Genomic DNA, 57,671 nt, shown 5'->3' on the forward strand with positions numbered 1-57,671 from the left:
GAAGCTGTTGCCACGCGGCACCCATGACTTCAAGAAATTCATCCGCCCTTCCGAGCTCGGTGCGTGGAGCCGCATGGCCGGCCTGACCGTCAAGGACATCATTGGCCTGACCTACAACCCGCTGACCAAGCATTACAAACTGGCGTCCGACGTGGACGTCAACTACATGATCCAGACCCTGCGCGAGGAGTAAGCCGATGCGTATCAGAGCAGTTCTTTTCGACATGGACGGCACCCTGCTCGACACCGCGCCGGACTTCATTGCGATTTGCCAGGCGATGCGTGCCGACCGCGGCTTGCCGCCGATCAACGACAAGCACATCCGCGACGAAATCTCCGGCGGTGCCAAGGCGATGGTCGCAGTGACCTTCTCCATGGACCCGGAGTCCCCGGGTTTCGAGGCATTGCGCCTGGAGTTCCTTGAACGTTACCTGGTGGGCTGCGCGGTGCACAGCAAGCTGTTTGACGGCATGGGTGAGCTGCTGGCCGATATCGAGAAGGCCAACCTGATCTGGGGCGTGGTCACCAACAAGCCGCTGCGTTTCGCCGAGCCGATCATGCAGCAGCTGGGGCTGGCCGAGCGTTCGGCCCTGCTGATCTGCCCGGATCACGTGAAGAACAGCAAGCCGGACCCGGAGCCGTTGATCCTCGCCTGCAAGATGCTCGACCTCGATCCGGCCAGCGTGCTGTTCGTGGGCGATGACCTGCGCGATATCGAATCGGGGCGCGATGCCGGCACCCGGACGGCAGCCGTGACGTTCGGCTACATCCACCCGGATGACAATCCACGGCATTGGGGGGCGGATGTGGTGGTCGATCATCCGCTGGAGTTGCGCAAGGTGCTTGATAGCGCCATGTGTGGCTGCTGATTAACGTCAAAAGATCGCAGCCTTCGGCAGCTCCTACAGGGGATCGATGTGCATCCTGTAGGAGCTGCCGCAGGCTGCGATCTTTTCAGCTCTATTGATGGATTATGTAGAGGGTTTTTTCATGTTTGATTATTCCGCCCGCCCCGATCTGCTCAAAGGCCGGGTCATCCTGGTCACCGGTGCCGGTCGTGGCATTGGCGCTGCCGCCGCCAAAACCTATGCCGCCCATGGCGCCACCGTCCTGTTGCTGGGCAAGACCGAAGCCAACCTGACCCAGGTCTACGACGAGATCGAAGCCGCCGGCCATCCGCAACCTGCCGTGATCCCGTTCAACCTCGAGACCGCCCTGCCCCATCAATACGATGAACTGGCCGCGATGATCGAAAGCGAATTCGGCCATCTGGATGGCTTGCTGCACAACGCATCGATCATCGGCCCGCGCACCCCGATCGAACAGCTGTCCGGGGAAAACTTCATGCGCGTCATGCAGGTCAATGTCAACGCCATGTTCATGTTGACCAGTACCCTGTTGCCACTGCTCAAGCTGTCCCAGGACGCCTCGGTGGTGTTCACCTCGAGCAGCGTCGGGCGCAAGGGTCGTGCGTATTGGGGCGCCTACGGGGTCTCGAAATTCGCCACCGAAGGCCTGATGCAAACGCTGGCCGACGAAGTCGACGGCGTGGCGCCGGTCCGCTCCAACAGCATCAACCCGGGGGCCACTCGCACCAGCATGCGCGCCCAGGCGTATCCGGGCGAAAACCCGCTGAACAACCCAACGCCTGAGGAGATCATGCCGGTCTACCTCTACCTCATGGGCCCGGACAGCACCGGCATCAACGGCCAGGCATTCAACGCCCAGTAATACCGTCCGTCGCTTTTGTGCCGCGTCGATTTCCCGACGCGGCATGCCCGTTACAACAGGCTTTCAGTCAAACAACCGTCGCACAATTGCCCTCCCCCGCTTTATCGCCTGTCAACCTATTGATTGGTAAGGTCTTTTAATAAAATCCGGTTACTTGGCACGACTTTCGCTGGGAATATGCCTGAACAGGCCGTGGGAAAGCAGAGAGCGCAATGCAAAAATTGCCGATTACTAATCTGCGATAAAGCAGATTAAGCTTGTACGAAATGTCCTACGGGACTGACGGACCAGTATGACGCGTAGCCAAGAGGCGCTCGCACCCAGCTTGTAAGACAGCCTTACTGCTCAAAGGCGCACGCCCTATGAAACCAACTTCCCAGTCCAACGCAATTGACTTTGACAGCGCCAAATTGCAACGCCTGGGCTTTGGGCAGCAGCCACCGATTCTGGAGAGGCCCGTCAGCCTTGCGCAGCTGCGCCAGCAATTGAACCTGCAGCTGCAAACCAGCCTTGAGCCGCAACGCATACTCGGGCTGTTCTACCGCGAAATCCAGCGACTGGTGCCCCTTGATGCCTTGATCTACCAGCACAAGAGCAGTGACTTGCGCCTGGAATTCGGCCAGCGCGGACACCACTCGATCAGCTATAGCCTGAGCCACGAAGGCGAGCACCTGGGCGAACTGACCTTTCGCCGCAACCAGCGCTTCAGCGAACAGGAACAGGCCAACCTCGAGTCTCTGCTGGCCGCGTTGCTATACCCTATGCGCAATACCCTGTTGTACCGCGCCGCCACCCAAAGTGCATTGCGTGACCCGCTGACCGACACCGGCAATCGCATCGCCATGGACCAGACGCTGCAGCGGGAAATCGAGCTGGCGCGACGTCATATGCAGCCCCTGTCGCTGTTGATGCTGGACATCGATCACTTCAAGCGGGTCAACGACACCCATGGGCATGGCGCCGGTGACGACGTGCTAAAGGCGGTGGCCGCCTCGATCAAGAATCAGTTGCGCAACGTCGACATGGTGTTTCGCTACGGTGGCGAAGAGTTCCTGATCTTGTTATCCAACACCAGCCGGGAAGCGGCAGCCCTGGTCGGCGAACGCCTGCGGTGCGCAGCGCAGGCCGAGGACTATCCAGCCGATGGCCGCACGGTGGAGCTGACCGTCAGCCTCGGCTGCTCTACCCTGCTGCCCGGCGAATCCGCCGAGAGTCTGTTGCGCAGGGCCGACAGCGCACTGTACGTCGCCAAGCGCGAGGGGCGTAACCGCTTGACGATGGCGGGGTGATAGTTCGAATTCGATGCAAAATTCAAGGCTGCCATCGCCAGCAAGCCGGCTCCTACAGGGTGTAACGCATTCGGGTCCCGATCGAGCCGGCCGGTAGGCCGGGTTAGCGCACCGCCCCACGCAACTCACCCACCATAGCCTGCAACCGGGCCGGTTGCGCCGCTTCGACGGCCACCATCGGCCCCGCCACCAGCGTCACCCGCGACCACAACCGGCGAAACAGCCCCTTGCCCGGATCGCGGCTGAAGAAACTGCCCCACAACCCCTGCAATGCCAGGGGAATGACCGGCACCGGCGTTTCTTCGAGAATGCGCGTGAGCCCACCCTTGAACTCGTTGATCTCGCCATCGGTGGTCAACTTGCCCTCGGGAAAGATGCACACCAACTCTCCGTCCTTCAGGTATTTCGCGATGCGCGTAAAGGCTTTTTCGTAGATCTGGATATCTTCATGACGACCTGCGATCGGAATCGTCCCCGCGGTGCGAAAGATGAAATTGAGCACCGGCAAGTTATAGATCTTGTAGTACATCACGAAGCGGATCGGTCGACGCACCGCACCGCCTATCAACAAGGCATCGACGAACGACACGTGATTGCACACCAGCAACGCCGCCCCCTCATCGGGAATCATGTCGAGGTTGCGATGCTCTACGCGGTACATGGAATGGCTGAGCAGCCAGATCATGAACCGCATGGTGAATTCGGGAACGATCCTGAAGATGTAGGCGTTGACGCCGATGTTGAGCAACGACACCACCAGGAACAACTGCGGTATCGACAGCTTGACCAGGCTCAGCAGGATGATCGAGACGATCGCCGACACCACCATGAACAGCGCGTTGAGAATATTGTTGGCGGCGATCACCCGGGCCCGTTCGTTCTCGGCGGTGCGCGACTGGATCAAGGCATACAGCGGCACGATGTAGAAACCGCCGAACACGCCCAGGCCGAGGATGTCGAGCAATACCAGCCAGGCGTGGCCGAAACCAAGGATCTCGAGCCAGCCATGGCCCACCGCGCTGTCGGGAATCCCGCCGGAATGCCACCACAGCAACAAGCCAAACACCGTCAATCCGAATGAGCCGAACGGCACCAGGCCGATTTCGACTTTGCGCCCGGAGAGTTTTTCGCAAAGCATCGAGCCCACGGCAATGCCGACCGAGAACACCGTCAGGATCAAGGTCACGACGGTTTCGTCACCGTGCATCCATTCCTTGGCATAGGCCGGGATCTGCGTCAGGTAGATCGCCCCGACAAACCAGAACCATGAGTTGCCGACGATCGAACGCGACACCGCCGGGGTCTGGCCGAGGCCCAGCTTCAGGGTGGCCCAGGACTGACTGAAGATGTTCCAGTTCAGGCGCATCTCCGGCGAGGCCGCCGCGGCCCGCGGAATGCCGCGACTGGCCAGGTAACCGAGCACGGCGATAGCGATGATCGCGGTGGAAACCACCGGCGCGTAATGACTGGACGACATCATGATACCGGCGCCGATGGTCCCGGCCAGAATGGCCAGGAAGGTGCCCATTTCCACCAGGCCGTTGCCACCCACCAGTTCGTCTTCATGCAGGGCCTGGGGCAGGATCGAGTACTTCACCGGCCCGAACAACGCCGAGTGCGTGCCCATGGCGAACAGGGCCAGCAACATCAACGACAGGTGATCGAACAGGAAGCCCACCGCGCCCACCGCCATGATGACGATTTCCCCAAGCTTGATCAGGCGGATCAACGCATCCTTGGCGAACTTCTCGCCGAACTGCCCGGCCAGCGCCGAAAACAGGAAAAACGGCAGGATGAACAGCAGCGCACACAGGTTGACCCAGATCGAACGGTCGCCTTCGATCGCCAGCTTGTACAAGATGGCGAGGATCAACGACTGCTTGAAGATGTTGTCGTTGAACGCCCCGAGGGACTGGGTCACGAAGAACGGCAGGAAACGCCGGGTGCGCAGCAAGGTGAACTGTGAAGGGTGACTCATCTTCCATGTGTCCCTGAAGCTTGTGAGTGGGTAACGAATGGCGTGGATACCGTCATTGGATGTCGCACGTCGATCCAGGCCACACATTACCTAATCTTTGCCGGTTATTTCTTTAATCCTGCAATACACGGCGAGACAAACAACTCGCCGCGCCAGGCGCCTTGCACCGTACGCTTGGCGACGATCAGCCACATCACGATCAGCAGGCTCACCAGCACACAACCAAAGACACTGAAAAACACCAGGTGCAGCGTGCTGGCCAGTTTCAACGTTGCCAGAGAATAGACGCCCAACGGAAAGGTGAAACCCCACCAGCCGAGATTGAAAGGAATGCCGGCGCGCAGATAACGCAAGGTAATCAGCACCGCCATCAGCATCCACCACAGGCCAAAGCCCCACAGGGCGATCCCGGCAACCAGCCCCAGCCCCGCAGCAATTTCACCGACACCCGACAAACCGTTTGCGGCAAAAATTGCCGGCGCGTCGGCGCCCAACAGCAACATGCCCAGGGCACCGGTACCGATCGGCCCGAGCGCCAGCCAGCTCGAAGCCGCCATGTTTTCGTGGGGCAGTTTATGCAGCGCCATGCGCAGCAGCAGAATCGTCAGGATGCTGAACGCCACCGGCAGGGAAAATGCCCAGAGCACGTAGCTGGTCACCAGCATCACCAGTTGCCCATGCGCATCGGCCAGGTGTGGCGCCAGCAAGCCCCCGCTGGCGGCCGCGACTTCCGCTGCCACCACCGGCAGCAGCCATACAGCGGTCATCTGATCGATGCTGTGCTCCTGGCGGGTGAACATCAGGAAGGGAATGAGCACTCCGCACGCCACGGACATCGCCACGTCCAGCCACCACAAGGCCTCTGCCAGATGAATCACTCCCTCGCCCCAGCGCGGCAAGCCGAAGAGTACAAAGCCATTGATGATGGTCGCCAGGCCCATGGGGATCGTGCCGAAAAACATCGACACCGTGGAGTGGCCGAAAATCCGCCGCGCCTCATCGAAAAACAGCACCCAGCGTGCCGCGTACAGCACCGTGAACAACAGGAATAGAAAGATGTTGAACAACCACAGGGTTTCGGCAATGGCGTGCAGCACTGGACTGGCAACGGGCAATTGCATCAACGCCAAGGCCAGCACCCCGGTGCCCATGGTGGCGGCGAACCAGTTGGGGGTGAACTGGCGGATGACTTCGCGCGGGTGCTGCAAATGGCTGAACGGCTTGATTCCGGACTTGAGCGTATTAGGGCATGTCATGGCGAACTCCTGTCCTCACGTGAGGTGGAGTCCATCTTAGATCCGGATCGAATATCTATATAACGGGTAATATCTCTAACTGTTATCTATTTTGCAGATACAAAATCATTCGCCCGCAACACACACCCTGGCTGTGCGCTGCCGCCACAACATCAGCAAGGCGCCGACAGCGAGAATAATCAGCCCCGCCCCATAGCCATCGGCAGTCGCCACCAGGCCGAACGTATGCGTCAGGTTTCCGGCCAGGAACGACGGCAGGCAGAACGCCAGGTAACTGAGCACGTAATACGCCGACATCAATCCCGCCCGCTCATGGGGCAAGGCCAAGGGCACCAGACTGCGTACAGCACCCAGGAAACCGGCGCCGAAGCCACAGCCGGCCACCAGGGTGCCAAGGAAAAACAGTGGCAGACTCGCGCCGTGCACGCCCAGCAGGATCAGCACGATACCCGCCGGCAGCAAACTCGTGCCCAGCTGCAGCGCTTTGCCCGCGGGTTGATTGCGCAGGATGAAAATCATCGAGGCACCGGTCAACGTCAAGGCCGCGACGGTGGCTCCACCAATCAGGTTCGAGGTCGAACCGGTGGCCGTGCGCACCAGCGACGGCGCCAATGATGCGTAAAAACCGCCGAGCGCCCAGGTCGCCACATTGAGCGGCAATACCCGCCACAGGGTTGAGCGTGCTTGTACGGGCACGTGCAGGGTCGGGAGCAACGATGCCCAGGCCCCGGCCTGTGGCGATACGCTTTCCGGCAAGCGCCAGACATACAGCGCCTGCAACGCAAACAGGGCGAGCAGCAACCAGTAAGTCAATTGCAGGGGCGCGGGTGCAAACTCCGCCAGCAGGCCACAGCCCATGCCGCCCATGGCCATGCCGAGCAAGGGCGCAACGCTATTGATCAGCGGCCCTTGCTGGCGATCGACATCCAGCAAGGTGGCACTGAGCACCGCTGTTGCCATGCCGGTGGCAAAACCTTGCAGCACCCGGGCACCGATCAGCCAGGCGACGCTATCGGCGTAGATGAACAACAGCATCGCCACGCCATTGAGCACCACAGCAGTGAAAATCACTGGCTTGCGCCCCAGGTAGTCCGAGAGCGAACCCACCGTCAACAATGCAGCCAGCAGGCTGAGGGCATACACGCCGAAAATCAGGGTGAGCATGGCGGCTGAAAACTGCAGCTGCTCCTGATACAAGTGATACAACGGCGTCGGCGCCGTGGAAGCCGCCAGGAAACTGAGCAAGGTGATGGCCAGGAACCACAGGCTGGCACGGTTCGGATGGGAATTGGGCATGGACACGCTCCGCAAAAGCTAATTTTTTGCTTTTGCGGAGTGTGCTATCGATTGGCGCTTAAAGCAAATTCTTTGTGTTAAGGTCCGGTGCATGGCCCTACAGAGCCCCGAGAAACAGGACATTTGCAATGACAGCACCCACTCTACGTCCCGGCGGCCGCAGCGCCCGGGTTCAGGAATCCATCCACACCGCCGTGCGCGAACTGCTTGAAGAGCAAGACCGCGCCAGCGTCACCGTGCCGCAAATTGCCGCGCGCGCGGGGGTCACGCCTTCGACCATTTATCGGCGCTGGGGCGACCTGTCGGCGCTGCTGGCGGACGTCGCCCTGGCCCGCATGCAACCGGAAACCGAGTCGGCCAATACCGGCAGCCTGCTGGGTGATGTGCGAGCCTGGGCGGACCAGTACCTGGACGAGATGAGCTCCGCGCCCGGTCGGAACATGCTGCGCGACGTGCAATCGAGCCTGAAACCGAGCTACTGCGCGACGATCATTGGCGGGCAATTGCAGGTGATTCTGGATCGCTACCCGGATCAGCCCAAGCCTGGCGTCGACCGGCTGATCAATATGGTGGCGGCCCCCATTGTGTTTCGTATCCTGTTTTCCGAGGCGCCGCTGGAGAGTGAGGAGTTGCATCGGTTGATCGAGATTGCGTTGGGGCAGTGAGGCCGCCTTCGCGAGCAAGCCCGCTCCCACATTGGATCTGCGTCGTACACGGATTAAATGTGGGAGCGGGCTTGCTCGCGAATGAGGACCGCACAGACACCAAAGATCTGACAGCCCACAACCCTGCGACCCCCCGCCACGCCACGACCTTGGTCGACACTGACTAACCCCGGCCATCGTGCGAGACTGTCTGTCCGGGCGGGAGGCCCGGGTGTCTTTGGTTGCCTGGAGTTCCCATGTCGCTGTCCAGCGGGCTGATTGCCGTCGTCGCCCTGGCCTATATGGCCATCATGTTCGCCATCGCCTTCTACGGCGACCGCCGCAGCGCGCCCTTGCCGCCGCGGATGCGGGCCTGGGTGTACAGCCTGTCGCTGGCGGTCTACTGCACCAGCTGGACCTTTTTCGGCGCGGTGGGCCAGGCGGCCGAGCAGCTCTGGTCCTTCCTGCCGATCTACCTCGGGCCGATCCTGTTGTTGCTTGGTGCGCCGTGGGTCCTGCAAAAAATGGTGATGATCAGCAAGCAGGAGAACATCACCTCGATTGCCGACTTCATTGCCGCCCGCTACGGCAAATCGCAGTCCCTGGCGGTGGTGGTGGCGCTGATCTGCCTGGTCGGCGTGCTGCCCTACATCGCACTGCAGCTCAAGGGCATCGTGCTCGGCGTGAACCTGCTGATCGGTGCCGGCGCCGATGCCATGGGCGTTCGCGCGCAAGACACTGCACTGGTGGTGTCCCTCGTCCTGGCGCTGTTCACCATTGTCTTCGGCACGCGCAACCTCGACGCCACGGAACACCACCGCGGCATGGTGTTGGCGATTGCGTTCGAGTCGCTGGTCAAGCTGTTCGCTTTCCTGGCGGTGGGCGCCTACGTGACCTTCGGCCTCTACGACGGTTTCGATGACCTGTTCGACCAGGCCATGCTCGCCCCGCGCCTGGAGGAATACTGGAAGGAGACCATCAACTGGCCATCGATGGTGGTGCAGACCGGCGTGGCGATGATGGCGATCATCTGCCTGCCGCGGCAGTTTCACGTGACCGTGGTCGAGAACATCGACCCGCAGGATCTGCGCCTGGCCAAATGGGTGTTCCCGGCCTACCTGGCCCTGGCGGCGTTGTTTGTCGTGCCGATCGCGTTGGCGGGCCAAATGCTGCTGCCCAGCTCAGTGCTGCCGGACTCCTTCGTCATCAGCCTGCCGCTGGCCCAGGCTCATCCTGCCCTGGCGTTGCTGGCCTTTATCGGCGGCGCATCGGCGGCCACGGGCATGGTGATCGTGGCCAGCGTGGCGCTGTCGACCATGGTCTCCAACGACATGCTGCTGCCCTGGCTGCTGCGCCGCAACAATGCCGAGCGACCGTTCGAGGTGTTCCGCCAGTGGATGCTGTCGGTGCGCCGCGTGACCATCGTGGTCATCCTGCTGCTGGCCTACGTCAGCTATCGCCTGCTGGGATCGACCGCCAGCCTGGCGACCATCGGCCAGATCGCCTTCGCCGCCGTGACGCAACTGGCACCGGCGATGCTCGGCGCGTTGTACTGGAAACAGGCCAACCGCCGCGGCGTATTTGCCGGCCTCGCCGCCGGTACATTCCTGTGGTTCTACACACTGATCCTGCCGATTGCCGCCCACAGCCTCGGTTTATCCCTGAACAGTTTTCCGGGCCTGGCGTGGCTGCACAGCAACCCGTTGAACCTGCCGATCACCCCGCTGACCCAAGGCGTGGTGCTGTCGCTGGCGGGCAACTTCACGCTGTTCGCCTGGGTCTCGGTGTTGTCGCGCACCCGCGTGTCGGAGCACTGGCAGGCCGGGCGCTTCATCGGCCAGGAAATCAGTGCCCGGCCCAGCGCCCGCTCGATGCTCGCGGTACAGATCGACGATCTGCTGCAACTGGCCGCGCGCTTCGTCGGTGAAGAACGCGCGCGGCAGAGCTTCATCCGTTTTGCCTACCGCCAGGGCAAGGGCTTCAATCCGAACCAGAACGCCGATGGTGAGTGGATCGCCCACACTGAACGATTGCTCGCGGGTGTGCTGGGGGCTTCATCGACGCGGGCGGTGGTAAAAGCCGCCATTGAAGGCCGTGAAATGCAACTCGAAGACGTCGTGCGCATCGCCGACGAGGCTTCCGAAGTCCTGCAATTCAACCGCGCGCTGCTGCAAGGCGCGATCGAGAACATCACCCAGGGCATCAGCGTGGTCGACCAGTCGCTGAAGCTGGTGGCCTGGAACCGCCGCTACCTGGAGCTGTTCAACTACCCGGATGGCCTGATCAGCGTCGGCCGGCCGATTGCCGACATCATCCGCTACAACGCTGAGCGCGGCTTGTGCGGCCCCGGTGAAGCGGAAGTGCACGTTGCGCGTCGCCTGCACTGGATGCGTCAAGGCCGGGCGCACACGTCCGAACGGCTGTTCCCCAATGGCCGGGTGATCGAACTGATCGGCAACCCGATGCCTGGCGGCGGCTTCGTCATGAGTTTCACCGACATCACCGCGTTCCGCGAAGCCGAGCAGGCGTTGACCGAGGCCAATGAGGGCCTGGAACAGCGTGTCGCCGAACGCACACACGAGCTGTCGCAACTCAACGTCGCCCTGACCGAAGCCAAGGGCACCGCCGAGGCCGCGAACCAGTCGAAAACAAGGTTTTTGGCGGCGGTCAGTCATGACCTCATGCAACCGTTGAACGCCGCGCGCCTGTTTTCCGCGGCGCTTAATCACCAGGACGACGGCTTGTCCACCGAGGCGCAAAAACTGGTCCAGCACCTGGACAGCTCGCTGCGATCGGCCGAAGACCTGATCAGCGATTTGCTGGACATTTCCCGCCTGGAAAACGGCAAGATCAACCCGGATGCCAAGCCGTTCGCAATCAATGAATTGTTTGACACCCTGGGTGCCGAGTTCAAGGCGCTGGCGCGAGACCAGGGCCTGGAATTTCGCGTCAGAGGCAGTTCGCTGCGCATCAACAGCGACATAAAGCTGTTGCGCCGCATCCTGCAGAATTTCCTCACCAACGCTTTCCGCTATGCCAAGGGGCCGGTGCTGCTGGGCGTGCGCCGTCGCCAGGGTGAGGTGAGCCTTGAAGTGTGGGACCGTGGGCCAGGCATTCCGGAAGACAAGCAACAGGTGATCTTCGAAGAATTCAAACGCCTCGACAGCCATCAGACCCGCGCCGAAAAAGGGCTTGGCCTGGGGCTGGCGATCGCCGACGGACTATGTCGCGTGCTGGGGCACAAGCTGCAGGTACGCTCGTGGCCGGGACGCGGCAGCGTGTTCAGCGTCAGCGTCCCCTTGGCCCGCGCCCAAGCCGCGCTGCCGGCCCAGCCCGCCGAACTCAATGGCAAACTGCCCAGCGGCGCCCGGGTACTGTGCATCGACAATGAGGACAGCATCCTGATCGGCATGAACAGCCTGCTCACCCGCTGGGGCTGCCAAGTCTGGACCGCGCGTAACCGCGAGGAATGCATGGCCCTGCTCAGCGATGGCCTGCGCCCGCAATTGGCACTGGTGGATTACCACCTGGACGATGGCGAAACCGGGACCGAACTGATGGCGTGGCTGCGCACCCGACTGGGCGAGCCGGTGCCCGGCGTGGTCATCAGCGCCGACGGACGCCCCGAGACCGTGGCCCAGGTGCATGCTGCGGGGTTGGATTATTTGGCCAAGCCAGTGAAACCGGCGGCGTTGCGGGCGTTGTTGAGTCGGCATTTGCCGCTATAACGCTGTCGCTGTAGCTCGCGAGCCTTGCGCACCGATCCTTCCCATGCTCCGCGTGGGAATGCCGCCGGGGACGCTCCGCGTTCCGCTTTCGACGCAAGGCTTGAGTCGGGTGCAAGGGTGACGCGGAGCGTCACGGGATGCATTCCCACGCAAAGCGTGGGAACGATCAACAATCGCGGGCAGGCTCGCCTATTCCGGCAATTCGACCAAGCCGTCAACATCGGTCATCGCCCGCTCCAGCAAGTCTGCTGGCAGGCTCTTGCTCGCCCGCGCCCCCAGCAGCTTGAGCTGCTCACTGCGGCTGACCAGGTTGCCGCGTCCTTCTGTCAGCTTGTTGCGCGCCGAGCTGTAGGCCTTGTCCAGTTGCTGCAAGCGATTGCCGACTTCGTCGAGATCCTGGATGAACAGCACGAACTTGTCGTACAGCCACCCGGCCCGCTCGGCGATTTCCCGGGCGTTCTGGCTTTGCCGCTCCTGCTTCCACAGACTGTCGATGACACGCAGGGTCGCCAGCAGCGTGGTCGGACTGACAATCACGATGTTGCGGTCGAAGGCTTCCTGGAACAGTGTGGGCTCTGCCTGCAACGCAGCGGAAAACGCCGCTTCGATCGGCACGAACAACAGGACGAAGTCCAGGCTGTGTAAGCCGTCCAGGCGTTTGTAATCCTTGCCGGCCAAGCCCTTGACGTGGTTGCGCAGTGACAGCACGTGTTGCTTGATGGCGATCTGGCCGATGGCTTCGTCTTCGGCCGCCACGTACTGCTGATAGGCCGTCAGGCTGACCTTGGAGTCGACGACCACCTGCTTGTCGCCGGGCAGGTAAATGATCACGTCCGGCTGGAAACGCTCGCCGTCCGGGCCCTTGAGATTGACCTGGGTCTGGTACTCGCGCCCCTTCTCCAGCCCCGCATGCTCAAGCACGCGCTCCAGAATCAACTCGCCCCAGTTGCCCTGGGTTTTCTGTCCTTTCAAGGCGCGGGTCAGGTTGGTGGCTTCGTCGCTCAGGCGCAGGTTGAGCTGTTGCAGGCGCTCCAGTTCCTTGGCCAGGGAAAAGCGCTCTCGGGCTTCAGCCTGATAACTTTCCTCGACGCGCTTTTCAAAAGACTGGATGCGCTCTTTCAACGGATCGAGCAATTGCCCCAGGCGCTGCTGGCTGGTTTCGGCAAAACGCTGCTCGCGCTCGTCGAAGATTTTCCCGGCCAGTTCGGCGAACTGCGCACGCAGCTCGTCCCGCGAGCCCTGCAGGTCGTTGAGGCGCTGCTGATGGCTTTCTTGTTGCTCGCGCAGCTCGGCCTTGAGAGAAGCGGCCAGGGCGTCGAGGCGGCGCAGTTCGACTTCTTTGCCGGCGCGTTCGATATTCCAGGCGTGAGCAGCATCGCGGGCATCGTCACGTTCGATTTGCAGCAGCTCGACCTCACGGCGCACGGCGGCGAGGTCCGCCTGCCTGGCTGCGTGGGCTTGACTGAGATCGGCGATTTCATCGCGACAGGCCTCAAGTTGCGCATTCAGGCCATCCTGCGCCAGGTTCGCCGTGGCCAGGCGCTCTTCCAGCAGCGACGCCTGGGCCTGGGCGGTGCTCGCCCGGCGCTGCAGTTGCCAGGCCAACACCAGCAATGGCAACGCCGCGCCCGCCAGCCCCAGCAATGCGCTGGTCAAGTCCATAGCCATAGCCACTCCTGCCATTGAGGTAAAGCCTGAAGGTTAACCAAGGCGTCAGGTCTTGGACAGCTCAGTCTTCGATCAGGCCCAGTTCCTGCTGCGCGCGCAAGTCCCCTGCCCGCGCGGCTTGACGCAAGAGATCCTGGCCAATCCGGCGATCCCGGGCATTGCCGCATTCACGGCACATCAGTTGCCCCAGCCTGCTTTGCGCGGCGACGACGCCTTCTCGGGCCGGTTGCTTGAGCAAACGTCCGGCGATGTGTTTGACGTTGGGGTTCTCGCCCAGGCGTGGGCTGTCCAGCAACCACTCGGCTACCCGCATCGAAAAGCGCTTGGGGGAGGTAACCGTGGACGATTTGGCGGAAGAGGAAGGAGGTGGTGTACGAAACTTCATAAAGCACTGTGGGCAGATCGGAAGGCGCGCCACTTTACTCTCTTTTTCTTACAGGTAAAGCCGAAAAAAACCCGGCACGCCCGTCCTAGAGCAAGCGCTCGGGACAATCCACAGAAGCTGTGGATAACTCAGTGGACAACCGTCATTGAACTCGCGCAAAGGCTTATGGAATGGGGCCTGCAGTCAAACTGACGATTTTTTCACCAGTTAAAAAAGACGATATTTTTCATTGACTTAAATTTTGGTTACAGGCACCCACTGCAGTTGAAGGCTGGATGACAGCGCGGTGACAGTCCAGGCAACTAATGTGCACAACTACCTTCTGGACGGTTATATCACCGGGTTTTTTCGGCGCATTTTTCTTGATTCCTGGGGATAACCCTTCGGTAAACCCCCGCCCCAGGCGGCTTCGAGCGATGACCGCCGGTCGGTTTGTGCGCGATGACCGAACGGTTTCCAGGCGCCGTCGACGAAGGATGACGCCAAGCGACCATCCAGATTTTTTTACCAGCACACTTCCCTTTGCCTTTTCAATCCGTTACTATCCGCGGCGTTAGTACCAAGCTGAAAGTCAATTCTGGTCGAACAAATCCCCCCGGCGCAGCCTTCCCACAGGAAGCCGCTACCGAAAAAGCGGGATCGACCACCTCGATGGTTTCCAGGTAAATCTTGCGCCAACACAGCCTTTGAATCGAAAGCAAAGGGTGTTGCCAAGCTCATTTACGCTGACCGAACCAGCCTGCAAATTGATCAGGATCTTCACCCCGGGCCCAGAACCTTTGCCCTTGATGTGTTGCCTGCCCTCCTAAGTACCTACCTGCCAGCCCAAGCGCGCCAATTTATCAGCGCTTCAAACTGGCTGCTTTGTTCCAGTCTGGGTTCTTCGTTCGACCAACGGTGGTCGTCGTTACTGGAACGTTTTAATTTTGCACGGCTCTTATCCGTGTCGCTTGTAGGAACACCCAATGACTATGTCTACTCAAATCCACACCCAGGATGCCATCCGCACCCTAACCAACGCTTTTGCACCGATGAACTGCCTGATCATGGCCGCTCGCAAAGGCTGTTTCAGCTTCACCCTGGTCAACGAACACGGCATCGCGCGTCACAGCGAACGCCTGTACCCCGACCAGTATTCCAGCGCCGAACCGCTGCAGGCGGTCATCGAGCGTACGCGTCAGGCCCTGGTCGCCTGATACGCCAGCAAGCCTGAAACACCAGAAGCCCCGCCCGAAAAGCGGGGCTTTTTGTTGCGCAAGGTTTCACGATGACTAAGCACGGATAGATATAACGTTTATAACTCGCCGACAGAAATATTTTAAAAACAGTCCTTTACGCGGTGAATATGACACTAGACTTCAACTCAAGCGGGCTTGATCCGCTTCCGACGAGCCTGAGTCGATTCACCGCTGCCAAAGCCTTTCAGGTTCGTCGCCAATTTGATGTATCGAGGGTTTTATGGGTATCGCTGCCAGCGAACTGTGCCGTTATGTGATCCGTCCGACCTTGATCTACCTGGGACGCCATAGCGCAACCGCCGAATCCCTGCTGCTAGGCATCGCCGCCAGCCAGTCAGCCCTTGGTTCCGCCCTGCATGACCGCCGTGGACACGGCCTGTATCGAATCGCCGAACCCCGCCACCAGGCACTTTGGGACCATTACCTGGCACTCGATCCGGAACGCGCCAGCCTGGTGCGTGGCCTGGCCAGCCAACATGCATTCCTCAGCGGCCCGCACCTGGAATTGACCGTCAACCTGCGTTACGCCACCGCCATCGCCTGGCTGCTGGTCGAAGAACAGAATACCCCCCTCCCCGAACCAGACGACTTGCTGGGCATGGCGCGAATCTGGCGCCAGACCTTCCAGCCCCAGGGACGCCTGCGAGACTTCACCTGCGCCTGGCAAACCTGTGTTGCACCGCTGAATCAGGTCGCCTGCTGAGTGCCCCGAATCCAAAGATCGCTCAACTGGCAGCGAATTTGGTCGGATTGTCCTACAAAACCGCTCTAAATCAAGCATTACAGCCTATGGCGCTGGGACGAAAATGTTGGTAATTTTCGCCCCGGTGATCACCAGGAGTTCTAATAATGAAAAAAGTAATGCTCAAAACCACCATTAGCCTCGCCGTTGCCTTGGCATCCACCCAGATCTTCGCGAGTGGTTTCGCCCTCAACGAACAAAGCATCAGCGGGATGGGGACAGGTTTTGCCGGGCGATCTTCCGCTGCCGACGACGCATCCACCGTATTTGGCAACCCTGCCGGCATGTCGCGCCTCAAAGGCCAGCAAATCACTGGTGGTATCGCAGCGATCGATGCCTCGAGCGATATCAGCGATACCAGCGGGCGTTCAACCGGAACCAACAAAGGCGATATGGTTCCGTTCACCTCGGTACCGATGGGTTTCTATACAAATAAACTCAACGATGAATGGTCGGTCGGCTTTGGTGTCTACGCTCCGTTCGGACTGATCACCGACTACGAAAGCGGCTATCAGGGTCGCGCATTCGGCAGCAAGAGCGAAGTTAAAGTCATCTCTCTGCAGCCAACTGTCAGCTACGCCTTCAATGACAAAGTATCGATCGGTTTTGGCCCTACCATCAACCGTATTTCCGGCACACTGGAATCGGACATTGCTCTCCCTGTTCGCGGGACTGGCGACAACAATATTCAGATCAAGGGCGACGATACGGCCTGGGGCTTTACCGCCGGCGTCTTGGTGCAAGCCACCGACACTACTCGCGTGGGCCTGACCTATCACTCGAAAGTGAACTACAAGCTCGACGGCCATACCGAAGTAACTGCCGGCACCAATGTGCCGCCTCAGCTACTCAAAACCAGCCGTTACGATGCGTCGTTGAAGATCGAAACACCTGAGTCCTATGACCTTTCCGTGACTCAAGATATCAACGATGCCTGGAAGCTCTATGCCGGTGCGACCTGGACTCGCTGGAGCCGCCTGAAAGACATTACGGTCAACAACGAAGGCGTAAGCGCACTCAGTGGTGGCGCACTTGCCCCACAAATCGTTGGCACCATCAAGGAAGATCAGAACTGGCATGACACCTGGGCGTACGCCGTGGGTACTTCCTACCAGTTGAACAAGCAGTGGGTACTGCGTACCGGTCTCACCTTTGACCAGTCGCCTACCAACAACACTGATCGTTCGCCACGCATTCCTACCGGCGACCGGACAATCTTCAGTGTCGGTGCGGGCTTCAACCCAACAGACGACTGGACCATTGACGTGGCTTATTCCTACCTCAAGGAAGAATCTGTCAATGTCGCCCGACAAAATGGTCTGGGTCAGTCCTACAACGCCAAGTACGAAAACAGTGCAAACGGTTTCGGTGTCGGCGCGACTTACCGCTTCTGATGACCGTCAGCGAGCCTGAAAGACTCGCCGCCTGAATCAAAAAAAACCCCGCTCTCTGACACAGAGGCGGGGCTTTTTTGTAAGCGCTTTTTTGTGGGAGCGAGCCTGCTCGCTCCCACAGATCAGGGGGTGGAAGCCAACGGTGGCGAAGCCAGGGCTTTCTCTACCGCCTCAATGAACTCGGGATCATCGGGCTTGGTCAGGCTGGAAAAGCTGGCAATCACCTTGCCCTGGCGATCGACCACGTACTTGTAGAAATTCCACTTCGGCGCGCCGCTTTGTTTGGCGAGGACCTGGAACAGGTGCGTGGCATCGTCGCCACGGACCTTCTGCGGTTCGGTCATGGTGAAGGTCACGCCGTAGTTCACGTAACAGACCTTGGCGGTCTCGGCGCCGTCCCTGGACTCTTGCTTGAAGTCATTGGACGGCACACCGATCACCTCCAGCCCCTGTTCCTTGTAGCGCTGATTGAGCGCCTCGAGGCTTTTGAACTGCGGGGCGAAACCACAGAAGCTGGCGGTATTGACCACCACCAGCGGCTTGCCGGCGAAACGCTGGCACAGATCGATGGATTCTTTGGCGCGCAGCTTGGGCAACGAGCCTTCGAGCAGCGCCGGGCACTCTGCCGCCTGGGCCAATCCGGTAAACGCTACCAGTAACGCGGGAACCGCCAGCCAGCGCATCAGCATATCGGTGCTTCCTTGAGAGTTCTTGTGAGATTGAAGTTACTCGCCCTCACTTGCTGCTAGCAAGCGTCCTTGAAGAATGCCGCCCTCTAGCACGCCCCCATGCCCAGCTGCATCAACGCCAGGCCGCCCTGATGCCAGCCCCACCAAGCCACGGCCAGCAGCAAGGCGCAGACAGCGACGATCACCAGACGCGGCCAGAGGCTGTTCATGTCGCACTCAACTGGCTTTGCAGACGCGCCACGGGCCGCTCACGCACGGGCCAGTTAAGCGCGGCAGCCATCAGGCTCAAGAGGATCGCCACCTGCCAGATCAAGTCATAGCTCCCGGTCCGGTCGTACACCACCCCGCCCAGCCAGCCACCGAGAAATGACCCGAGCTGGTGAAACAGGAAAACAATCCCACCGAGCATGGACAGGTTTCGTACGCCGAACAAGGTGGCCACGGTGCCGTTGGTCAAGGGAACGGTCGACAACCACAGGAACCCCATGGCCATCCCGAACAGGTAGGCGCTGGTCGTCGTCACGGGCGCCCACAGGAACAACCCGATCACCACGGCGCGCAACAGGTATAGGCCAGTCAGCAAGCGCGGTTTGGACATGCGCCCGCCGAGCCAGCCGGCGGTGTAGGTACCGAAGATGTTGAACAGGCCGATCAGCGCGAGCACCGTGGTACCCACCGTCGCCGGCAGGTGTTGATCCACCAGGTAAGCCGGAAAAACTATACGTTGCGCACAACTACACCTAAATAATAAGCAAATCAAAATCAACAAGTTATTTTCCATATAGTGCCCTGTAACTATATGAAAGCTTTCGGTAGCCATCATCCATGTAGTGCGGAGTCCAATTCCGATCATGATTTCCACGTCGATGGCGCTAACGTTCACAGAGTTGGCCGAATCCGTCGCCTGGTTGGCCACAGCTTCCCCATAACTAAGAGCGGGCAAAAAACGTGCAGGCAGGTGAGGGCAGAGGCGAAGGGCGGTCGTTTGGTGCTCACCACCTAGCCTGCCAGCAAAGTTTTTTCAGGAGCCAATGGCTTTCAGATCTTTCCGAACTTGAGCTAGAAACGCCTTGAGATCCCTGATGTTTTCTTTTCGCATGTAACACGCTGCAATAAGGCTGACAGGATGAACCTCCAAAACGCTGCACAACTCCTCGAGCTTCGCAAGCGTCGGGCTCGTGCCCCCCCGCTCAAGCAAACTGACATTGGTGCGGCTACTTACTAACGAAAAATGCTCCTGCGTCAGGCCTTTCCGAAGACGAGCCTGTCGGAGCGTCGCCCCAAATGCTTCTTTCAGTTCCATTTTGCTCTCTCACAAAAGGAACGATAAGGCGACATTGCGCAATATATGACTACAACATATATTGTTCGCTCGAGATACTGAGGTACCAGCGATGAGCACGGATCACGAAGGGCCGACGATTATTTCCAGCCTTTTCAATGCCGATTTTCTGGGGCGCCCGTTCATGCGGCAGACGGTCATGATCCCTTGGTTTTACCTCGAAGCGCACGTACGCTACGGAAAGGAGTTCGTAGGTGAAATGTTCATGGTGTCATCATTTGACGCGTTAAAAGACATTCTCAAGGTTCAGCACCAGTCATTTCGGGTGCACTCCATTCAGTACGTTACTCCCGGTTTTGTAAATGAAACCGGCCAATGGAAAATGGAGCCGCTCTTGGAGGCAAGTGAGGCGATTAATCAACAGGGTGAGCGGGTTCCGCTTTTCAAGGTTCCTGATCGAACCTACTCTCATTTAGGCGTGAACACCGATGTGAACCTAAAAAGCGTTAGGGTTATATTCACAGCCGTCAAAAGAAAGCGCGATTGACATCGAGCATTCCCAGCGATGCGATGGCGCAAGCCTTGTTCGCTCCCCTACCTAAGGAGTCAATGATGACGATGCCGCATGAGCGTATGCGATCGATAATTCAGGCCAGAGACTTTCTGGTGGTTCTATCCCGTGATCAAGCGTTGCCCGAGCCCATACGCAACGAGGCTCGGCGGCTCTTGCGTCATTACCCCACTTCAAATGAGATTTTGCTAGCTGGAAAGGTGGAAGAACATATGAAGAATGGGTTCACGCCCCTCTTCTTGAGCTCTACGATTGAAGATAGAAATGTCTAAATCCCTGCGACGCCGTCGCGACGCTGAGCCTTTGAAAAAAGGCAGGAACTTGCTAACTTTTCGCTAAAAACTGGTGAGTGGTATGTCTCTTACCGCCAATATCGCCAAGCGCATCAAGTACACTCCCAAAGGACAGCCATTCGGCATCGATCGATTCGTTGACACAGGTTCCCGCACAGCAGTGGCTAAAACCTTATCTCGCCTAGTTGCATCAGGTGAGTTGGAGCGTTTGAGTCGCGGTATTTACATGCGACCAAAGCTCAGTCATTTCGCTGGTTATGCGCGGCCAAGTACCCAATCAATTCTCCGAATAATCGCTAGACGTAATAGCGAGATTATTCAGGTGCATGGTGCAGAAGCGGTCAGATCTTTTGGGCTGAGTACCCAGATGCAAATCAAACCAGTTTTTTACACAAGCGGTGCCACTCGCAAGGTAGCAGTTGGCGGAGCGCTCGTTCACTTGCTCCACGTCTCCCCCCAGAAACTGCAGCATGCCGGCACCAAAGCCGGATTAGCACTTTGCGCCCTCTTCTACTTAGGCAAAAAAGGCATGAATGGCGCTGTCATAGCCAGTATCAAAGCCAAGATGAGCTCGTCTGAATTCAAGAAGCTCACTAACAGTGAGATTCCCGTTTGGATGCAGGTCGCGCTTCGTCAAGCGACTTAATGATTATCGTCTTGTGAATTCCACCTAGCCTTGGGATAAAAATGGGAATTCACTGTCCAGCTTGCTTGGGGACATTGAAGTCGACCATTAAGACTTCTTCGGCCTATGCGAAATTGCACTCCTATTGACACCTGTTTGCATTCGACCTGACCAATCAATTGCATTCGTTTTGACCACCATTTGCATCAATCCAATCAACCTGCACTTCGAGAACGGCTGGCTTCGCCGCTTTCACTCAGCGCTGATTCAGCATCAACGCTTTGTCCGTAATCGTGAGAGTGAGCTATCCGAAAGAGATCAGCCTTTCCACCCTCCTCCCAGCTCCTTGAACAAATCAATGGTCGCTACTCGCTCAGCCAACTGATCACTGATCAATTTTTGCTGTGCAGCGAACAGCGCCCGTTGCGCGTCCAAAAGAGTCAAAGAGCTGTCGATACCTGTCAGGTAGGTGCGGCGATTGCACCGATGGTGCCGACCAGAGAGAAAATCGCGATCTGACTTTGCGTGAGGCCGAATTCACGGCTCAATACCATCGGCACAGCGGTCCAGAACAGACTGAACGCGGCAAACATCAACCCTTGATAGAGGGCTCGCTGACGTAATACGGGTTCGCGGCAAAACAGTTGCCCAAGGGATTTCAGCAACTGGCCATACGACGCGCGATGGGCTGGTTGCCATTTGGGCATGGTCATGCCGATCACCACGAAAATGACCAGCATCAACGCAGCCGCGCCGATAAACACGGCCCGCCAGCCAAAATGATCAGCAACCAGACTCGACAGCGGCCGCGCAAGCAGGGTCCCCAACAACAAGCCCCTATGATCCCGCCCACCACTCGGCCGCGAGACTCCTCCGGCGCCAGATGCGCGGCCAATGGAATCAGCATTTGCACGGAGACTGAGCTGAAACCGATGAGCGCCGAGACGACAAGAAACACGCTCGGCTGCCTGGCCAGACCCGCGGCAATCAGGCTGAAGATCGTAACCACGATCGTCGCGATCATCAGTCGGCGGTTTTCCATGAGGTCCGCCAACGGAATCAGGAAAAACAGGCCCAGTGCATAACCAATTTGAGTCAGCGATACGATAAAGCTGGCGCTGCCATTCGACATGCCGATATCCGGGGCGATCAAGCTAATGATTGGTTGTGCGTAATAGATGTTGGCCACGATGGCCCCACAACAAAACGCAAAGAGAAGAACCATTCCCCTCGTCATTGACGCTTTTGTGATCGCCGCTGCTGTGCCGCTCGATGAAACGCTCATGCCATGGACTCCTGAAATTCGGCGGCGCTGACTTTCCAATGAAGGTCACCCGCAGGATGTTTGCCAGGCGAAAAACATTGGCGGCACTGCACCTCGAGAGAATATGGATAGAATGCAACGTCGCATTGCGTCGTGCGCAAGGAACTCCCGGCTCGGGCAATAAATCCCCTTGAATCAATGACTAGAAATTGATCGACCCACCTCAATTTCGGTCATCTCCTCCACATAGTTCTCGATATCGATACCTTCCCTGACTAGCTTGAAACCACCGCCTATTGCCGGTCAGCGACAAGCCGTTTCGGTTGGGCGCAGAACGTTATTGATTGGTTATTAACTGGCATTTCCATAAAAATGGAGAACCGTAATCTCTACAGCCTCCGCCGCGCCTACCAAAGTCACCCTCTATGTTGGCGCTGATGCGGTTTTTACGCAGGCTGCCGGAAATAATTGATAGACGTTTACCAGTGAGACTCAACTCCACTGCGCACGCTCTGCCAATGTGACGCTGCAAGAACCAAGAAGCGCCACCATCCGGTAACAGGCCCAGCGTCTTGATGAATGGTAAATAAAAATAGGCGTCTTGCGCTGCTAGAACGATGTCCGCCGCCAGCGTCAAAACCACACCTGCGCCTACGACTGGACCATTGAGGACCGTTACGACGGACACTGGAAGGTGATGGAGGTTGAGCGGCCTGACATTCCGAATATCTTGAATCGAGTGTTTGATGTGCCAGCGCCGAATCAAGTCTGGTGTGGCGACATCACCTACATCTGGGTTCAAGATTGTCTCGATCAGATCGGCGAAGCACCCTCCGAATCAGGGGGCATCCAACTGTCTGGCCACTATCGCTATCCCAATCAGAGCTAACTATTAAGGACCTCCACCCACCTAACGAAATTGTAATCACCCAATCACCTTGGCGTTATCTGCAACTTGCAAAGATGTCACGCGGCGACCATGCCGGCGGGACTTTGTCCGCCGAACAATAAAACCCACGCCGACGCAGGTTCCAGTTCTGCCGAAACCAAGGAGTGATTGATGCTTAACAATTCAAAAATGTCGATAGCCGCTTTAGCGGTGGTTGTCGGCTCCGGGCCGTCCATGGTGTTTGCGGAAGATAAAGCAGAGGGCTTTATCGAGGGCAGCAGCCTGTCGGTACTTAACCGAAACTTCTACTTCAATCGTGATTATCGTAAAGGCCAGTCCAGTCCCACAGGCAATGGTTACTCTGAAGCCTGGGCTCAGGGCATTATTGGCAAGTTCGAATCCGGCTTTACTCAAGGCACCGTCGGGGTCGGGGTCGATGCATTTGCGATGATCGGTTTGAAGCTCGACACGGGTGACGGCCGCAATGGTGGTCGCAGCTCGTTTGATGTGCTCCCCGTCAATGGTGACGGTGAAGCGCGGGACGAATACACCAAGGTCGGTGGCGCCGCCAAAGTGCGGGCCTTCGATACCGTGGTCAAGGTTGGTGATGTATTCCCCGCTACTCCGGTGGTGGCGGCGGGTGACTCCCGATTGCTGCCGGAAAGCTTCCGCGGTGTGACGGCCACCAACACCAGTATCGAAGGTCTGTCGGTCCAAGGCGGCCGTCTGCATGCGATGAGCCAACCGGTATCCAGCGATATGCGCGAGAACTTCGCGACCTTCTATGCCGGCCCGGTCGACTCGCCGTGGATCGCATATTTCGGCGGCGACTACTCGCTGAACAAGAACCTCAGTTTCAGTCTGTATTCCAGCCGCCTGAAAGATGCCTGGAACCAGTACTACGCCGGAAACGCCTGGACTTATCCGCTATCTGATGACCTGTCGCTGTTTGGCGACCTGAACTATTACAAAGCGGTCGACGAAGGCAAACAACTGCTTGGCAAGTTCGACAATAACATCTGGAGCGGCCGGGTCGGGGTGAAACTCGGCGCGCACTCCGTGGCCTTGTCGCACCAGCGCAACAACGGCAACGACGACTTCGATTATCTGCGCCAGTCCGACTCGATCTTCCTCGACAACTCCATCCAGTACAGCGACTTCAACTCCCCCAAGGAGCGTTCGTGGATGGTGCGTTATCACCTCAACATGGACAGCTACGGAGTTCCGGGCCTCTCGTTCATGACCCGCTACGCCCGCGGCACCGATGCCGACTACTCGAACGCCAACGCCACCTACATGCGCCGTGATGCTGATGGCAATCCTCTGACTGATCAGAAGCGCTGGGAGCGGGACATTGAAGTCAAATATGTCGTGCAGACAGGTTCGCTGAAAGATATGTCGCTGCGCTTGCGCCAGGCCACTACCCGCGCTACGGCGTTTGAGTCGGATCTGGATGAGGTCCGGGTGATCATCGAGTATCCGTTGGCGATTCTCTGATTTCGCGTTTGATACAAATTCACCTTTAGAAGCTCCCTTGCTCCTTTGGTAAGAGGTGAATCTTTTGGCGTCCTTCGGGGCGCCTTTTTTATTTGCTCAGGATTCACTCACTCGAGTTGTAGAGTGCAACAAGGCAGCGGTTTTATGAACTTGTCTTTGGAAATCGAACGATTGCCAACTCGATGCACTCGACAGGTCCTACAGAGGTGATACAGGCTCAGCGACCATTTCTGCGGCATTCGCCTGCCACGGTGTATCTGATGGTGTTGAGTTGCCCCTGGGAGTCCTCATAGGTCATCACGGTGGGGACTGCTGCGCAGGAAGCTTGCGGTCGGACCATGCTCACCACTTTCACCACGTCCAACTTCATCCCGTATTTATAGTCTTTGATCACTGGTGCAGGTTTACCCAGGTTGGCAGCATATTGCTCCATGGCTTTGGAGTTTGCGCTGACTGCCCTATCGAACGTTTTGTCACCACCGCCCTCAGCGAGCGCATTCAGAGACAGGGCCATGACCGCGATGAACGTCATCGACTTGATAAATTTCATATCCATTTCCTTAAGAAACTGGCTCAAAAAAAAGCCCGGCATCGGTGATTGATGGCAGGCTTATTCAAGTGCGACGCGCTTACATGTCTTTGGCGTTGTCGTCTTTCTTGTCATTTACAACTACGGGATCATTCGTCTTCTCTTTGGCAACATACAGTTCCATTGAGCGTTCTTTAGCCGCCATCATTTTCTCGAAAGTCCTGTCGCCGCCGCCTTCGGCCAATACCATGGACGACATCACCAACGCAGTTGCAAAGATGCTCAGTTGTGCAAGTTTCATAATTTCATGCCTCGTTTGATTGACGAGCTCAGGGTAACAATCCGAACCTATCGCCACGGTGGCGCGAAAATTACATATCCGTTATGTCGCGATAGCCGAATTGAGTTGAGTTAGAGCAAATGAACTGTGGGAGCGAACCTGCCCGAGATAACGGATGATCAGTTGGCAGTAGTGCAGACTGAGTCACCGCTATTGCTAGCAGGCTCGCTCCCACAAGGAGTGCGCCTATTTAACCGGGATGACCTCTTCATCCCGTCGATGGGCCAACTGATATAGCGCCGGCAATATCAACAAGGTGAGGATGGTCGAGGAGAGAATCCCGCCAATAACGACTGTCGCCAGCGGCCGCTGCACCTCCGCGCCGGTACCGATCGCCAGGGCCATCGGGATGAAGCCCAAGGAAGCCACCAGTGCGGTCATCAGCACCGGACGCAGCCTTGTTAATGCGCCTTCGGTGATGGCATCGGAGAGGGAACGTCCTTCCTCCCGCAGGTTGCGGATGAACGCGATCATCACAAGACCGTTGAGCACCGCGACCCCCGATAGCGCAATGAACCCTACGCCCGCTGAGATCGACAGCGGAATGTCGCGAAGCCACAGCGCCATGACGCCGCCAGTCAAGGCAAACGGAATCCCGGTGAACACCAGCAGTCCATCCTTCATGTTGTTGAACATCATGAACAGTAAGGCGAATACCAGCAGCAATGCCACCGGCACCACGATCTGCAACCGCTTGGCTGCGGATTGGAGTTGCTCGAACTGCCCACCCCAAGTGGTCCAGTAACCCGCCGGAATCTGTACATCACGCTCGATTACATTACCCGCCTCTGCGACAAACGAACCGATATCGCGTCCACGCACGTTAGCGCTGACAATGACCAAACGCTTGCCGTTTTCGCGGCTGACCTGATTCGGCCCCAGTACCAGATCAAGACTGGCAACTTCCCCAAGGGCGATGAAAGCGATCTGATTGGTTGCGCCGTTCAACGGTGCCGGCACCGGGATCAGCAGGTCCGACAGCCCTTCGATGTCTTTGCGCATGGCGTCAGACAAACGCACCACCATGTCGAAACGCCGATCGCCCTCATACATCGTCCCAGCCTGGCGTCCTCCCACTGCTACGGCAATGGTGTCCTGCACGTCGCCAACATTGAGTCCATAACGCGCAGCCTTGTCACGATCGATGTTGATAGTCAGCACCGGCAGGCCTGTGGTTTGCTCAACCTTAACCTCAGACGCTCCGTTGACCTTTTGCATGGCAGTGGCAATCTTCGCCGCCGTGGCATTGAGCACGCCCATATCATCACCGAATACCTTGACCGCTACATCGCTGCGTACGCCGGAAATCAACTCGTTGAAGCGGAGCTGAATCGGTTGCGACAGTTCATAGTTGCTGCCTGGTAATGTCGCGGCAGCCTGTTGCAGCTCAGCCATCAGAGTTTCGCGGGACTTGCCTGGATCGGGCCATTGATCTTTCGGCTTGAGCATCACATAACTGTCGGAGATGTTCGGCGGCATCGGATCAGAAGCAATCTCGGCGGTGCCAGTGCGGCCGAACACCCGCTGTACTTCCGGCACTTTGTTGAGAATTAAGGTTTCCAGGCGTTGCTGCATGTCCACCGATTGCGTGAGGCTGGTACCCGGTACGCGCAAAGCTTGCAGGGCAAAATCGCCCTCGCTGAGACTCGGTACGAACTCGCTGCCCATGCGGCTGGTCACCGCACCACTGAGAACAATCACGCCCAGCGCCATTCCTACGGCCGCGGTGCGATTGGACATCACCCAAGCCAGAGCCGGTGCATAAAACCGACGAGCTCCGCGCATGACCACACCTTCTTCTTCCTTGACCTTACCTGTAACAAAAAAAGCGATGGCTGCGGGCACGAAGGTCACCGACAACAGCATGGCGCCAATCAGCGCGATCACCACAGTGAATGCCATCGGGTGGAACATTTTTCCTTCTACACCAGTGAGGGCGAAGATCGGCAGGTATACGACCATGATGATCAACTGACCGAAAATCAAAGGCCGTCGCGCTTCCTTGGCTGCTGCAAACACTTCATGGAAGCGCTCGGATCGGGTCAGCAATCGTCCGTGATGCTGCTGTGCATGGGCTAGCCGTCGCAGGGTGTTTTCAACGATTACCACCGCGCCGTCGACGATGATGCCGAAGTCGAGTGCGCCAAGACTCATCAGGTTGGCGCTGACCTTGTTGCTGAACATGCCGGTGAAGGTGAACATCATCGACAGTGGAATTACCATGGCCGTGATCAATGCCGCGCGGATGTTGCCTAGGAACAGGAACAAAATCGCGATCACCAGAATCGCGCCTTCAACCAGGTTCTTCTTCACGGTGGCGATGGCTTTGTCGACCAAGTGCGTACGGTCATAAACTGGCACCGCGACGACGCCAGTTGGCAGCGAACGGTTGATCTGCTCAAGCTTGCTTGCAACTGCTTGGGAGACTGTTCGGCTGTTTTCGCCGATTAGCATGAATACGGTACCTAGCACCACTTCACGACCGTTTTCAGTTGCGGCCCCGCTGCGCAGTTCACGGCCGATTTCTACCGTAGCAACGTTTTTTACCCGAATTGGTGTGCCGTCGACGTTGGCCATGACGATGTTGGCGATATCCTCGGTACTCGCCACTTGCCCTGGCGCACGGATCAGCAACTGCTCGCCAATGTGCTCAATGTAGCCGGCGCCGACGTTGGCATTGTTGCGCTCAAGCGCGGTGATCAGATCGGTGAGAGTAAGCTTGTACGCCGCCAGCCGTTTCGGATCGGGTGCAATCTGATACTCCTTGGCGAACCCACCAATGGTGTTGATCTCAGCCACGCCGGGAACGTTGCGCAACTGCGGTTTGATGATCCAGTCCTGGATCACCCGCAGGTCAGTCGGCGTATAAAGGGTGCCGTCATCCTTGAGTGCGCCTTCCTTCGCCTCGACGGTCCAAAGGAAAATCTCCCCAAGCCCCGTCGAAATCGGCCCCATCACGGCTTCCGCGCCTTCGGGCAATTGCTCTTTTGCAGTCTGTAGACGCTCATTGACCAACTGCCGTGCGAAGAACAGATCGGTACCGTCCTTGAAGATCACCGTAACCTGCGATAGCCCCGAGCGCGACAGCGAACGGGTCTGCTCCAACGCCGGCAGACCGGCCATGGCAGTTTCAATCGGGAAGGTGATGCGCTGCTCAGTTTCCAGCGGCGAGAATCCGGCGGCGCCGGTATTGATTTGTACCTGGACGTTGGTGATATCGGGCACAGCGTCGATCGGCAGTTTTTGATAACTGGCGATACCGAGGCCGGCCATGAGTAGAACGGCGAGCAGCACAATAATGCGCTGCTCGATGGCAAACTGGATCAAGCGTTCGAACATGAGAACCTTCTCGTCGAGGGGGCAGATCGGTGGAGGTTATTAACGAGCGGGTTCAATGAGAGTGCTCAGCGGAGGCTTTACCCAGTTCCGATTTGAGAACGTAGCTGCCGGCAGCTGCGACCTGAACCCCAGATTCCAGCCCCTTGGTCACTTCCACCTGACCGTCCGCACGACTACCCAGCTCCACCGCTTGCGCCTTGAAACCGCTGTCAGTGCGCACGAATACCGTAGGTTTGTCCTCGACCGTCTGAATCGCAGTTTCCGGTACGGCGACTCTGGCCTCACGGCTGTCGGTAGCCACCAGTGCGTTGACGAATAGGCCCGGGCGCCAAGCGCCTTGCGGGTTCTCCAGAGTCACACGCACGGTGGCAGTACGTGTCTGCTCACCCAGCAAGCTGCCCACATACGCAACATTGCCAACCACCTCGGCGTTCAGTTCAGGAGCACTGACAGTGACGGGCTTGCCCACCTGCACCTTGGTCAAGTCCTTGGGTGAAACGCCGAATGTCACCCAAACCCTGGAAAGATCCGAAAGGATGAACGCGTTGCTCGTCACGTCCACCACTTCTCCCGGCGTCAGGTGCTTTTCCACCACAACGCCGTCGAACGGAGCGCGCAACTCATAACGATTGCCACCGGTGGCGACCATGCTGCCACTGAGTACGCTGATTTTTTGTTGAGCGTTGTTCAGTGCAATTTCAGATTCTTGCAGCGCTTGTCGAGCCTGGAGGAAGTCCTGTTCCGCGGAAATCTTGCTTTCCCACAACTGCTTCTCGCGCTCGTAAGTAGTCCGTGCCAGCGCCAGACGTCGCTGCGCCGCGGCCTGTTCACTGCGCTGATCAGAGATCTGCTGACTGGAGATCACTGCCAACAACTGGCCCTTTTTTACCGATTGCCCAAGATTGACCGATACTGACTCGACCACCCCGGGTACTCGTGGCACAACATGGGCCGTTCGGTCTTCGTCAAAGCGCACTTCACCAGGGAATGGCAAACCGAGATTGATACTTTGCGCACCGGCCTCGATCAATTGAATGCCTGCCGCGGTGATCTGCTCATTGCTGAGGGTCAGATGTCCCTCTTCCCCTTCTGCGTGTTCATCTTCAGCTACGGCGCCTTTTTCAGCGTGTTCAGCATGCTCGGCATGCTCCGTCGCTTCATCGGCATGGGCTTCGATGGATGAGTTGCCCGTGCGAATCGAGCCGATGCCAATACCCAGCGCCAGCGTTGCTACGGCGACAACGATCAGTTTTTTGTTCATGGAAACTCCTCTGCGCCAAACCATCGCGCAGTGCTGTGAAAGTTGAAAATCAAGGACTGACCCCGAACACATCGAGATCACCGAAAATGCGTTCGATGCGCACCCGCGCGTCTGTCGCCTCTGCAACTGCCTGGATGTATTGGCTACGGGCACTGATTAGGGTGCGTTGAGCATCGAGTACATCGAGGAAGCCAAACTTGCCCATCTCGAATCCTCGCGTGGCGCTGTCGACTGCACTCTGCGCGGAGGGCAGGATGGTCTGATTGAACGCCTTCACTTCACTATTTGCTGTCTGCCACTGCTCTAGGGCAGTCTGGGTTTCTGTGCGCAAACGCAGCTCGGTGGCATTGCGCAGATCCCGCGCCTGATCGGCGCGCCGAGCGGCCGCCAGTACGTTCCCCTGATTGCGGTTGAATAATGGAATCGGCATCGACAGCCCCACTACGTTGACCCGCTCCCGTTCCGTTGCGTCGTACTGGCTGCCGACGCTCACGGTCAGGTCAGGAATTCGCTGCGCCTTCTCCAGCCCCAAAGTAGCCTCGCGCTGGTCGATCTGCAGTCTGGCCAAGCGCAGCTCGGCGGTTTCATTCAGGCGCTCAAGCAAGCGGGTCGATGGCACCGCCAGCGTGGATTGTTGGGCAGCCTGAACACCCACCGAGGTCGGCAAAGGGGCGCCCATGACTTGAGCCAGTTGCTGATAGGCATTGGCCTGGTCGCGCTCGGCACGACTCTGTTCAAGTCGTACCTCGGACAATTGCACCTGCGCCCGCGTACCTTCGACCGGTGAGGACTTGCCGGCCTGTATACGACCTTGGGCTACGCGCACACCTTGCTCGGCGAGTTGCAGCGACTGACGAGACAACTGCAACCGTTGCTGTGCTGTTTGAGCGCTGGAAAACGCCTGAACCACGTCGGCACGCAACGCATTGCGCTTACGCTCCAGTTCTATCCCGACAGCGTCCTGCGCGCGGCTGGCCACTTCAATACGCGCACCGCGTTTACCACCCAGTTCAATCGGCTGACTGAGCAGCACTGTCGTAGTGCGCGAGTTACGTCGCGTGTCTTCGGCCTCCAAGGAAACCGTTGGGTTGGGAATCAAACCAGCCTGTTTTCGGTCACCGTCGGCAATGCTGATGTCCCACTGTGCTGCCGCAAGTTCAGGGTTTGCCGCGAGCGCTGTTCGCAGGGCCTGATCGAGGGTCAGCGTCGTTGATGAAGCAACCGCAAAACCAGGAATGGCCATAAAAAAAAGGCCGGTGATCCCTGCAATTCGCACTGCGTTTTTCAGGCGTAATCGCGCCGTCAGTTTCTTGGACCGGGCAATTGAACACTTCCTTAAAATAGAGAATTTCGATACTGCCACGGTATGTTTTTGAACTTATCGACAAGGTGACTGGAAAATTACAAATACGTTATCCACTGTTACGGCAAATTATTTTGCTCTAGCATTCGAGACACACGAACCAGGACCGCAATATCAAGAAACAAATACCTAATACCTATCCGCCGAACAGCACTTGCCCTGCTTCCGTACTCGTGAAAGGAAAAATTGAGAAAGCTTTGTTCTGCGACAGCCTGTCGCAGAAGGCTTATTTAGAGCGCAATTTCAACGGCATCCAGTTGACTCTGTAGCCACTACAGCCTTTACCTTGCTTGCCATGAGCCAGGGGCCTACGTAATGAAACAACAGAAAATTTATTAAGCCGTTATTGAATAAAATTCGGAAGACCCTACAAAAACAACAAATTTCAAGACTTCCTTAATTACTTAACCATTAGGTAAAAGTGGTGATTGACCATGCGAATCCTTGTCGTCGAGGACGAGCTTAAAGCTGCCGAGTATTTACATCAGGGATTGACTGAAAGTGGTTATATTGTTGACCGCGCGACAACTGGCGCCGATGGGCTGCATCTAGCCCGGCATCAGGTCTATGACTTGATCATTCTCGACGTCAACCTGCCGGAATTGGACGGCTGGGGTGTTCTGGAACAGTTGCGTCGGACTCACTCCACACGGGTCATGATGCTCACCGCGCGCGGGCGCTTGGCGGACAAAGTCCGCGGGCTGGACATGGGAGCCGATGACTATCTGGTCAAGCCATTCGAATTCCCGGAGTTGTTGGCACGGGTGCGCACCCTGATGCGTCGCAGTGAAAACATTCCAGTGCCGCAAGTGCTCAAAGTTGCCGACCTGGAACTCGACCCAGGCCGCCACCGGGCCTTCCGTGGCGAGCATCGCATAGACCTGACCACCAAGGAATTTGCTCTGCTGCATCTGCTAATGCGCCATTCTGGTGAAGTGCTGACCCGGACACAGATCATTTCGTTGGTGTGGGACATGAACTTCGACTGCGATACCAACGTGGTCGAAGTCTCGATCCGCCGTCTACGCGCCAAGATCGACGACCCGTTTGAGAGCAAGCTGATCCACACCCTTCGCGGTGTCGGCTACGTACTGGAGTCACGTAAATGAAGCCGGCTAGCCTTTCTCTGCGCCTTGGTTTGACCGTCAGTATTCTCGGGGCATTACTGGTGGTGTTCCTGGCAGTACTGGCTTATTTCGCCCTGACCCATCAGCTGAACGCGCTATCCAGAGACAACCTGGAAAAGAAAATGGAGCAGGTGGAACATAGCCTGGCGCTGTATGGCAATGTCGCTGAAATCAGCGAAAAACCGCATATCCTGCTCGATCAGGTCATGGGGCATGACAACCTGACGCTGAGCATTTATGACCAGAACAATCTTCGTGCGCCACTGCTTAAGTCCGGCTCAGGCATGCTCGATCCGCGGCCGGAACTGAAAGCCGCACGAGATACCACCGAGCAACTGGCCTACTCCAGCAGCACCGGCGACGAGGGCACCAGCTTTCTAACCGCATCGAAGCTGATCCGTGTCAAGGACGGTACCCTCGTGCCGGCGCTGTTATCGATTGACAACGCCCACGACCAAGCTTTGCTCAGCGCCTATTTGCGTTCGACCCTGATTTCCTTGCCATTGCTGTTGATCTTTATCGGTCTCACTGCTTGGGCTGCTGTGCAGCGGGGCCTAATACCATTGCGCGAGTTTCGCAAAGTCGCGGCAAAAGTGACCACGCAGGATCTCGATCATCGGCTGTCGGTGGTCAACATGCCCCAGGAACTCAGCGAATTGGCCGAGGGTATCAACTTCATGCTGCATCGCCTCGACGACGGCGTGCAGCAACTGTCGCAGTTCTCCGACGACCTGGCCCATGAACTGCGCACGCCGATCAACAACCTGATGGGCAAGGCTCAAGTGACGTTGTCCCGTGAGCGCTCAAGCGAGGAGTATAAAAACGTTCTGGTGTCATGCATCGAAGAATTGGAACGCGTCGCACGGATAGTTTCCGACATGCTTTTCTTGGCGCATTCCAGCCAATCGACGGCGCACGCGCCTTTCGAATGGGTCAATCTTGAAACCGAGGCGGAGAAAGTGGCCGAGCTGTTTTCTCTACAGGCGCAAGACAAGCAGATCAATCTGAGGGTGGTCGGCAGCGCACGGGTATCTGGCGACCGCTTGATGATTCAACGGGCTATCTCGAACCTGCTATCCAATGCACTGCGCCACTGCCCGCCTCAGAATACCATTTCGTTGGTCATCGAGAACGGCGCGAGTCAGGTTTCACTGTTCGTCAGCAATCCTGGCGCGGGTATCGAGGCACAACACTTGCCGCATCTGTTCGACCGGTTCTATCGGGTCGACAGCAGCCGCACCCGATCCCAAGGCAGTACAGGGTTGGGGCTGGCCATCGTGCGCTCGATCATGAGCCTGCACCAGGGTGATGCGCAGGTTGAAAGCCAACCCGGCGAGATAACGGTGTTCAGGTTGGTGTTCCCTAAAAGCTGAAAACGCCCTCAGGGTGCCGGTCTGAAGAGTCCCGGACTCAACATGATTGTTTTTGATCTCAACACAAACGATGCGGAAGCCCTGCTCAGGCACGTCGAAGAATTCAAGCCTCGCTCGGATTACGCGCGCGAGGGCGCTCGATTGCGAGAAGCATTTCTGGAATTGAAAGAAGCGTTGGTGTCACACCTCAGAGGTTCAGACACCTAAACCAAGTCCCATTTTTCCTTGATTGGTTTTGCAGTCGATCGAAATAGTGCCCGATCGCCAGCTGGGGCAGCCTAATCGACGTGCGCAGCATCCAGCCGGTCAGCAGCGTCAAGGCGCTGGATATCTCGGTGGCGAAGGTTGAGCTCATTGCCGAACGCGGGGCAGCGGGGCAGCGGGGCAGCGGGGCGCTATTTTGACCAGCAATACTTGTTGGTGGACAGCGCGGGCAAGCCGGTTCGCTCAGGATCATATGTGATTACGCAGACATCGCCGTGACCATCAATTCGCGTCGCCTCTCGTTTAGCCATTGTGGAAAATGCTCACCGGGCGACTTGTTTCGACTCAGCTATGCGCTGCTATCTAACTAAAGATACTGGCGCGTAGCTCTGATACATGATCCACGCCCAATTGAAGCAAAGTGAAAACAGAGTCGAAAATCAGCGGCTATAGCCGGGACCTGAAGTCACCACGAATTGATCCATGAGTGCCTGTTGATGGTTAGCAAGACCATTCAGGGTATTACTAATTTTCGCTGACTCCTGTGCTTGTGTGGAGAGCGATTCAGTAACATCGCGAATCGCTGCAACGTTACGGTTAATTTCTTCAACTACAACGCTTTGTTCCTCAGCTGCGCTAGCTATTTGTAAATTCATGTTGGTGATGATGGATACCGAATCACCAATACGCTGCAATGCGGCCACGGCTAACGCCACATGTCCGGCGCTGCTTTGAGCCTTGCCATGACTGCTATGCATCGAGCTGACGACATCTCTGGTGCGCTGCTGCAGTCCTTCAATGACCAGGCGCACCTCTTGCACAGAGCTCTGAGTGCGTCGTGCCAGGTTTCGTACCTCATCGGCGACAACTGCAAACCCCCGCCCCGCATCGCCAGCCCGTGCCGCCTCGATGGCAGCATTTAGCGCGAGCAGATTGGTTTGTTCGGCAATGGCACGTATTACATCCAGCACTGAACTGATCTGGTCACTCCGGCTAGTCAAATCTCGTATCTCTTCCATCGCCGTACTCATCTCATGAGACAAATGCTCGATGGCAGCTGAGGTGCTGTTTATCACCTCAAGGCCCTCCAAGGTCGCCAAGTCGGCTCCTTGTGCTGCATCGGCGGCGTGCGCAGCACTGCGCGCAACCTCATGAGCTGAAGCGGTCATTTGTTGGGATGCGGTCGCAACTTGATCTACTTCTTTGAATTGCTGCTGCATACCTGAACTGGTTTGATTTGCAATGATGGTGGATTGATCAGCGGTGTTACGGGCTTCTTGAACCGAGCGTTTTACCTCCGCGATCACGGGTTGGAGCTTATCAAGGAAGCAGTTGAACCAGCCAACCAGTTCGCCTAGCTCATCCTGACGCGTATAAACCAAACGGCGTGTAAGATCTCCTTCCCCGACAGCAATGTCCTTGAGCATCGCCGCTACACGTGAAACTGGTCGAGTGACTTCCAAAGCTGTTAACCAAACCAATATAAGTCCGATAGTTGCTGCGGCGGCACCGATCAGCAACTCAAATAACGCACGGCTCGCGTTTCGGTTATCCAGGTCTTGCTGCAACGACAAAGCCGGAGCCAGAAGAGACTGCATGGGTACATTGAGGAGTAATGCCCAGGGCTCGCTGTCGGGAATTGGCATCACTGGCGCAACCAGCTGTAGATTAGCTCGACCTTGCTGCTCGCTCACCTTTCCCTGGCGCTGCAACGCCAATAGCGAATCGGCGTCATCCGGATAGGCTTTCGCCAGATTTTGGCCTAGTAAGCTCGCATCGCGACTGTGCGCCGCGAGTAGACCAGCGGAACTGACAATGCTAACGGAGCCAAGCCCGTTATACAGACCTTGGCTACCTGAAGTAGCAATTTTTTGGAGGTTGTCCAGACTGATGTCCATACCCACAATGGCCAGAACTTTACCGTCCTCAATTACTGGGAAAGCCAAGGTTGTGATAAGCATCCGCTGGCCTGAACTGTCGTCGAAATACGGATTTAACAAGCAAGGCTTTAGATTTTTTTGGGGACAACTGAACCACGTATTAAATGGGGAACCATCCAGCATGGCCGTGGTGTCCGAAATTTGAGCTTCAGAAACGACTTGGTTACTGACATGCCCTTCCCGCTGCACCCAATAAGGCGCAAAACGTCCAACCTCATTACTGCCCACGTCACCTTGGTTAAAAAATAATTTATCGCTGCCATCGATAGCGTTTGTTTCGAAAACCAAATAAAGGCTAAGCAATTGCGGGTTGGCCTTCAACGTCTGCTCAACTTCATGATGAAGGTTTTCTCGCAGGGCTCGTGCGCTCGATTCAAGTGTATGCGCCTGCCTGCGTTGCTGCAGAACGTGCCGAGAAAAATTCAGGCCCTCCTGATAGGACGACATTAAATAACTCTTGATCGTGAGCGCTTGTACATCGGCTTCTTTGTTCATGCGCTCCCGGGCTGCCGCTTCCAGCATTTGAGCCACGCTTGCTTTTACAAGAGATGTGTCCTCGCTCATTCGATAGACCGAATGTCCTACCAACAAAGCTACAACCCCCAGCAGACAAAGGCCGGCCAAAAGGGTTATTTTCCATAAAATAAGTATTCGATTCGGGAACAAGGTCAAAATTCCTCTCTATAAAAACCAATGCACCACGACATGCAGGCTACTTCCTGTCATCACTCAGCGTAACTGACGTCGATACAATTCAGACGCGCCAGAGCGCGCGATGTGCCCATCGCGCGCTCTATGCGTGGTCTATTTCAATGGTGATCAACACAGGTGCACAGCATTCAAAAGTAATGCAGTGCCAATACTATGTACATGGGTTCAGAGTCGTATCGTCTTACGCATTCGTGGCACTGTTACGCTCAGCAATACTCACTTCCCGCATGCGGAACTTCTGCACCTTGCCACTGATGGTCATCGGGAATTCGTCAACCAACTTGAAGCTTCGCGGAATCTTGAAGTGAGCGATTTTATTTTTGCAATACTCACGTATGGATTCAGCGTCGACCTGATGTTCAGGATGCAACTTAATCCAGGCTACAATCTCCTCTCCGTAAGTTTCATCTGGGACACCAATTACTTGCACATCCGCCACAGCTGGATGAGTGAACAGGAACTCTTCGATTTCTCGCGGATATACATTTTCACCTCCGCGAATGATCATATCTTTATTACGTCCGACGATGTTTATGTAACCCTCGTCATCCATAGTTGCGAGATCCCCGGTATGCATCCAACCGGCTGCATCGACGGCAGCCGTGGTCGCTTCAGGATTGTTCCAGTAACCCAGCATCACACTGTATCCACGCGTGCAGAGTTCACCAATTTGTCCGCGGGCAACGATCCGGCCGTGGTCGTCGATGATCTTGCTTTCCAAGTGCGGCTGAGTACGCCCGACGCTGGTTATACGGTGGGTGAAATCGTCCTCTGGCCCGGTCTGGGTCGAGATAGGACTGGTTTCGGTCATGCCATAAGCTATTTGCATCTCGGTCATATGCATGTCTTCAATGACCCGCCGCATCACTTCGATCGGGCATGTGGAGCCGGCCATGATACCTGTGCGCAGGCTGCCCAAGTCCAAAGCTGTACGCTCAGGGTGATCGAGCATGGAGATAAACATGGTAGGCACACCAAACATGGCTGTCGCTTTTTCTTCTGCGACGGCTTGAAGTGTCGCCAACGGCTCAAAAGAAGCGCTAGGGTAGATCATCGTACTGCCATGGGTCACACAACCAAGGTTCCCCATCACCATGCCGAAACAATGGTAGAGCGGAACGGGAATAACCAAACGATCCTGCGCGGTGAGACGCATACTTTCTCCCACCATGTAAGCGTTATTCAGAATGCTGTAATGACTGAGCGTTGCGCCTTTGGGAGCTCCGGTGGTGCCTGAGGTGTACTGAATGTTGATCGGATCATCGAACTGCAATTGTTTCCCACATTCAATCAGTAGCTGGCGGTCAATCAACCCGGCACGCCCCAGCAGGTCCGCCCAGGACAACATACCCTCAACCGGCTGCTCGCTGAGCGTGATCACCCCGCGCAAGTCCGGTAGTTTTTCGCTTTTCACTGCGCCCAACTCGGAAGATTTAAGTTCCGGCAACAGCGTATGAAGCATCTCGTGGTAATCGGAACTTTTGAAAACATCGCTACAAATCAGCCAGCGACAACCGGAATGCTTGAGCGCATATTCAATCTCGCTGGGACGATAGGCGGGATTGATATTGACCAGCACCACACCCACTTTTGCAGTCGCAAACTGGGCAATACACCATTGCGCGCAGTTAGGCGACCAGATACCAACGCGCTCACCCACTTCAAGCCCCAGTGAAAGCAACCCTTGTGCACAACGGTCCACCTCTTCCGCCAGTTGCTTCCAGGTGTAACGTAGTTTCTGATGTCGCACCACCAGCGCCTCTCGCTCGGGAAAACGCTCGACAGCCGAGTCGAAGGCCGCACCGATGGTCATCGCTAATAATGGCTTGTTCTTCGGTCCGCTGCTGTAGCTCGGAGAACTCATATTTACACCCTCTATTCAATCAGGGCAGCTGTCGTCCAGCTCGGCGCAACAGCGCCCATCATTTTTTATTATTGATAGCAAACTATTAACGAATAAATATCTGCGAAGAGTTCAGCGCCATGTCCCCACCAGGTAATTTGATATTGCCGATTTTTTTCATGCTGTCAGTATCGAAAATAGCAATGTCATTAAGCGTGCCTGACAAATAAATCTTGCTGCCATCCTTGTTGAAGGATACGTAGTAGTAGGAATGATCAAGCGTGGCAGAGTGGAGCCGTTTCTTCTGCTTGACATCGTACTTGTCCAAGCGGTTGAGGACGCCAAACATCAAGTTAGGGTCCTTGGGCGAACGCATGCCAGTGAAATAGACTTCCGTCAGAGGGCCAAAATCGGTGGTCTCGGTTTTACCGCTTTTCAAGTCGATACTGAACTGACCATATACATATTCGGCGGTGGCTGGGTCCTGTTTCTTGTCCTTGTATTTCGCCGCGGTGTAGAGCAGCGAGAAGTCACGCCGATAGGTCTGCTGGTTCCACACGTAGAGCACGTCCGGCGCACTGTAGTTCGGGCGTTTCCAGTGACGACTAGGGATCAGCACGTCGAACTTCCCGGTCTTCACATCGACCTTATAGATGTCCGCACCCGCGACATAAAGCGTTCCATCGTCGCCGCTCTGCATGATGGTCAATTGTCGAGGCGCCGGGAAACTGCGCACGGGCTTGGCGTTCATCCCGGCGTCGGTGGCGTACACATCCAGTCGAGGTTGTTGCACCACATAGCGGTCGTTGAGCATCAATGTCGGATTGGCAACAGCGAACAGCTCCTTGCCGTCATGGCTAACCGTAAAAGCGAACATTGACCGGGCTTTCTCCCCCGGCTGCTGGCTAATGCTGGCGTGAAATACCTGCTTGCAGCTGTCCAGCTCTACACCATAAACATCGGCATAGTGGTTGTTCAGCACGTAAGCGATCTTGTGATCCGGCGATAACTGCACCGTGCCGGGGCCGAAAGCATCCGGCATCTTGCACGTCTTCAACACTGTATCGGTGGCCAGGTCGATCACGTGCAGGTTGTTCGGGTAATTGGGGGTCACCATGTACTCGTGACCCGCTTTAAGGGGGGTGGTCTCATCGGCCAGAACACTGAGCGAACAGGTGCTCAGGAGGGCGAAAGCGGCCAGGCCGCAGGCTTTGATGCTGTGCATGCTGGAATCCTTCTTCTTATCTAATCACTTGTCTTTGGGGAAGACAGTGCCAAGGTTGCGCCAGTTATCGCTGGACGCCTGGGCATCCTTGTTCCAGTCCGGATAGGTGCTCATCATGTCGGGCACCTGGGCCGGCCACCAGCACGGATCGGAGCAGCCATACAGGTCGGCTTCCATCGGCTGGCACAGCGACGACACACCGCCAAACGCATCGATCTCCCAACCCGGGTCGGTGGTCGAGGCGCAGCCCGCCACGGAGCTCATGGCCACCACTTCTTCGATGCGGTTTTCGTCCGCGGCCTGATCCAGCTTCAACGCTTTGTTATTGATTGCCTTGAGATGTTTCATATCAGTGAGCCTTGCGCGGAGTGATGTAGCTGCTGATGAACGCAGGGTTATTGGCCATGATCCGGGTGTAGACCTCGATGCCGAAGTCGACCCAGTCACGCATCAGTTCGCAGTAGTGATAGGTCGGATGGGTCGGGTCGCCATAGCGGGCGTAGCTTTCGTGGTAGCAACCGCCGGAGCACAGGTTGCGGATCTGGCAGTCTTCGCAGCCGGTATTGGTACGGTCGAGGCGCTGGGACAGGAAGTCGTTCAGCTCGACCTGTTTCACGCCACTGTGCACATTGCCGAAGGTTGGCAGGCTCGAACCGGTAAAACGGTGGCACAGGTTCAATTCACCCTTGTGATCGACCGCCAGCATCTTCAGGCCCGCGCCGCAGGGCAGGGCTTTTTTGTGGCCTTCGTGGATGTCTGTGATCAACTGATGCAGGTTGGAGAAGCCGATGTTGCGGTGCTCCAGCGCCGCTTCCAGGTAACGTCGACCGAGCTTCTTCATGTTGGCGAAGACTTCGATCAGTTCGTCGCTGGTCAGGTTGAACGTACTGATGTCGCCTGAGGTGACCGGGGCGAAACCGACCTCGGCAAAACCCAGTTCGTTGAACAGGTGGTCCCAGATGGTTTCGACGTCGGTGACGCCGGTGGTCAGGGTCACCCGCGCGCCGACCGGACGGCTGTTGTAGCGCGACAGCAGCATTTCAGCCTTGCGCCGCACCACGTCGTAGGTGCCCTGCCCGCCCACAGTGATGCGGTTGCGGTCGTGCACGGTTTTCGGCCCGTCGATACTCACCGAGAGCCCGAAACGGTGGGCGTTGAGGTAGTCCACGGTTTCTTCGGTGAGCAGCGTGGCGTTGGTGGTCATCACGAACTCGACGAACTTGCCGGCCTCGCGAAAACGCTTTTCACAGTAATCGACCATGTACTCGATCAGCTTGCGATTGCTCAGCGGCTCTCCGCCGAAGAACACCACGGTGAAACGCTCTTCGTCCGGGGATTCGCGCAGCAGCATTTCCACCGAAGCGATGGCGGTCTCGACGTCCATTTTCTTGCCGGCCGAGGGCTTGTCGAGGTCTTCCTTGTAGCAGTAGGTGCAGCTCAGGTTGCAGCCGGTGTTGACGTTGAGCACCACAGTGTTGATCGCCGTACGCTCGACCCGTTTGGTGGCAATGTCCGGGGTCAGCGGCGAGCCGTCGCTGACCAATTCCAGGGCCATCAGCTCGCGCAGGGTTTCGGTGACTTCTTCACCGTTGAAACGCGCGGACAGCCGCTGGATCAGGTCGTCCGACGAGCAGCCGGGACCGCGCAAGGTATCGATGATGGTGCCCGTCAGTTCATCGCTGGCGAACAGCGAACTGCTGGGGATATGGAACAGCATGCGGTCGGCATCGACCTGCACTTCGTGCAGGTTGCGTTCGACCAGATTCAAGATAGCGCCCATTGCAAACCTCCTGTGCAGACCCCGCTTGGCGGGGCTTGCGGTCATTCCGAAAAGTGTCTGAATCGCTGAGGATCAGGACAACTCAAGGAATGGGTGGATTGTTCCAGCGTTGCACGGTCACGATCATGTGGCCTTCGCCGGTCAGGGATTTTCCTGCGTCGTCGACGGCGGCGATCACCTTGAGGTTGCCGGCATTGTTGGTGGACATCTTGCGCGCCGGGTTCGGTCCGGCATCGCCCGGTGTGAACACGCCCGCGTCGGCCTGCATGGTGCCGGCGAACTTGACGTCTTCGTCTTCCTTGGCACGGTCGTCGAAGGCCTCGACCTTCCATTGCGCCGGGAACACACCGATGCGATACGGCTTGCCATCGGCGCCCTTGCCCCAGGCTTCGGCGTCGAAACGGCCCTGGACTTTCGGCGTCGAACCGCCGCCCTCGCCGATCCGCGCCACCGAGAACTCAGGCACGACTTTGACTTCGGCGATCTGGCTGTATACCGACAGGCTCGGACCTTTCAGCGTACCGACGGTGACCGCGCGCAGACCCGGCTGGGCATTGGCGGCGGCCTTGAGTTTGACTTTGATGCGCTCCGGGGTCTGCTCGATCACTTCCACCACGTCGACGCCTTTGCCGAAGTTCGGCTTGCCGGTCAGGCCGCTGCCGATCAGGGTGACTTCGCTTTCGCTGCCGGCCTTCAGATAACCCGGCTGCACCGCCAGCAAACGGGCGGAACCCTGTTTGGCGGCGACGAAGTCCAGGCCACGCTCATCGTGCTCGGCCTCGAACATCCGGCCCTGCATCGCATTGCCCTGGGCGGCGAACACCTGGCGCATGGTCACGCCGTCGATGGTCACGTTGCCGCGCCATTCATAGCCGGTGTAGACAACCGCGCTGCCGTCGCCATTGAACGGGGTGCCATCGGCGTACTGGCCCTTGACGCTGACCTTGAAGGTGTCGCGGCCATCGGCGCTGACGCTCATCACACCCGCCAGTTCACCCTTGCCCGGCAAGTGACCGCTGAAGCTCCAGTCGCCTACCAGTGCGTCGGACTTCGGCGCCACGCTCTGCCATTTCTTCCAGGCCGGGTTGTCCAGCGGATAGCGCTTGGCCAACAGCGGCACCATGTCTTTGCGAGCGATATCGAACCACTCACGATCCCGCGCTAAAAGCTGGTATTCAAGCGATGGCCACTGCCCGAGGTGGAAGTTCACCAGACGCTCCCACTCCTCAGCCGGACGTCGTTGCAGGGCGACCCGCGCACCGGAGTGACAGCGAGAGCACATCTGAGTGGTTTGCTCGTCGAACTTCTCAACGGTGTTGAGCCGGCGTTCCAGTGCATAGCGCACGCCGTCGGTCTCGCTGGGTGACAGGCCCTGGGTGTCGGCCAGATACTTGACCAGCGTCCGGCGGTCTTCATCGCTGATCTGCAAACCGTGCATGGTCTGCATCCGGGCGATGCTCATCAACCAGCCTTCCGGCGTCTTGCGCTGGTGGCTGATGCGGCTCAGGGCGTTATCGGCTTCGGGGGTATGACAGCCCTGACAGGTTTCCTTGAGGATGGTCTGGGCGTCGCGGGCTGCCAGGCTGTGAGGCGAATGCAGCGCTATACAAGCGGCTACGGCCAGCAGGCTGGCGCTCATGCCTGATCGGAGTTTTCTCTTCATCAACGTCGAACCTCGCACGGTGTCTTCTTATTTTTCAATTTTCGCTTAAGCGATTTCTGTTCCAGCGACTTGCAGCAGGCAGAAACAAAGCGCGTCTGAAAAGATGAATACACAGACCGTGCCAAGTTTTTGATATCTTGCGAGATACGCAGAACATCCGTACTCGCAAGGTTATTTTCCAACTTAACTATTACTGCAGACTGTTTTACTTCGCGACAACTGTTTCACTCTGAGATATATGCGTTACATTTATCGCATGCACCTGTAGCTCCACATTAAGTAGAGTGTTTCGCAAAAATTGCTTAAACGTCTCATATCGTCTCAATATACGACAGTCGGGCAAACCAGAAACACTTGTATAACAGCTCTCCCACCCTGAAAAATCGTGTTTTTAACTATATAAAACATAATTGGCACAGCCATTGCCATGAACCTCAATACACCAACAAAAGAGGTTGAATCATGTCGCTTACGAGCCTGCATCCCAACACTATCGCGTTTCTTCAACGAGCTCCGCGCATGCTTATCGGGGGCCGATGGGTTGAAGCCGCCGATGGTCAGACGATGTCCCTACGCAATCCCGCCACAGGTGAAGAACTCTGCGTTGTGCCACGCGCTACGGCTGACGATGTCGATCGAGCTGTGCTGTCTCATCTTTGGGAGGAATTTACTTACGAAACTGAATATGAAGAAGCGCGCATAATCCCTGAAGTTAGACGTTTTACCTTCAGTTCAGCTCCCTATGCGCGGGCTATAAAAGCAGCGCCCGAGATTTAATTCGATGGCAAGGGAAATCGCCACTCGTTTTGGTGACATTCGCTTGGTTTTTTTGCCAGTCGCTACCAGCTGAAAACAGCCAACTGAAGTCTTTGAGAGGTGTCTAAGAAACTAGGGGCGATTCAAACCGGTGGTCAAGTGGAATGCAATTCTCCACAAGGTGAGTTGGGCGGATGCTTACCGAGTCAGTGCGCATGCAACACGCGAAGCATGCGACAGTAGGAAACTTACAGACTGTCGCACGATACTCAAGGGTTCTTCGACCGAGTATCGACCATTGATAGCTCGAGTTTTGGACAATATTTTCACTGTCAACTGATTATTACTCCAAGCCGATAAAAAGCCACCATTTGATGAACATTAAATGGCGGCTATTACGGATGCTCGCTCCTTTTGGTGATGGAGGTAACCTTAGATGCACCGGCTTTGCGCAATTGTTCAAGGAGCACCGCATTTTGAGCTTTCAGATTGGCAACCAAGGTGAGCTCCTCCTCGAGTTCGGCTTGTGCGCTCTGCAAGTCGAGTTCCGTTTTGATGTGTGAATTCTCCAACGCTTGATACTTGGCTTTCCAAACCTCGATCCTCTCTGCATAGGTACGGCGTACACGTATTCGCCCGACGGCTTCTTTCTTCTTTATCGCATCGAGCCACAAGTCGACACGGAAGCTTAGCTCTACCTGTTTGGGGGAGAAAAACGTGCTCTTGCCGATCCCCGCTCGTCGCGCAACCTCGTTCTTGCTGAGCGCTCCACCGTTATACGGATAGATTCCGTCATTGGCCTTGATCTCAACCATTATGTTGTCCATGGCCGCCAGGACCTTGTGTTCGATCTCCGCCGTCCGCTCTTTGCCGCGAGCTAAGGCTGCATCCTTATACTTGTTGGTCATTTCACCCTCACCGCCTCACGAAGCGCAATCAACTCAGGGTTGTCACGCCACATCGCGCCGATGTCCTCGAACCGCGCCAGCTCCTCGTCCAACTGCTCGACTACATTTGCTGCCACCAACAATTGCCTATCAGTCAAGGCTAGATGACCTTCTTTGATCAAGGCGGGTACAAGATCAATGACATCTCGCCGGGCGGTTTTTTCCTCAATCCGGTTGATACAATCAGAACTGCACTGGCATGGAGTTGCCTCTCTCGTGGGCTTAGTGCAGAGCACTCCGGGCTTGACCATCCGGAAGTACTGTCCATTGTTGGTAAGCATCACCGCGAGTTCACGGGCGGAGCCGGCACTCCATTGCAGGCCCTGACGATGGAGCTCTTCCTCTTGGATCTTTATGGTCTTGGTCATATGCGGCAAGGCACCACCGCCATAGCCTCCAAAGGCGGGGGCTCCCCGCTCGGACACTGCAGAATGAAGATCTTCGAGCACGTCCTGACAACGCATGACTCGGAGCTCCCTCGTCACTTTCTCGATCTCCACCTGCAGAGACTTGTCTGTAAGAATGTAGTGTAGTGTCATCGTAATATTGCGATGCCCAAAGAGTTGCATCAGTACGCGAGGGCTGTCGACAATTGCCAAAGCCGCAAGGCGGGCAATGGTTTTGCGAAATCGATGCGCGTGCAGATTTCTACCACCGGGTTTCGAAATCATGCTGAGACGATCGGCAAGCCTCCGAAGGGCATTATTGACGCAAACAAGCTGCTTATCTCGTGCCATTGCGCCAGGACCGAACGACCCCCACAAATGGTTGTTTTTAATCAGCATCTCATCACTTTCATCGTTCCCCTCCCTAAGCCATGCAACTCTCTCGCAAGCTCGAACCAGTCGTGCCTGCTGCGCCAATGCCTCGACCAAAATATCCGGCACTGGCCATTCCCGGTCTTCACCTGCCAGATTTCTACTCAGCTTGTAAGTCTTGCCATTGACGTAAGTTTCACCGTCTCTTTTCTCCTCGACGCAGTTCCGTGGAAGTGTCAGGACCTCTTGGAGGCGACCACCCATTGCCAGTAACGCGACCCAAAGGTGCGCGCTCTGTAAGGTTACTATTAGGACCTGGACGTTTTGCCATGAGCGCGGTAGCCAGTCGTGCTCGTCAATAGCGCCTCTTCTTTCAGCCCTGTGCCCTCCCCTATGTCTTGGCGCAGGGATCCGACAAAGCGGTTGGGTGATTGGGCGCCCCTTCCGATCGCACCAGGCGTTCTGCGAAAAATAGCACTGTAGGCGTTTCGGGAATGCTTGGCTTTTGAGGCTGATCCCACTAATCATTTTAGGCAGAGACTCAGCTAAGGCGATAAGGTTGGGACCGAGATCCTGCACCAACCACAGGACCCCTGCGCCCATCTCGGCCATGTAATCGTCAGGTATTGGCAAGAACGGATTGGCTTTTTCCTCCTTAAGCGTGGGTAACGCAGAGCCTCTCGGGCTCGTCGTTTTCCGCAAAAAGACTCCGATGGGCGCGTCACTCCAAAGATCCTGATCAGCCAACATAGCAATTCTTCTCAGTACAACGCGGAGGTACCTGTTTGAATTTAGTGACCTCAAGTCGTCAGAGTTCAGGCAGCGCACGAGACCCGCTTCACCTAAGTCAACACCTTCGAGCCGCCGCTTAATCCCTTGAGCGATTATGGTCGGCAATCGTTGATAGAGCTCATAGGCGATTGTTGTGACATCAAGAGAACGACCCTGATTACGGATTGATGACTGTCCCATGCGCATCAGCAGAGCATAACGCGTCATCGTCAATACCCCCTCGTCAAGGAGTGTTTCCAGCTCCGCTGCGTGCAAAACCTCACTGGGCAAATATCGGACCAACCGCTCACGCATAAAAACCAACGGTATTTTGGTGTGCCTGCCGCCAATACTGGACTCATCTGTTTTCCACACCCCTATCTCATCACCGTGACCAAGTAGTGCTTGGCAGCGGGCAGCGCTATTGCAATCCAAATACTGCAAGAGTTCCTTCGGAAAGAGTTTTCGAGCTTCGTCGCATTTGCGATCCGACTCCGAGGGCGCGGCGGGGGCTGCATCGGATAGAGGAAGGCCATGATTCAAATCCATACAACCTCCAGTTTATTAGTGGCGAGGTGCACCCCTGGAACTCGATGCGCGCCGCACGCGATAGCCTGCGCCCAATGCTCGCGTGCTTTTTGAACATCATCAGTCGGGAAAAGTTTGAGGGCATCAAGCCCATTGCTTAGCTCTTGAGGTAAATCCGATGTAAGCCAGGCTTCCACTGAAACATGCCTTTGGATCACCTCCAACTCCTCCACCCTCATGGCGATTCCATCAAATGACTCTGGGAGGATAAGGCCTTGTTTGCAAAGCAGGCACCGTTGTATTCCGCATCGCAGGCTGCCATCAGCATCAGGTTGAATATTGGGAGGGGGATGGAGCGGATCTTGGCACGCTATGCCTAAGCGGCTGCGCTCCATAGCACGAAAATCATGAAGACATTTTTCTACTTCAGGCGACATAGCACCGCTTTGCTGTAGGTAGGCGAGGATTGTCACGTCCAATCTTCCCTGACCTAGCTCGACGAATAGTCGGTCAAGGAAGATACGTGCCTGTAGGTTGCGCTCTGCATTGAGAATGTTGTTGTCGACATAGCACTGCGTGGACCGCAGTCGGCTGTGGCTCAATAACCGCATCACTGCTAATACATTGCCCCCACTTTGCCGCCATACATACAAAGCGAAAATGTCGCGAAAGTCTGATGTGGTAATATGTCCAATGGGGGGACACCCCTGCTCTATCCGTTTGCCGTTGATCTGGCTAGTCAGAACTTTTAGGTAAGTAGTCTGCTTATGATCAAGCGAATGGCGGTTGCTTCGGTTTTCATTGAGCCAATCGATGTTTCCGTGCTTACCTATGTAGAGCCAGATACTACGACTTCCTTGTTCCAAGTTTTGGACCAGATGCAATTGCTCAACTAATTCATCGTGAAAATCTCCATCCTTGCACATCTGATCGTATAGATCCCTTTCAACAGCAAGTCTGCTCTGCAATTGCTTACGAAGCGGATCTACGCGCTCAAGCCAGTTGCGAATAATTGGACCTGGTCCCCAAGGAGTTTTCCAAAGGCCGGTAACTACTTGCTCGGTTCCGCCTGCTCTCGTCTTCGGCCCAACTAAAATATATCGACTCTTATCTTGTGGGTGATCGCGCAGAAACAATCCTTCAAATCTGGCATCCAACGCAAACAGTACAGCGGGATTCAGGCCGGTGTTCGCAAGACACATATGAAAGGCAGTATCTACGTCCCACACGTTAGGGAATACAGTTTCACGTAATTTTATAAGACTTAATCTTGTTGAACCCGTAAAGCTTTGGGAGAGCAAACCACCGCGAAGTTGGTCTGAATTCGGTACCGCCAAACCGCAGGTGCGTTGCTTTTCGCTGAAGTAAAGCCATTGTTTCAGCAAATCAGCTTCTTCAGCTGTTTGCGGTACGAAACAATCAGACTGTACTCTATCTATCAACGCCCAACGCCTTCTGACTGCTTCCCAAGACTGTTTCAGCCCCATTCGCAGTGCAGCGATCTGATCCTCAGGTGGGAGATGACGTTCAGGCTTGTTCCCTGCCGGCGTTTGCCAATGCAGTTCTGCCCCCCCTCGCGCTTTCAGAGTGATATTGGCGATACGCAAAAAGTACGTAAACATATCGCCATGAATCCCGGCTTTATATGCATGTTCACGATGAATCCAGGTGAGCTGGCTAACATCCTCAACACGCATGACCGAGTGATCTACTTCCTTGGCTGAACTCTCAACGCTATCCATTAAACGCCACCAAGCACGAAGCGCTTTCGTGTAATTTCTAACGGTTGCTGGCGAAAGACCTGTAAAGATCGCCTGAATTGCCGGTTTCAACTGCCTAATCAGTTTTGGCCTGCCGGTAAATGGACCGTTCCACTTACTGGTGCCAAGACTTTTGTCTTGGCCATCCGCAAAAATTTTCAGATCAACGAGATGGTTCTGGGTTGGATGTTGTGTCCAGAATTGTAGCGCATCTAAAGGAGGAGGCGGCGTAACCAACTCCGGTGTCTCGGCATGGTTATTCTTGAACTCCCATTGATGATCCTTGTTGTATCTTCGAATACTCATGAGTCCGCCTTCTCGTTGGCTTCCCCCAACTCTGCAACCCACCGCTCATGCAAATTAAGATTGATGGCCAGTCGGTCGGAGACCCACTGTAAGTAGATCGTCGTAGTTTCCCGCGATATATGCCTCAGTTGAGGCTGGATTTCGAGCTCGATGATTGAAAGTACATTACTTTGCAGCGACTGCAGAACAACCGTGTCAACTTTAGTTTTGAGCGCCGCCTCCATAAGCTCCCGTAACCCTTCCATACGCCGCCACAGGAGAGTGCATGCCCAATAGTGGCGGGCCATATGTGGTGACCAGCCCTTGGGGTGTAAGACGCTGCGCCAAAATTCGTAGATGTTGTCACCGGTATATCTCTTACCGGTAAGCGGATTGAGAAAAAGCTGAACCGTCTCATCTCGAATCCGTCGTTGCTCTGCAACTGTGCGCCCCTGGCGGACAGACACAGAAAGGGCCTTGGGCCGCTCAAATTCGCGGTACTGGTGCAGCTTCTGCGCCAACGGTAACGGGACGCGAATAATGCCAGCGGGGCCGATCTTGTCGCCATGGTCCCGTCCGTACTCCCGCCCCTTGGTACCGAACTTCACTTCGATTAATACGACCTGATGCTCGTGAGCGGCCTGCGGATTAATGATCCTCCAGAGCGAGGGTTCCTTGGGTAACGTATCGACTCGCCAGCACGCGGCTTCCTCACGTCTAATGGCCGTTTCCAGTATCAACTCTGCGATCAATGCCTCCGTCAAACCTCTAAACTCCCTCATTAGGAGTCTCTCATGCCAAGCGGCAATTTCCTCATCTGAAGGGAAGCCCAAGCGTCGCTTGCATTCACGCAACTTGCCTTGTCTCGCTTTGACCGATTTCGGCTCATGTTCAATCGAATTCAGGGGATTACTTGGTAAATAGGTCCGCGTGACCTTGGGTACTGATAACGGGACTCTCATTCCCTTGTCGGCTGCCCACGTAAGGAACTCCATTGCGACTTCAACACGTACGTTGATAGTTCGCTCAGTAAGCGGTCTGTTGTCACGGGACCAACTGCCCTTGAGCATCTCCGCTTGATACCGACCGATCAGGTCCTGGCTGTACTCGAGAATCATCGGATCTAGGTTCCTGACATCACACCACTCCAAGAAATTACAGAGCCGGTCCGCATAGTTTTTCAAGCTCTTCGAGGAGGGAGGAATTTGGACATACTGAGTGCCGCGTCCACGTGGATCCCATATACCAAGACCCCGATCTATGAGGAACTGGCTACCCCGTCGGTGATAACCAGGGCGCGAGTCGAAAATAGCCGGAATGCCCGAGACCTTCCCATAGCCTGCGCTGGTCAGAAAATCAGGTGACGGGTATACAGGTGCGAAAGAAAACTTTTCTTGGCTACCTGCTTGCATGGTTATTGACCCTATATTTTGCACTCAATTTAACCACTCAACCGCAATAGGTCTGACAAGCAGTTGCATTGAAAGAACTGCCTTGTTCCTCCCTATTGCGGATCATGGTAGACAAATTTCTTGACTCGTTCAGCTGTAATGTCATTCTAGATTTTTACTGTACGCCTATAAATGCAGGGCACTTAAATGACTGATTCTAATGAAATTAGAGATTTGTACGATGAATTCCGCAAAGGAATGCACAAACAAAATCACGGAAAAAACTCAGACCAGGATCGGGATATGGCGGACGTTTTACGGGTACGCTTCTGGTACGAGGGAGTCAGCCAGCGCACCGGAATCAATAAAGCCTATGAACTTGAGCAGCACTTTGAGCCGGAGTCTTTTAGACGACGCGCGGGTAACAATAAGCTGAGCTATCGGTGTAAATGGCAGCGCTATGAAGTTGGTCAACACACTCCCCAAGATCGGCTGGCAAAACGGGTTGATGCACACCTGCCTGGTTCGCAGCAAGAACTGCACCACCCACTTTGGGATTTATTGAAACTAAAACCGCCCTGCAACGCACTCAACGAAACGTTCCTGCAACACCTGAAGCCAGATGTTCTGGCAGTTTTATTTAAAAAAACAAATGAAGCCGATGTGTATTGGCAGCGAGCTAATATTACGAGAGGCCTGATGAAAAAACTGGAGTGCATCGCCAGCCTAGATGCATTGGCTGCACTTATTTGGCTGATGCGCGAAGCTCTATCTAAGGACAACCGAAAAACTACTGAGGAATTAGCGCAAAGTATTTATAAGGTGCTAATCATGCGCAGTATTTGGTGGGAAGAACGAAAGTTGGCTGCTCCACTGGTGGAGCTTTTTATACAACGTATTTTGCCGTTGGGCTCACCGCCAAACCTAATCTTTAGTATGAATACTGAACTTCTGGTTGAAGCATCGACTTTGCTCAATTTAATTGTCCACCAGACCCCAGCAGGTAAACGTGATAAACTAGTCTGGCAACAACGAGTACGCATAATGCGCAAACTACTCAGCGGCGATATGGGTCTTGATGTGCCATTTGCTTTAGCACCTATTTATGTGGCCGCCCCCGGCAAACCAATGATACGAGAAGCTGTGTTAGATACTCTTCAATGGCAGAATCGACTTCGGCAAATTGGATGGGACAACATCTTGTCGAATAAAACCTAGCCTTTCGAGACAACTAAATGGCTAAGCAGCAATGGAGCCATGAATTGTAAGTATTTCGTAGTTGTTTCGTGCAGCAAACCCTATAACTCTGCACTTCATAATAACAGCTAAGATTCAAACTTTGGCAAACGCATCCACTATTTTGAATTTTACGGTACCATTTAAAAATTTCATTTCTACCCCCCTCCCTTGAACACCTTCACACACTTTAGGGAATTCTTACGTGCTACAACTGGCCCTCCGCCCCTATACTGGTCATTCGTGACAGACTAAACAAAAGCGGACATTGTGCGAGCGTTCAGGCGGCCTGCGCTCTATAACTTAACCTGGACACCCTTAACACATCATATAACTTACTCCGATAATGGTGATCAAGTAGCTGTATCACGCCCTACACTTAAGCAATCAACAATAACCACCAAGCTATTTCATAACTATGCAACTAGACCGCCTAATCTAGTGCTTTTTTTGCAGAGAGTGCGGCAATTAAACTAAATATAGCTAAATTCCTTCCACGCATATGTTACAAACCAGCTCCCATAAGAGGATAACCAACATCCGTAGAGTGATTTTTATCCCCACGCCTAAGCAGGTGCACGCCAATGAACACCACCTGGAAGCCACAGACAAAAAAACCGAACGCCAGCAGCCAGAACCCCGAGTGGGAGCACGCCTCGCGCAACGCTTCAGAAAGGGTCTGTTCGTGACCAAGCAGCGGCAGCGGCTTGTCCTTGAGCATGCTCACCAGCGGCACGATCAGTGCCACCAGCACACCCAGCGCCAGCAATGCCGCCGACCAGCCGAGCCAGCCGATCAAACCGAGCGTGCCCGGCAGCATGGCGAACTGGCCGAACGAACCGGCGGCACTGGCAATACCCATGCCCATGCTGCGTTTTTCTGGCGGCACCGCACGCCCGACCACGCCGAGGATCACTGAGAAGGAGGTGCCGGACAGGCCGATCCCGATCAGCAGGCCGGCGCTCAGGGACAAGGTCACCGCCGAGTCGGAAAGCCCCATGCAGACCAACCCCGCCGCGTACAGGACGCCGCCGACCAGCACCACTTTCGCCGCGCCAAAGCGGTCCGCCAGGGCGCCGGTGAAAGGTTGCGCCAGGCCCCAGATCAGGTTCTGCAGGGCGATGGCGAAGGCGAAGACTTCACGCCCCCAGCCGAATTCGGCACTCATCGGCGCCAGGAACAGCCCGAAACCGTGTCGCACCCCGAGGGACAACGCCAGGATCAGCGCACTTCCCAGTAAAACCCAACCGCACGTACGCCACATCGAGGTCATTCTTGTTCTCCATATACGGGTATATACCCGCTTAAAACCGAAAAAACTGACCTCAAGCCAGTTCGTCCAGCAATTTCAATAACGTTTCACGCTTTTCCGCGCCCAGGCGATCGACCAAGCGCTGTTGCGCCGCCTCCCAGGCCGGCAAGGCGGCTTTGAGGCGCTCGGCGCCCGCTTCGGTGAGCAGGACGATACGATTGCGCATGTCTTCGCCCTCGACCAGCGTCACCAGGCCATCACCCTCCAGCACACGCAAGTTGCGCCCCAGGGTACTGCGATCCAGGCCCATGGCTTCGGCGAGGGTGGAGATACTCGGTTGATCCAGGCGCTGCAGGTTGCACAGCAAAGAATACTGCGCAACGTTGATCCCGAAGCCATCGAGAGCGCCGTCGTAATGCCTGCTGACGCCACGGGCGGCGCGACGCAGGTTGATGCATAAACATTGGGATTCGAGCATGGTGCGTGTATATACCCGTGGTTGAATGAAAGCAACTTTATGTTACACCAAACCCCTCTACCTTTAGGAGCGGGCATGCTCGCGATGGACGTCAACGATGACGCTGACTGCCTGACACCCCTCGGTGCTTGTACCTCCATCGCGAGCATGCTCGCTCCTACAGGATTAGCGCCACGCCCACCAGCACTGCTACTTCCAATAGCTCCAGCAGCGCTCCCGCCGTGTCACCTGTCGTGCCGCCCAATCGGCGCAGCATCACCTGCCTCAGCCAGGCAAACAGCAGCGCCGCCAGCAGCAGCGCCCAAACGCCGTTGAACCCAGCGATCAGCACACACAACAAGGCACTGACCGCCAACACCTGCTTGCCCGCCAACCGCGGAAGATGATCGGCCAGAGCCTGGCCCAAACCGCCGGGCCGCACATAAGGCGTGGTCAGGAACAACCCCAGCAACGCACTGCGGCTGATCAAGGGAACAATGATCAGGGCCAGCGCATGCTGCTGTTCGATCAGCGCGACCAACGCGGTAAATTTCAGCAGCAACACCAGCACCAACGTGACCACGGCGATCGGCCCGCTGCGCGGGTCCTTCATGATCGTCAGCGTGCGCTCGCGGTCGCCGAATCCGCCCAGCCATGCATCGGCGCTGTCGGCCAGGCCGTCCAGGTGCAGCGCGCCGCTGAGCAGCACCCAGGCCGTCAGTAGCAGCGCGGCATGGAGCAGCAGTGGCGTGCCCAGCAACAGCCCGTTCAGCGCCCACAGAATCACGCCGAACAGCACACCCACCAGCGGATAAAACAGCAGCGAGCGCCCCAGTTCCTCAGGCGTCGGCATACCCGGTAGACGAATCGGCAGGCTGCTGAGAAATTGCAGGGCGATCCAGAATGGCAACATGTTCAGGATACTTCCCTTAGTACGCCACCGGGTTCGACCGCCAGCGAGAACAGTGCGCCATGCGCCACTTCGACATTGAGCAGTTGCTCGCGGGGCAAGCCCCGGGCGTGGGCCAGCAATAAACGCATGACCCCGCCATGACTGACCAGCAGCACACGCTCTCCGGCGTACGCGCCATGCAAGCGTGCGACCGCCGCGAGTACTCGCGCTGAAAATTCCGCGACCGGTTCACCCTCAGGCGGGGTAAACGAATAAGGATCAGCCCAGAACAAACCCAGGGCCTGGGCGTCGGTTTCCATCAGTGCCGCGGCACTCTGCCCTTCCCAGGCACCGAAGTGCAGTTCCTGCAGGTCTTTGTTCAGCTCGATCGGCAGCCCTGACTGCATCGCCAGTTCTTCGGCGAAGCGCGCACAGCGCTGCAAAGGCGAGCTGACCAGGCGATTCCAGGGCCCCTGCCCCGCCACCGCCTGGCGCATCTGCGCCCAGCCCTTGTCGGTCAGCGCATCGTCGAGGCTGCCGCGCAAGCCGCCACCGAGTTCTGTTTCCCCATGACGCAACAAGTCCAGATGCAGAATCATGCCGGACGGTCCGCGACCGCTGCTTCGGCAAACGTCGCCATCTGCCCGTGCAGCTCGCAGGCCAGGCGCAGCAATGGCACGGCCAACGCAGCGCCACTGCCCTCGCCCAGGCGCAAGCCAAGGTCCAGCAAGGGTTCGGCCTTCAGGGTTTCCAGCACATGACGATGGCCCGGCTCGGCACCGCGATGACCGAACAACAGCCATTGGCGGCACGACGGATTCAAGCGCACCGCGACCAAGGCCGCGACACTGCAGATGAACCCGTCCACCAGCACTGCAACGCCTTGCTGGGCGCACGCCAGGTAGGCGCCGACCAGTGCCGCGACTTCAAAACCGCCCAGATTGAACAAGGTCTGCAACGCATCGCCACGATGAGCGCCGTGCAGCACCAGCGCGCGCTCGATCACTTGCGCTTTACGACTGACACCCGCCGCATCCAGCCCCGTACCCGGCCCGGCCAGATGCACCACCGGGCAATCGAGCAAGGCACAGGCCAGGGCGCTGGCCGCCGTGGTGTTGCCGATGCCCATTTCGCCACCGATGAACAGTTGCGCACCCATCGCAACGGCGCGCTCCACGCTGTCGCGACCGGCCTGCAACGCGCGTTCGCCTTGCGCCGCGGTCATCGCTGGCCCCTGGGCGAAATTCGCCGTGCCAGGGCCGATGTTCAGGTGTCGCACACCCGCCAGGTTCAACGACGGTGTGATGGTGCCCAGGTCGACCACTTCCAGGGAGGCGCCCAACTGCCGCGCCAAGACGCTGATTGCCGCACCGCCGCTGACGAAGTTGAGCAGCATCTGCCCGGTGACTTCCTGGGGATAGGCTGACACTCCTTCGGCCACCACACCATGGTCACCGGCAAAAATCGCGATCCACAACCGCTCCAGACTCGGCTTCACCTGCCCCTGCAGTCCGGCCAGTTGCACCGCCACCGACTCAAGCTGACCGAGTGAGCCGGCCGGCTTGGTCAGTTGCTGTTGACGGGCTTGCGCCTGCTCGACAACCTGGGCGTCGATCGGTTGGCAGGGGTTCAACCACCAGGTTGAGCTCATAAAGCAGTTCCTTTCAAAGTCAGGGGCAGGCCGGCAACGGTCAGGACGACACGCTGACAACGCTCGGCCAGGACTTGATGCAGCCAACCGGCTTCATCGACATAGCGGCGAGTCAATTCGCCCAGCGGCACGACACCCATTCCGGTCTCGTTGCTGACAAAAATGATTTCACCCGGCAACGACGCCAGGCAGTCAAGCAAGGCTTGGCGCTCGGCCACCAGACGCTCGGCGTCATCGAGCATCAGCAGGTTGGTCATCCACAGCGTCAGGCAGTCCACCAGCAGGCAGCGCTCGCTGCTGGCGGTTTCGCGCAGGATGCGGGCCAGTTCCACAGGCTCTTCGATCAACGCCCATTCGGCCGGACGGCGGGCGCGGTGATGGGCGACCCGCTCGTTCATTTCACCGTCCAGCGGTTGGCTGGTGGCGATGTAGGTCACTTGAAGGCCGCTTTCGCTGGCGAGTTTTTCCGCCAGGCGACTTTTCCCAGAGCGGGCACCGCCGAGGATCAGTTGGAGCATGGTTTATTCCATAAAATGTGCAGTGTCATGACGGGCCCCTTCGCGGGCAAGCCCGCTCCCACAGTTGTTTGGGTTGGCCACAAAACTTGAGTACACCCGGTAACCCTGTGGGAGCGGGCTTGCCCGCAAAGGGGCCAGCACAGCCACCTCAAAAACCACAGAGCTCGCGCAACAGCCCGGTATCCAGATGCTTTTCAACCAGATCCGCCAAGCGCTCGATATCCCGCTCGCGCAAGGCGTGGTAATCCACCTCCCGCACATTCTGCAAACCCGCCCATCGCAACAGTGCACTGCACGCCGCAGGGGATTCAAACAGGCCATGTAAATAGGTGCCGAAAATTTGCCCATCGACACTCTGCGCGCCATCGCAGCGACCATCGTCCAGCTGCACGGCGGCATTCTCCAGCGCTGGGCCGGTGGTCACGCCGGCATGGATTTCATAACCGCAAACCTCAGCATTCTCCAGCGCCAGGCGCCCGCGCACATTGCGCAGTTGCTTGTGTTCTTCAAGCTGCGTGGTGAATGCCAGCAGGCCCAGGCCATCACTGGACCCCGGCGCGCCTTCAAGGCCCAGCGGGTCATGCACCTGCTCGCCGAGCATCTGCAGGCCACCGCAGATACCCAGGACTTTTCCGCCATAGCGCAGGTGTCGCGAGATCGCGGCGTCCCAGCCATTGGCGCGCAGATAGGCCAGATCGCTACGCACGCTTTTCGAGCCTGGCAGAATGACCAGGTCGGCCGCTGGAATCGCCTGGCCGGGGCCAATGAACTGCAGGTCCACTTGCGGGTGCAGACGCAGTGGATCGAAATCGGTGTGGTTGCTGATGCGCGGCAGCACCGGCACCACCACCTTCAACAGCTGCCCGGCCTTGTCGGCCTGGCGCTGGTCGATGCCGTCCTCGGCCTCCAGGTGCAGGTCCATTACGTACGGCAGTACGCCGATCACCGGCTTGCCAGTGCGCGCTTCAAGCCAATCGAGACCGGGTTGCAGCAGGGCGATGTCACCGCGAAAACGGTTGATGACGAACCCTTTGACCCGCGCCTGCTCGGAGGGCGACAGCAGTTCCAGGGTGCCCACCAGGTGAGCGAAAACTCCGCCCCGGTTGATGTCGGCTATGAGCACCACCGGGCAATCGACCGCTTCGGCGAAGCCCATGTTGGCGATGTCGCCAGCGCGCAGGTTGATCTCGGCCGGCGAGCCCGCGCCCTCGACCATCACCACTGGATACGCTGAGCTCAAGCGTTCGTGGGACGCCAGCACCGCTTGCATCGCAATGGATTTGTAGTCGTGATAGGCCACGGCATTCATCGT

At 56.8% G+C, this 57,671-nt stretch carries 47 protein-coding genes and 4 pseudogenes (2 of these 51 running past the window's edge); 17 read left to right on the plus strand and 34 right to left on the minus strand.

Annotated elements, in window-relative coordinates; genetic code table 11:
• From ubiG to CGA21_RS14480, 4 genes are all read left to right on the plus strand, one after another.
• Positions 1-193, plus strand: partial view of a bifunctional 2-polyprenyl-6-hydroxyphenol methylase/3-demethylubiquinol 3-O-methyltransferase UbiG gene (gene ubiG, locus CGA21_RS14465; protein WP_008065228.1) — the 3' portion only. 506 nt of this gene lie to the left of the window's left edge; only the last 193 of its 699 coding nucleotides appear in the window; the start codon falls outside the window, past its left edge; its stop codon occupies positions 191-193.
• A 4-nt stretch (positions 194-197) separates the two neighbouring features.
• The gene (gene mupP, locus CGA21_RS14470) at positions 198-869 is read left to right on the plus strand and encodes an N-acetylmuramic acid 6-phosphate phosphatase MupP (protein WP_188264434.1); all 672 of its coding nucleotides are present in this window, start codon (positions 198-200) and stop codon (positions 867-869) included.
• Positions 870-990: 121 nt separating this feature from the next.
• Positions 991-1,731, plus strand: coding sequence for a YciK family oxidoreductase (locus CGA21_RS14475; protein ID WP_020800132.1), 741 nt, complete (start codon positions 991-993; stop codon positions 1,729-1,731).
• A 362-nt stretch (positions 1,732-2,093) separates the two neighbouring features.
• Complete coding sequence (locus CGA21_RS14480; protein ID WP_188264435.1) at positions 2,094-3,020, plus strand: GGDEF domain-containing protein; 927 nt, start codon at positions 2,094-2,096, stop codon at positions 3,018-3,020.
• Between the two features lie 103 nt (positions 3,021-3,123).
• On the opposite strand, the gene CGA21_RS14485 is transcribed toward CGA21_RS14480, so the two are convergent.
• The 3 genes from CGA21_RS14485 to CGA21_RS14495 form a co-directional block, all read right to left on the minus strand.
• The gene (locus CGA21_RS14485; RefSeq protein ID WP_110746380.1) at positions 3,124-4,998 is read right to left on the minus strand and encodes an MFS transporter; all 1,875 of its coding nucleotides are present in this window, start codon (positions 4,996-4,998) and stop codon (positions 3,124-3,126) included.
• Positions 4,999-5,102: 104 nt separating this feature from the next.
• Positions 5,103-6,254, minus strand: a complete 1,152-nt coding sequence (locus tag CGA21_RS14490) for a TDT family transporter (RefSeq protein WP_188264436.1) — start codon at positions 6,252-6,254, stop codon at positions 5,103-5,105.
• A 105-nt stretch (positions 6,255-6,359) separates the two neighbouring features.
• Positions 6,360-7,550, minus strand: a complete 1,191-nt coding sequence (locus CGA21_RS14495; protein WP_188264437.1) for an MFS transporter — start codon at positions 7,548-7,550, stop codon at positions 6,360-6,362.
• A 128-nt stretch (positions 7,551-7,678) separates the two neighbouring features.
• Between CGA21_RS14495 and CGA21_RS14500 the strand changes: the two genes are divergently transcribed.
• On the plus strand, positions 7,679-8,215 hold the full coding sequence (locus tag CGA21_RS14500) for a TetR/AcrR family transcriptional regulator (RefSeq protein WP_110746374.1): 537 nt from the start codon (positions 7,679-7,681) through the stop codon (positions 8,213-8,215).
• Positions 8,216-8,451: 236 nt separating this feature from the next.
• A complete protein-coding gene (locus CGA21_RS14505) occupies positions 8,452-11,922 on the plus strand; it encodes a PAS domain-containing hybrid sensor histidine kinase/response regulator (protein WP_188264438.1) in 3,471 nt (1,156 codons plus the stop codon).
• Between the two features lie 189 nt (positions 11,923-12,111).
• On the opposite strand, the gene rmuC is transcribed toward CGA21_RS14505, so the two are convergent.
• Positions 12,112-13,476, minus strand: coding sequence for a DNA recombination protein RmuC (rmuC, locus tag CGA21_RS14510; protein ID WP_188264479.1), 1,365 nt, complete (start codon positions 13,474-13,476; stop codon positions 12,112-12,114).
• A 175-nt stretch (positions 13,477-13,651) separates the two neighbouring features.
• A complete protein-coding gene (locus CGA21_RS14515) occupies positions 13,652-13,975 on the minus strand; it encodes a sel1 repeat family protein (protein ID WP_110746369.1) in 324 nt (107 codons plus the stop codon).
• 971 nt (positions 13,976-14,946) lie between these two features.
• Between CGA21_RS14515 and CGA21_RS14520 the strand changes: the two genes are divergently transcribed.
• The 3 genes from CGA21_RS14520 to CGA21_RS14530 all read left to right on the plus strand — a co-directional run bounded on the left by CGA21_RS14520 (position 14,947) and on the right by CGA21_RS14530 (position 17,349).
• Complete coding sequence (locus tag CGA21_RS14520) at positions 14,947-15,171, plus strand: hypothetical protein (protein ID WP_007898912.1); 225 nt, start codon at positions 14,947-14,949, stop codon at positions 15,169-15,171.
• 262 nt (positions 15,172-15,433) lie between these two features.
• Positions 15,434-15,916 carry a hypothetical protein gene (locus CGA21_RS14525; protein WP_020800340.1) on the plus strand — a complete coding sequence of 161 codons (483 nt, stop codon included), beginning with the start codon at positions 15,434-15,436 and terminating at the stop codon, positions 15,914-15,916.
• Positions 15,917-16,062: 146 nt separating this feature from the next.
• Positions 16,063-17,349: an OmpP1/FadL family transporter gene (locus tag CGA21_RS14530; RefSeq protein WP_188264439.1), complete on the plus strand. Its 1,287-nt coding sequence runs from the start codon at positions 16,063-16,065 to the stop codon at positions 17,347-17,349.
• Positions 17,350-17,471: 122 nt separating this feature from the next.
• On the opposite strand, the gene CGA21_RS14535 is transcribed toward CGA21_RS14530, so the two are convergent.
• The 4 genes and pseudogenes from CGA21_RS14535 to CGA21_RS14545 all read right to left on the minus strand — a co-directional run bounded on the left by CGA21_RS14535 (position 17,472) and on the right by CGA21_RS14545 (position 19,341).
• A complete protein-coding gene (locus CGA21_RS14535) occupies positions 17,472-18,038 on the minus strand; it encodes a glutathione peroxidase (protein ID WP_110746363.1) in 567 nt (188 codons plus the stop codon).
• Between the two features lie 86 nt (positions 18,039-18,124).
• Positions 18,125-18,247 carry a hypothetical protein gene (locus tag CGA21_RS30145; RefSeq protein ID WP_262927133.1) on the minus strand — a complete coding sequence of 41 codons (123 nt, stop codon included), beginning with the start codon at positions 18,245-18,247 and terminating at the stop codon, positions 18,125-18,127.
• Positions 18,244-18,750, minus strand: a pseudogene (locus CGA21_RS14540) (MFS transporter); the annotation flags it as partial. The gene CGA21_RS30145 and the pseudogene CGA21_RS14540, both read right to left, overlap by 4 nt.
• Positions 18,751-19,059: 309 nt before the next feature.
• Positions 19,060-19,341: a helix-turn-helix domain-containing protein gene (locus tag CGA21_RS14545; protein ID WP_188264440.1), complete on the minus strand. Its 282-nt coding sequence runs from the start codon at positions 19,339-19,341 to the stop codon at positions 19,060-19,062.
• Positions 19,342-19,432: 91 nt separating this feature from the next.
• Here CGA21_RS14545 and CGA21_RS14550 point away from each other — a divergent pair, with 91 nt between their 5' ends.
• The 3 genes from CGA21_RS14550 to CGA21_RS14555 all read left to right on the plus strand — a co-directional run bounded on the left by CGA21_RS14550 (position 19,433) and on the right by CGA21_RS14555 (position 20,830).
• On the plus strand, positions 19,433-19,867 hold the full coding sequence (locus CGA21_RS14550) for a hypothetical protein (RefSeq protein WP_188264441.1): 435 nt from the start codon (positions 19,433-19,435) through the stop codon (positions 19,865-19,867).
• 71 nt (positions 19,868-19,938) lie between these two features.
• Positions 19,939-20,163 carry a BPSL0761 family protein gene (locus tag CGA21_RS30250; RefSeq protein WP_317451691.1) on the plus strand — a complete coding sequence of 75 codons (225 nt, stop codon included), beginning with the start codon at positions 19,939-19,941 and terminating at the stop codon, positions 20,161-20,163.
• Between the two features lie 82 nt (positions 20,164-20,245).
• The gene (locus CGA21_RS14555; RefSeq protein ID WP_188264442.1) at positions 20,246-20,830 is read left to right on the plus strand and encodes a DUF6088 family protein; all 585 of its coding nucleotides are present in this window, start codon (positions 20,246-20,248) and stop codon (positions 20,828-20,830) included.
• Between the two features lie 446 nt (positions 20,831-21,276).
• On the opposite strand, the pseudogene CGA21_RS14560 reads toward CGA21_RS14555, so the two are convergent.
• A pseudogene (locus tag CGA21_RS14560) lies at positions 21,277-22,034 on the minus strand (MFS transporter); the annotation flags it as partial.
• Positions 22,035-22,410: 376 nt separating this feature from the next.
• Positions 22,411-22,761, minus strand: a complete 351-nt coding sequence (locus CGA21_RS14565; RefSeq protein ID WP_188264443.1) for an enoyl-CoA hydratase-related protein — start codon at positions 22,759-22,761, stop codon at positions 22,411-22,413.
• A gap of 372 nt (positions 22,762-23,133) precedes the next feature.
• On the opposite strand from CGA21_RS14565, the gene CGA21_RS14570 reads away from it, so the two are divergent.
• Complete coding sequence (locus tag CGA21_RS14570) at positions 23,134-24,459, plus strand: OprD family porin (RefSeq protein ID WP_188264444.1); 1,326 nt, start codon at positions 23,134-23,136, stop codon at positions 24,457-24,459.
• A gap of 217 nt (positions 24,460-24,676) precedes the next feature.
• Here the strand turns inward: CGA21_RS14570 and CGA21_RS14575 are convergent, their stop codons facing one another.
• From CGA21_RS14575 to CGA21_RS14595, 5 genes are all read right to left on the minus strand, one after another.
• A complete protein-coding gene (locus CGA21_RS14575) occupies positions 24,677-25,009 on the minus strand; it encodes a DUF2790 domain-containing protein (protein ID WP_188264445.1) in 333 nt (110 codons plus the stop codon).
• 79 nt (positions 25,010-25,088) lie between these two features.
• Positions 25,089-25,289 carry a co-regulatory protein PtrA N-terminal domain-containing protein gene (locus CGA21_RS14580; RefSeq protein ID WP_188264446.1) on the minus strand — a complete coding sequence of 67 codons (201 nt, stop codon included), beginning with the start codon at positions 25,287-25,289 and terminating at the stop codon, positions 25,089-25,091.
• 225 nt (positions 25,290-25,514) lie between these two features.
• Entirely contained in the window at positions 25,515-28,667 is a 3,153-nt protein-coding gene (locus CGA21_RS14585) for a CusA/CzcA family heavy metal efflux RND transporter (protein WP_188264447.1), read from the minus strand.
• Between the two features lie 52 nt (positions 28,668-28,719).
• Positions 28,720-29,928 carry an efflux RND transporter periplasmic adaptor subunit gene (locus tag CGA21_RS14590; RefSeq protein WP_188264448.1) on the minus strand — a complete coding sequence of 403 codons (1,209 nt, stop codon included), beginning with the start codon at positions 29,926-29,928 and terminating at the stop codon, positions 28,720-28,722.
• Between the two features lie 49 nt (positions 29,929-29,977).
• Positions 29,978-31,171 carry a TolC family protein gene (locus CGA21_RS14595; RefSeq protein ID WP_188264480.1) on the minus strand — a complete coding sequence of 398 codons (1,194 nt, stop codon included), beginning with the start codon at positions 31,169-31,171 and terminating at the stop codon, positions 29,978-29,980.
• Between the two features lie 554 nt (positions 31,172-31,725).
• Between CGA21_RS14595 and CGA21_RS14600 the strand changes: the two genes are divergently transcribed.
• A complete protein-coding gene (locus CGA21_RS14600; protein WP_188264449.1) occupies positions 31,726-32,400 on the plus strand; it encodes a heavy metal response regulator transcription factor in 675 nt (224 codons plus the stop codon).
• Positions 32,397-33,791, plus strand: a complete 1,395-nt coding sequence (locus CGA21_RS14605) for a heavy metal sensor histidine kinase (RefSeq protein WP_188264450.1) — start codon at positions 32,397-32,399, stop codon at positions 33,789-33,791. The genes CGA21_RS14600 and CGA21_RS14605 overlap by 4 nt, the downstream gene beginning before the upstream one ends.
• A 644-nt stretch (positions 33,792-34,435) precedes the next feature.
• On the opposite strand, the gene CGA21_RS30395 is transcribed toward CGA21_RS14605, so the two are convergent.
• From CGA21_RS30395 to peaA, 7 genes and pseudogenes are all read right to left on the minus strand, one after another.
• The gene (locus CGA21_RS30395) at positions 34,436-35,215 is read right to left on the minus strand and encodes a methyl-accepting chemotaxis protein (protein WP_411157072.1); all 780 of its coding nucleotides are present in this window, start codon (positions 35,213-35,215) and stop codon (positions 34,436-34,438) included.
• 153 nt (positions 35,216-35,368) lie between these two features.
• Positions 35,369-36,499 (minus strand): annotated as a pseudogene (locus CGA21_RS30400) (chemotaxis protein); the annotation flags it as partial.
• A 328-nt stretch (positions 36,500-36,827) separates the two neighbouring features.
• Positions 36,828-38,510, minus strand: coding sequence for an AMP-binding protein (locus CGA21_RS14615; RefSeq protein ID WP_188264452.1), 1,683 nt, complete (start codon positions 38,508-38,510; stop codon positions 36,828-36,830).
• An 85-nt stretch (positions 38,511-38,595) separates the two neighbouring features.
• A complete protein-coding gene (gene peaD / locus CGA21_RS14620) occupies positions 38,596-39,714 on the minus strand; it encodes a quinohemoprotein amine dehydrogenase subunit beta (RefSeq protein WP_188264453.1) in 1,119 nt (372 codons plus the stop codon).
• Positions 39,715-39,738: 24 nt separating this feature from the next.
• Positions 39,739-40,062: a quinohemoprotein amine dehydrogenase subunit gamma gene (gene qhpC, locus CGA21_RS14625; RefSeq protein ID WP_188264454.1), complete on the minus strand. Its 324-nt coding sequence runs from the start codon at positions 40,060-40,062 to the stop codon at positions 39,739-39,741.
• A 1-nt stretch (position 40,063) separates the two neighbouring features.
• Complete coding sequence (peaB, locus tag CGA21_RS14630; protein WP_188264455.1) at positions 40,064-41,494, minus strand: quinohemoprotein amine dehydrogenase maturation protein; 1,431 nt, start codon at positions 41,492-41,494, stop codon at positions 40,064-40,066.
• 82 nt (positions 41,495-41,576) lie between these two features.
• Entirely contained in the window at positions 41,577-43,157 is a 1,581-nt protein-coding gene (gene peaA / locus CGA21_RS14635; protein ID WP_188264456.1) for a quinohemoprotein amine dehydrogenase subunit alpha, read from the minus strand.
• 462 nt (positions 43,158-43,619) lie between these two features.
• Here peaA and CGA21_RS14640 point away from each other — a divergent pair.
• A pseudogene (locus CGA21_RS14640) lies at positions 43,620-43,808 on the plus strand (aldehyde dehydrogenase); the annotation flags it as partial.
• A 500-nt stretch (positions 43,809-44,308) separates the two neighbouring features.
• On the opposite strand, the gene CGA21_RS14645 reads toward CGA21_RS14640, so the two are convergent.
• The 4 genes from CGA21_RS14645 to CGA21_RS14660 are packed head-to-tail and all read right to left on the minus strand — an operon-like array spanning position 44,309 to position 50,080.
• Positions 44,309-44,821 (minus strand): hypothetical protein, encoded by a 513-nt coding sequence (locus CGA21_RS14645; protein ID WP_188264457.1) that lies wholly within the window; start codon positions 44,819-44,821, stop codon positions 44,309-44,311.
• Positions 44,818-46,938 (minus strand): hypothetical protein, encoded by a 2,121-nt coding sequence (locus tag CGA21_RS14650; protein ID WP_188264458.1) that lies wholly within the window; start codon positions 46,936-46,938, stop codon positions 44,818-44,820. Before CGA21_RS14650 ends, CGA21_RS14645 begins: the two co-directional genes overlap by 4 nt.
• The gene (locus CGA21_RS14655) at positions 46,929-48,983 is read right to left on the minus strand and encodes a hypothetical protein (protein ID WP_188264459.1); all 2,055 of its coding nucleotides are present in this window, start codon (positions 48,981-48,983) and stop codon (positions 46,929-46,931) included. Before CGA21_RS14655 ends, CGA21_RS14650 begins: the two co-directional genes overlap by 10 nt.
• Complete coding sequence (locus CGA21_RS14660) at positions 48,980-50,080, minus strand: hypothetical protein (protein ID WP_223194137.1); 1,101 nt, start codon at positions 50,078-50,080, stop codon at positions 48,980-48,982. Before CGA21_RS14660 ends, CGA21_RS14655 begins: the two co-directional genes overlap by 4 nt.
• A 480-nt stretch (positions 50,081-50,560) precedes the next feature.
• Here CGA21_RS14660 and CGA21_RS14665 point away from each other — a divergent pair, with 480 nt between their 5' ends.
• Entirely contained in the window at positions 50,561-51,571 is a 1,011-nt protein-coding gene (locus CGA21_RS14665; protein ID WP_188264461.1) for a hypothetical protein, read from the plus strand.
• Positions 51,572-52,094: 523 nt separating this feature from the next.
• On the opposite strand, the gene CGA21_RS14670 is transcribed toward CGA21_RS14665, so the two are convergent.
• The 7 genes from CGA21_RS14670 to CGA21_RS14700 all read right to left on the minus strand — a co-directional run.
• The gene (locus CGA21_RS14670) at positions 52,095-52,862 is read right to left on the minus strand and encodes an MFS transporter (protein ID WP_262927134.1); all 768 of its coding nucleotides are present in this window, start codon (positions 52,860-52,862) and stop codon (positions 52,095-52,097) included.
• A gap of 52 nt (positions 52,863-52,914) precedes the next feature.
• A complete protein-coding gene (locus tag CGA21_RS14675; RefSeq protein WP_020800345.1) occupies positions 52,915-53,319 on the minus strand; it encodes a MarR family winged helix-turn-helix transcriptional regulator in 405 nt (134 codons plus the stop codon).
• A 157-nt stretch (positions 53,320-53,476) separates the two neighbouring features.
• Positions 53,477-54,211 (minus strand): adenosylcobinamide-GDP ribazoletransferase, encoded by a 735-nt coding sequence (locus tag CGA21_RS14680; RefSeq protein WP_110746361.1) that lies wholly within the window; start codon positions 54,209-54,211, stop codon positions 53,477-53,479.
• Between the two features lie 2 nt (positions 54,212-54,213).
• A complete protein-coding gene (gene cobC / locus CGA21_RS14685) occupies positions 54,214-54,789 on the minus strand; it encodes an alpha-ribazole phosphatase family protein (protein WP_188264462.1) in 576 nt (191 codons plus the stop codon).
• The gene (cobT, locus tag CGA21_RS14690; RefSeq protein ID WP_188264463.1) at positions 54,786-55,841 is read right to left on the minus strand and encodes a nicotinate-nucleotide--dimethylbenzimidazole phosphoribosyltransferase; all 1,056 of its coding nucleotides are present in this window, start codon (positions 55,839-55,841) and stop codon (positions 54,786-54,788) included. The genes cobC and cobT overlap by 4 nt, the downstream gene beginning before the upstream one ends.
• Positions 55,838-56,359 carry a bifunctional adenosylcobinamide kinase/adenosylcobinamide-phosphate guanylyltransferase gene (cobU, locus tag CGA21_RS14695; protein WP_188264464.1) on the minus strand — a complete coding sequence of 174 codons (522 nt, stop codon included), beginning with the start codon at positions 56,357-56,359 and terminating at the stop codon, positions 55,838-55,840. Before cobU ends, cobT begins: the two co-directional genes overlap by 4 nt.
• A gap of 148 nt (positions 56,360-56,507) precedes the next feature.
• A protein-coding gene (locus tag CGA21_RS14700; protein ID WP_188264465.1) for a cobyric acid synthase crosses the window boundary here: on the minus strand, positions 56,508-57,671 show its 3' portion. Its footprint extends 288 nt past the window's final position; 1,164 of the gene's 1,452 nt are visible here — the last part of the coding sequence; its start codon lies off the right edge, out of view — the gene reads right to left on this strand; its stop codon occupies positions 56,508-56,510.

Origin of the sequence: Pseudomonas sp. PSB11 (assembly GCF_014596605.1) — a bacterium.
Classification (GTDB): Bacteria; Pseudomonadota; Gammaproteobacteria; order Pseudomonadales; family Pseudomonadaceae; genus Aquipseudomonas; species Aquipseudomonas umsongensis.

Excerpts from the sequence above, each read along its gene's own strand:
- CGA21_RS14535 (WP_110746363.1), bottom strand. The coding sequence starts at position 18,038 with ATGCTGATGCGCTGGCTGGCGGTTCCCGCGTTACTGGTAGCGTTTACC.
- CGA21_RS14665 (WP_188264461.1), top strand. The coding sequence starts at position 50,561 with ATGACTGATTCTAATGAAATTAGAGATTTGTACGATGAATTCCGCAAA.
- CGA21_RS14525 (WP_020800340.1), top strand. The coding sequence starts at position 15,434 with ATGGGTATCGCTGCCAGCGAACTGTGCCGTTATGTGATCCGTCCGACC.
- mupP (WP_188264434.1), top strand. The coding sequence starts at position 198 with ATGCGTATCAGAGCAGTTCTTTTCGACATGGACGGCACCCTGCTCGAC.
- CGA21_RS14490 (WP_188264436.1), bottom strand. The coding sequence starts at position 6,254 with ATGACATGCCCTAATACGCTCAAGTCCGGAATCAAGCCGTTCAGCCAT.
- CGA21_RS14555 (WP_188264442.1), top strand. The coding sequence starts at position 20,246 with ATGTCTCTTACCGCCAATATCGCCAAGCGCATCAAGTACACTCCCAAA.
- CGA21_RS30250 (WP_317451691.1), top strand. The coding sequence starts at position 19,939 with ATGCCGCATGAGCGTATGCGATCGATAATTCAGGCCAGAGACTTTCTG.
- CGA21_RS30145 (WP_262927133.1), bottom strand. The coding sequence starts at position 18,247 with ATGAACAGCCTCTGGCCGCGTCTGGTGATCGTCGCTGTCTGCGCCTTG.
- CGA21_RS14505 (WP_188264438.1), top strand. The coding sequence starts at position 8,452 with ATGTCGCTGTCCAGCGGGCTGATTGCCGTCGTCGCCCTGGCCTATATG.
- CGA21_RS14655 (WP_188264459.1), bottom strand. The coding sequence starts at position 48,983 with ATGAGTATTCGAAGATACAACAAGGATCATCAATGGGAGTTCAAGAAT.
- CGA21_RS14615 (WP_188264452.1), bottom strand. The coding sequence starts at position 38,510 with ATGAGTTCTCCGAGCTACAGCAGCGGACCGAAGAACAAGCCATTATTA.
- CGA21_RS14570 (WP_188264444.1), top strand. The coding sequence starts at position 23,134 with ATGCTTAACAATTCAAAAATGTCGATAGCCGCTTTAGCGGTGGTTGTC.
- CGA21_RS14590 (WP_188264448.1), bottom strand. The coding sequence starts at position 29,928 with ATGAACAAAAAACTGATCGTTGTCGCCGTAGCAACGCTGGCGCTGGGT.
- cobT (WP_188264463.1), bottom strand. The coding sequence starts at position 55,841 with ATGAGCTCAACCTGGTGGTTGAACCCCTGCCAACCGATCGACGCCCAG.
- CGA21_RS14580 (WP_188264446.1), bottom strand. The coding sequence starts at position 25,289 with ATGAAACTTGCACAACTGAGCATCTTTGCAACTGCGTTGGTGATGTCG.
- CGA21_RS14680 (WP_110746361.1), bottom strand. The coding sequence starts at position 54,211 with ATGTTGCCATTCTGGATCGCCCTGCAATTTCTCAGCAGCCTGCCGATT.
- CGA21_RS14600 (WP_188264449.1), top strand. The coding sequence starts at position 31,726 with ATGCGAATCCTTGTCGTCGAGGACGAGCTTAAAGCTGCCGAGTATTTA.
- CGA21_RS30395 (WP_411157072.1), bottom strand. The coding sequence starts at position 35,215 with ATGCAGCAGCAATTCAAAGAAGTAGATCAAGTTGCGACCGCATCCCAA.
- CGA21_RS14475 (WP_020800132.1), top strand. The coding sequence starts at position 991 with ATGTTTGATTATTCCGCCCGCCCCGATCTGCTCAAAGGCCGGGTCATC.
- CGA21_RS14595 (WP_188264480.1), bottom strand. The coding sequence starts at position 31,171 with ATGGCCATTCCTGGTTTTGCGGTTGCTTCATCAACGACGCTGACCCTC.
- qhpC (WP_188264454.1), bottom strand. The coding sequence starts at position 40,062 with ATGAAACATCTCAAGGCAATCAATAACAAAGCGTTGAAGCTGGATCAG.
- CGA21_RS14480 (WP_188264435.1), top strand. The coding sequence starts at position 2,094 with ATGAAACCAACTTCCCAGTCCAACGCAATTGACTTTGACAGCGCCAAA.
- CGA21_RS14520 (WP_007898912.1), top strand. The coding sequence starts at position 14,947 with ATGTCTACTCAAATCCACACCCAGGATGCCATCCGCACCCTAACCAAC.
- CGA21_RS14500 (WP_110746374.1), top strand. The coding sequence starts at position 7,679 with ATGACAGCACCCACTCTACGTCCCGGCGGCCGCAGCGCCCGGGTTCAG.
- peaB (WP_188264455.1), bottom strand. The coding sequence starts at position 41,494 with ATGGGCGCTATCTTGAATCTGGTCGAACGCAACCTGCACGAAGTGCAG.
- CGA21_RS14550 (WP_188264441.1), top strand. The coding sequence starts at position 19,433 with ATGAGCACGGATCACGAAGGGCCGACGATTATTTCCAGCCTTTTCAAT.
- peaD (WP_188264453.1), bottom strand. The coding sequence starts at position 39,714 with ATGCACAGCATCAAAGCCTGCGGCCTGGCCGCTTTCGCCCTCCTGAGC.
- CGA21_RS14660 (WP_223194137.1), bottom strand. The coding sequence starts at position 50,080 with ATGATTCTCGAGTACAGCCAGGACCTGATCGGTCGGTATCAAGCGGAG.
- CGA21_RS14485 (WP_110746380.1), bottom strand. The coding sequence starts at position 4,998 with ATGAGTCACCCTTCACAGTTCACCTTGCTGCGCACCCGGCGTTTCCTG.
- CGA21_RS14670 (WP_262927134.1), bottom strand. The coding sequence starts at position 52,862 with ATGACCTCGATGTGGCGTACGTGCGGTTGGGTTTTACTGGGAAGTGCG.
- CGA21_RS14585 (WP_188264447.1), bottom strand. The coding sequence starts at position 28,667 with ATGTTCGAACGCTTGATCCAGTTTGCCATCGAGCAGCGCATTATTGTG.
- CGA21_RS14605 (WP_188264450.1), top strand. The coding sequence starts at position 32,397 with ATGAAGCCGGCTAGCCTTTCTCTGCGCCTTGGTTTGACCGTCAGTATT.
- CGA21_RS14530 (WP_188264439.1), top strand. The coding sequence starts at position 16,063 with ATGAAAAAAGTAATGCTCAAAACCACCATTAGCCTCGCCGTTGCCTTG.
- CGA21_RS14650 (WP_188264458.1), bottom strand. The coding sequence starts at position 46,938 with ATGGATTTGAATCATGGCCTTCCTCTATCCGATGCAGCCCCCGCCGCG.
- CGA21_RS14545 (WP_188264440.1), bottom strand. The coding sequence starts at position 19,341 with ATGGAACTGAAAGAAGCATTTGGGGCGACGCTCCGACAGGCTCGTCTT.
- CGA21_RS14645 (WP_188264457.1), bottom strand. The coding sequence starts at position 44,821 with ATGACCAACAAGTATAAGGATGCAGCCTTAGCTCGCGGCAAAGAGCGG.
- CGA21_RS14515 (WP_110746369.1), bottom strand. The coding sequence starts at position 13,975 with ATGAAGTTTCGTACACCACCTCCTTCCTCTTCCGCCAAATCGTCCACG.
- CGA21_RS14675 (WP_020800345.1), bottom strand. The coding sequence starts at position 53,319 with ATGCTCGAATCCCAATGTTTATGCATCAACCTGCGTCGCGCCGCCCGT.
- CGA21_RS14495 (WP_188264437.1), bottom strand. The coding sequence starts at position 7,550 with ATGCCCAATTCCCATCCGAACCGTGCCAGCCTGTGGTTCCTGGCCATC.
- CGA21_RS14575 (WP_188264445.1), bottom strand. The coding sequence starts at position 25,009 with ATGAAATTTATCAAGTCGATGACGTTCATCGCGGTCATGGCCCTGTCT.
- cobU (WP_188264464.1), bottom strand. The coding sequence starts at position 56,359 with ATGCTCCAACTGATCCTCGGCGGTGCCCGCTCTGGGAAAAGTCGCCTG.
- peaA (WP_188264456.1), bottom strand. The coding sequence starts at position 43,157 with ATGAAGAGAAAACTCCGATCAGGCATGAGCGCCAGCCTGCTGGCCGTA.
- cobC (WP_188264462.1), bottom strand. The coding sequence starts at position 54,789 with ATGATTCTGCATCTGGACTTGTTGCGTCATGGGGAAACAGAACTCGGT.